Here is a 57,671-nt window from a genome sequence, read left to right as displayed (position 1 = left end):
AAGGCAGGTTTGATGAAATTTTCTTTTTAAATTTGCCCTCAGAATCGGAACGGCAAGATATTTTTAAAGTGCATTTGCAGCGACTGCGGCCTACTAGATTGCGCGAGTTTGATTTGGCTGTTTTGGCGAAACGCGCTGAGAATTTTAGCGGTGCAGAAATCGAGCAAGTTGTAATAGATGGATTGTATCGGGCGTTTGGAACGTTTGTAAACGGACAGCGCCGGGATTTGATGACGGAGGATATTTTGAGGTCGATCGAGGATACTGTACCTCTAGCTGCGATCGCGCGATCGCAAATTGAAGATTTGAAGCGCTGGGCGGCGGAAGCGGGCGCGAGAACAGCTTCTAACGATACTCACTTAATTGATGAATTGAAACGCTACAGCCAGCGGCGGAGGGATGCGATCGACAATTAACTTAATTTTGCATCTGTTTGTAGTCAGGACTTTAGTCCTTATTCCTGATTCACCAAAACTTGCTCGGACTCATTTCCTCACTACAAACCCAACCTAAAAATATCCGCATAAATAGAATTTCCCTCAACCATTCTCCCCGCATCCGGCGAATCGTAAACCACTAACAGCGAATTCTGCCCACCCAAATACGAAAACAGCGACAACCCCTCAGCATTGTCCGCCCCCACCTTAAAAGGCAAGTCAAACAATACCTCCAAATCTCCCCCATCTTGTCCAGTAATACTGTCGCCCGATCGCCCTAAAATTCCCTTTAACCGACACACCCTCATCTCTCCAGATAACGTCATCGTCGGCCCGGCTAAAACAATCAAATCTTCCCCATTCCAGCACAATTCTCTCACGCCCAGACCGTTCAAATCAACAAAATGTTTCTTGTAAAATTTCTCTCCTTCCCCAATCGCCTTAAGCCTTAAAACTCCCGGTTCTGCCTCTTCAACTTCTATCTCTAAAATTATTGCCCAACCCCGCAGCACCGGCCCCCGCAAACCGAGGAAAATACGATCGCCCCGCACCGCTAACCCTTCAATATCAAAGCCATTTTCTTTACTCGGAATCGGCACAGATAAATATAGACCGAGGTGGCTGTCATCTTTGAGCGAATCTGTCAGCAAATTGCCCGTTTCTGTCCGCTGAAGGCATCCAACTTTCTGTTCTCTTTGATTGTCTGAATGGGAAATTGACTCGCACAACATTCCGTCTTTCATAGGAAGGCGCGCCAGCAAATAGCGGTTGACTTCTGTCTCGATTTGTGCTAATCTTTCAATGTCTTTTTCGGGGTTTTTGCCTTTAGCTTTTTTGCGTTTTGTGCTGTGAGAACCGACCACCCAAAGATAATCGCTGCAGAAATCAATTCCTTCGATATCGATTTCGCATTCTCCCGAAAGTTCGAGAAAATCTGCGATCGCAAATCTTTGATGTTCTCCAAAAATATGAGGCGCGACAGGCGACAAACGCTCGATCGAAGTCGTTTCATCTGAACCCAACCACAAATTGCCGTCGGGAGTTAAAACAACAGCGGATAAGTCTGTAATAATATCCGCCGCTTCGCTGTTAAATTGCAGCAGCAGCCGACCGAGCAAAAAGGATTCTGGCATAATTATTAGGATCGAAACTATTCTTAGGGTAAGTCATTATAGTTAAACCTGCTTGAAACTGAGATCTTGTCACAGGTGTAATAGTCCGCCGGGAATTCCTTCTCCGTCTCAAAGCTTGCATTCAGTTAAAACAGAAATGTTGCACCATTCTCAATAAAGCTTTTATGGGCCGGCTAGGAGCAACGGCCCACAAGAAAATTTAATTTTTGTGTAACAGGCACCTTGCCTGTTCATCACAGAGGTGCAAGATTTGAGTTAAAACCGACAGAAAACTAAAACAGATATCCTCCTCAAGCCTCATAGCAAGAACTTCCGTTTTGAGATAAGGATTTTTAACCCCTAGCGGGTCAAACAGCAGTCGGCGGTAATTATTCCGCAAACCGAACCTCCACAGACGGATAACACCCTAATTGAAGCATTAACATCGCCGTTACCTTTCGTTACGATAAGGAGACAGAGAGAAAAACCTCTCATTCGTAAAATCAGAGGTAGCCATTATGAACGGTACATTTCGCGTCGGCAACCTGTTTGGGATTCCCTTCTTTGTCAACGCATCTTGGTTTTTAGTTCTGGGTTTAGTAACCTGGCAGTACGGCGGCGCATTAGCTGCCCTGTTTCCCACATTGGGCCCCGTAGCGCCCTGGATGCTGGGATTATTGACAGCGTTACTGTTATTTGCTTCCGTCTTGGCCCACGAATTAGGACACAGTTGGGTAGCCATAAAACAGGGAATTGGCGTGAAATCGATTTCGCTATTTCTGTTTGGCGGACTGGCTAATTTAGAAAGAGAATCTAAAACCCCCGCAGAAGCATTTTGGGTAGCCATTGCCGGCCCGTTGGTCAGCTTATTGTTATCCGGTTTGTTAACAGCGATCGGCATCGGTGCTGGTCTCACAGGCCCCGCAGCCGCCATCGTCGGACTTTTAGCTTCCATCAACTTAGTTCTAGCGTTATTTAACTTAATTCCCGGTTTGCCCCTCGACGGCGGCAACATCCTCAAAGCGATCGTCTGGAAAATTACCGGCAACCCTTACAAAGGTGTAATTTTTGCTAGCCGCGTCGGTCAGATAATAGGTTGGATTGCCATTGCTACAGGCATCTTCGGCAATATTTGGAATCTAGTAATCGGTTGGTTCTTACTGCAAAATGCCGGTCAATCTGCCCAATATGCCACAGTCCAAAATCAACTGGCAGGCCTGACAGCCGCAGATGCTGTGACCCCCGAAAGTCCGATCGTCTCCCAAGACTTGTCCCTCAGAGAATTTGCCAACAACTACGTGATCGGTACCGCTCATACCTGGCGCAGGTTCCTTGCAACAGATGATGCCGGACAATTGGTAGGTGCGATCGACTTAGACGACCTCAAAACCATTCCTACCGGAACTTGGCCCCAAGTTTTAGTCAAAGAACTCCTGAAGCCGATCGAATTTTCCACAACAGTCAAACCAGAATTATCCCTCCTCGAAGTCGTCACCCTTTTGGAACAACTTAAAGTACAAGAACTCCCCGTCATTCGCGAAAATGGTGTCCTCGTCGGACTTGTAGAAAAAGCTGAAATTGCCCGCCTACTACAAAGACGAGCCGAAGCAAACCCTGCTTGATCTTCTCAGATACTTGACCAATAACACCAGTTTCCCCAAAAAAATGCAACTGTAGCCCCGTGCTTCAAACTCTGGTAGTTCTCAGTCATTCCCCATTCTTCAATCGAAAATCGACAATCGACAATCGTATAACAGTTAACCCCCTCGATTTCCCCTTACCAAAAGGGCGATCGGGGGGGTTAACAATAGCTTCAAAAAAGTCACATTCAAACACAAATAGTCCTGGACGCAACTGTCACAATAGTTAAAGATTTTTAAGGTGCCAGTTGCGTCTAGGACTGACTAAATACTGACTAAATTATTAAGCTCCCATCAAGAATGATAATTATTATATAGTCTTTCTCAACTTTCGTGAGGTACGCGGGTGAGCAATTCCATATCTATTCCAAATACCCTGCCGATATTGAAATTATCAGTGTTAATATTTGTTCATCTGCCTTAATCTGCGGTTTGTCTATTAATCCAAAATTTAGGCACTCTTGTCTACTGATTACCTGACCATTCTCAACCGTACCGTACTGTTACTGAGAAAGGCTGTATCAGTTAATCTTGGGCACACCCTACCGCTCAATTTCATTAATCAAATCTATAATTTTTTGATAATCAAAATTATATAGATGATTCATCAAAACTTCCGCAAAAACGTCATTATCGCTGCCGATTTCCTCAATCGTTCTGGCAATCAAGTCGAAGTCTGCCTCACGGACTGCCTGTTTTAGATTGCTCGTCCATTCTGGAGGAACTTTCGGCTTGGAGTCCAGCGTAAATATTGCAGCACTATCAGATATTTTTTCTTGTACCATACTTGAACTTTGCGGTAAATCATTGACTTCAACATATTTATTGATGACTTCACCAGCACCCGCTGCGGTAACAACTTGAATGTCAAACGTGAAGACTGTCCCCTGTCCCAATTCGCTCTCTACAGTAATGTCGCCGCCCATTAATCTTATGAACTCGCGGCTGATGTTTAATCCTAAACCCGTACCTGTTTGAACTTTCTTTTCTGATGAAGTTTGCACCAATAATTCAAATATACTTTCTAACTTTTCCGGGGAAATCCCAACTCCTGTATCGTCTATTTCAAAGCAAATAAAAACTATTTCTTGATGTTCCGCAGTATTTAAACAATCGTTTTTTGTAGGGTTAATTATTCCTGATTCATTTTGCCATACTGTGATTGAAACAGAACCAGATTGGGTAAATTTAATTGCATTATCTAAGAGATTAATCAGCACTTGTCGCAACTTGACATCATCACTTTGCACGTATTGGGGAACATCGGGAGAGCAGTCAATAATTAATTGCAATCCTTTATTTGTCGCCGGAATCTGAAACATATTTTGCACGTCCTCCAGCAAGCGGTACAAGTCAAAAAGTTTGGCGTTGAGTTTCATGCGCCCAGCTTCAATTTTAGATAAGTCTAAGACTTGATTGATCACTTGAAGCAGGTGCTCTCCGCTGCGGCGAATAATTTTGATATTTTCTTTTTCCGGCCAAGTTAAATTAGCGCTTGGTTCCATTAATTGAGCGAAGCCGAGAATGGCGTTGAGGGGGGTTCGCAATTCGTGGCTCATGTTGGCGAGAAAAAGGCTTTTAGTTTTGTTGGCAGCTTCTGCGGCTTCTTTAGCTTGTTGGAGTTCTTGTTCTGCTTGTTTGCGATCGCTCGTATCAATGATTATGCCGTGCCAGACAATATCTCCATTCTCGCGCAATTCGGGTCTAGAATAACCTTGCAGCCATTTGAGTTTTCCCGATGCTGTCACAATCCGCCACTCGTGGGAAAATGGTTCTAGATCGGTGGCACTTTTGACAAGTGCCTCGAAGTAACTGGAGCGATCGTCCGGGTGCATTTGTTCGTAGAGTAAAGCAGAGTTGTTCTGGATTTCCTCCGGCTCTAATTCTTGAATTTCTCGGCACAGAGGGCTGATATATTCCATCTTGACTGAGCCGTCGGGATGCTGCACGAATATGTAAAGCTCTCCGGGAACAGTGTTGGCTAATTTGTGAAACAGAGCTTCGCTTTTTTGCAAGGCTAATTGTGCTTGTTTGCGATCGCCAATATCAATCCCAAATCCAAACAAGAAATCCAGGCTGCCACCTTCGTCGAGTACCGGTGTGCCGTACCACTCGACTAACAAAGTTCGATCGTCCGAAGTGAGAATGCGATGTTCGTTAACCGTTTGCTCCCGCGCTGTTACGCCCGTAAAAATCGAATGTAATCCGGCTCGATCGCTTGGGGGTACAAATGTAGCTAAGTAATCTTTACCTGCAACTTCTGTGGCAGTATAGCCCACAGCTTCCAGCATACTGTTATTCGCCAGCAGGATTTTACCCTCAGAGTCGATCGCCACAAAAAAAATCGGAGAATTTTCGATAATCTTTAAGTTAAAGTCTCGCTCTTGACGGATAATTTTTTCAGCTTGCTTGCGCTCCTCAATTTCGAGCTGCAAGCGGGCATTGATCGAGGCTAGCTCGATCGTGCGATCGACTACTTCAATCTCGAGGGTACGGTTGTAGTCAGCCAATATTTGCTCTGCGTGTTTGCGAGCCGTAATATCTTTAAAAACAGTAAGAACATAAAGGATATTCCCCGCACCGTCAAACACCGGCAGCGCTCGCACTTCCAAACGAATATTTTTCCCGTCTCGGCGAATTTCCATATCTTCAGCAATCACCTCGAAGCCACTCAACGCCCGCACAAACGGCATTTGCTCGGCAGGGTACAGTTGATTAGTGCCTGTTATATAAATTTGATAAGCTTGTGGTAGCTCTTGTGCGGTAGCATCGGGCATTTCTCCCCTGCCCAATATCTGCTCTCCCGCCGAATTCATGAAAATAACTGCGCCGCGCGGATCGATCGCCGAGACTCCAACGGGCAAATTTTCTACCAGTTGGGCAAATTTTTCTTCACTTTCTGCCAAAGCTTGAAAAGACTTTTTAAGTTGAGCTGCCATCTCGTTGAAAGACTGCGCTAATTCGCCGACTTCCTCAAGCCTACTGACACTAACAGCGCGATCGAACTTTCTGGCGGCAATATCTTTAGCTGCTTCGTTGAGCCGCAGCAGTGGCAGCGTTACCCACCTAGCTGTCAGCACTCCAGCAATTGTCGATAGCAGTAGCGCCACCAAACAAAGTAAAATTGTAGTGCGGGTATTTTTGTTAATTTGCCCCATGAAATCGGATTCGGGAACTGCGATCGCAATCAGCCAGTTCAAACCGTAAACATCAGAAAACGGCAGCACTTCCACAAAATATTCCTGCCCGTCTCGACTAAATTTGAGTTGCTGCGGCTGCTTAATGTCGTCCAAGTCCCCGAAGTGTTGGTACAAATATTTAGCTGCGGTGCGAATGACAGGAGTTTGGCTGTCTAAAACATTCAGCCGCTGCATTTGCTGCTTTCTTGGCATCTTTCTAAAGGGTGATTCTTCACTAGAACTGGCAACCAGCAAGCCCGATCGTTCGATCGCGAAAATTTGTCCGGTTTTGCTAAACTTGATGCGATGGAGATATTGCTGAAGTTCCAAGAGCGAAAAGTGTACTGCACTAACTCCCAGCAATTTACCCTTTCGATCGCGAATCGGTTGGCTGGCAGCAATAAAAACAGTCCCAGGAGTAAAACCTTGATAAATGCTCGTCCAAATCGGCTTGTTAGCTGCGACAGCTTCTTTGTACCAGGGCCGGAGGCGGGCATCGTAGACTCCGGGTTCTACCTTTAATTTAGCGGTGCGAGTTCCTAGGCCATCTGTAGCGTAGTATATGTTCTGAGACTTGCTAGACTTGTTCGCCACGACAATTTGCAAGCTGTTATCCGTGGGGTTGCGCCAAATGCCGAGATATTCTCCTGATTTTTCAGCACCGAAGGATATCCATTGAATGCTTTTAAACGATCGCATTTGCAGCCACAGGAACTTCTCTCCCCGAGGCTGCGGCTTTTCTAACTGTAAATTTAATTCACCGCGCTCGATGGCTTCAGCGTTAAGTTGATTTACCCACTGGGTATGTTCAAAAAAAGAAATCAGCTTTTCTTCAACTCTCTTTCCCGTCTCCGCGATCAAATTCTGGGCGAGCTCTTCGACTGCTTTGTCTCCGTTGCGAAATGACAGATACCCGACAATCCCGACTGCTGCGACGATTTGCAGCACAAAAGAGGCCACTAGAAGGTGACGCAGGGAGATTTTTGTTTGGTGTTGAGAAGTTTTACTGGCGAATCGGGGCAACGGCATAGGCTGATGACTAATTGCTCCCTAACACTTTAACTGTTCCAGCCTGTAATTTCACTTACGGGCGATCGAGGTGTTTCCTTGACCTCAAAACCCCTCCCACACAGACACAAATCAGGAGCAAGCACGAGACTTATACAATTTTAGATTTTAAATTTTAGGTCAAATAATTGGGAATTAATGATTAAGCTCGTGCTTTCGAGCTTGGCTACAGTTGCATTCTTTTTTTTCAACTGGTATGACGCACTGTTAGCTGAGAATACCTCAGCCATTTTCTTGCTTTGGTGGATTTCCTAGCTCAACCAAACCTAATTCTTCCTTCAAACCTCTTCAGTTCATCAATTACATCCGTTAAATCCCGTACACAATTGGCGGCAGAACATCCATCAATTACATCCGTTAAACCCCGTACACAATTGGTGGCAGAACTTCTCTTTAACAGGTACGCGGAAAATCCCCCGCTTGTCCACACGGATATAGCGAGGGGCGAGAATAGGTATTCTCGGAAAATATAAAGTAGTGGCAGTGGCTTTTGTCCAGCCATTGCCATCTATAGAAGACATACTATTTTAGGCTCACAGAAAGATTTCCGAGCCAATTCTCTGCTTGCAGTCAATGCTTGAAGCCAAACCAACCAGTTCAAGCAAGAAGTCAAAGCAAGTCGTAAAAGCCTAGGATTCTTCTTCTTCTCTATCGATTTGGCGCAGGTGAATGTGCTTGCGTCCCAGAGAGATTTCAAATTCATCTCCCGGCTGGAGTTCCATCTGTTTGGTGTAGGCAGCTCCAATCAGTAAGTTGCCGTTAGATTGAACGCTAATCCGATAGCTGGCAGAGCGTCCGCCGCGTCCATTGCCGTTTTGCTTCCCGTCTAGCTGAATGCCTTCTGCATCAATCAGCGCATTCAGGAATTTCATCATGTTTACCCGTTCTACGCCGTTCTTAGTAACGGTGTAGTAGCCACAGGCTCTAGCTTTTTCTTCCTTGGTAAGGTTCTCTAGGTCTTTGACCTTTTTGATCAGATCTTCGCCTTCAAGGGGTTCGATATTTTTCTTTTTAGCCATTTACTGAGTCCTGAAATATTCAACTGGTGTACGGATTTTTTCTCGGTTGGTTTTTGGTTTGACCAAGAAACTTTAGCTTTATAGCTGGTCGTAAAACCATATTACACCGATCGGCTCAATTGTTAACCACTATTATCTAAATATTTTTAACAACCTGTAGTCTTTCTTGAGGAGTAGCTGCAGCCGGTGCGAGCAATCTCTAAACTCGGTAGCATAAGCTATCAGCTATCAGCTAGCTGAATATTTGCCCCGCTCTTAAAATCCCATGAAGTTAACCACACGCGGACACTACAGTGTCAAAGCATTACTGGATCTAAGTTTGCAACCTCGCTTTGGCCCGACATCGGTGAAATCGATAGCGAAGCGACAGGAGTTACCCGCTCCGTATCTAGAAAAATTGCTGATTGAAATGCGACGAGCCGGTTTAGTCCAATCTGTTCGGGGTTCCCAAGGAGGATATCAATTAGCCCGCCAGCCAGCTCAAATCTCTTTAGGACAAATCTTAGAGGCTGTAGGTGAAACTATTGAACCTTTACCTCGACATTTTCCAGATGCGACGCAAGCAGAGGACTGGGTAACATTCAGTTTGTGGAACCGATTGCACAAAAAACTTGCCGAAGCGCTGTACAGTATTTCCCTCGAAGACTTATACTATGATGTCCGCAGTTGGCAAGCGGCTCTTGGGGAAGAAACTAGCTTTATCATTTAAATGGTAAGTTCATTCATTCGATCGCCAGCAATCACACATGGACGCAACACTTGTTACTTACTTTGGCGGCTGTCACTGCGGAGCTGTCCGCTTCCGTGTCGCCGTTGACAAACACGAAGCATCAGATTGCAACTGCTCTATCTGCAAAAAGAAGGGATTTTTGCACCTCATTGTGCCGCCGGAACGTTTTACCTTGCTCAGTGGCCAAGATGTTTTGACCACCTATACATTTAATACAGGAACTGCTCAACATACTTTCTGCCGAATTTGCGGCATTCACTCGTTCTATCGCCCCCGATCGCATCCCGATCAATTCGATGTCAACGTCCGCTGTCTTGACGGCGATGCCATCAAACACTTTGAGATTCTACCCTTTGACGGTGTTAATTGGGAGGAGAACGTACACTTGCTCCGCGACGAAAGTAATCTCAGCAGTTAAAATTGCTGCTAAAAAATTAAAGTGCCCAAAGGTAGCAGCACTTAAAACCTGCGCTACCCTGACGCTCGCTCCTGGCCGGACGGACTATCAAGTTTGACAAAATATATAATGATGCCGCATGAATTTCCTGTTTTGATTTTAGCTGCGGTGTTGGATTATTCGATCGGCGATCCTTGGGGTTGGCCGCATCCCGTGCAGGCGATGGGTTGGGCGATCGACCGCTATACTAGACTTGTCTTTAATATATGGAATAATCCCGCAGGCCAAATGCCTGAAGCAGCGGATCGTCCCGCTGGCGAGCAGCACAAACTGCTGCTACGATGTGCTGGTACAATACTAGCGATCGGGCTGATTGTAGGCAGTTATACTGTCAGTTGGTCGATCGTCCAAGCTGCTAGTTGGGTGCATCCTCTTTTAGGTATTGCCATACAGACCATTTTGCTGGCAAGCTGTTTTGCAGGTCGCAGTTTGAGGGCGGCTGCAGAGGACGTGCTAGCACCTTTAAATGTTGGAGATTTAGTCAAGGCGCGAGAAAGGTTGAGCCTTTACGTCGGCAGGGATACCGAAAACTTATCCGAGTCAGAAATTCTGCGAGCATTGTTAGAAACTGTAACAGAGAATGCAGTCGATGGCGTGACAGCACCGCTATTTTATGCCTTACTTGGGTTCGCTCTGCCGCATCTATTATTAAGTGTTACCGGTTCGCCGATCGATCCTAACTCGATGTGGGCGAGTGCTATAGTCCCCTTGGCGATCGCTTACAAAGCAGCCAGCACATTAGATTCTACGATCGGCTACAAAGAAGCGCCCTACACAGATTTAGGATGGTTTAGCGCCAAACTAGAAGACGTGCTGACGTGGATTCCTTGCCGGCTAACAGTGATTACTTTAGCCCTTATATCAGGCAAACCGATTTACATTTGGCAGATTTGTCAGAGAGATGCTGTTAAAGATGCCAGCCCCAATTCCGGTTGGAGCGAGTGCGTTTACGCCGCCATCTTGGGAGTGCAACTAGGAGGTACTAATTCCTATCGCGGAGTTCTCAAACACAAACCGCTGTTAGGCAAGCCGGTTCACCCTATCACAGCGCCGCTAATTTGCCAAGCATTGCAATTAACTCGGTATTGCTTTCTGATTTGGTTGGGACTATCATTGCTTTTTTATACCTTATTAGGTTTGAGCCGCTAACTGATGACCTCAGCCGAACAGTCCAAGAGGCATAAATAACTTATTTCTGTCATTGTTCGCCATCGGCTAAGCAATCGCAGCATCTGCTTTTCCTCCGTTCGGGCTAAGTCCAGCAGAAGACAGAGATCCGCCACCGACAGCACCAAAAAAAGTTTTGACTTGAGTTCAAACCCCCAGATTCATCTGTCAAGTCAATAATCTCAAATCTCAAATCTCAAATCTCAAATTGTTCGATATGCCAACAGCCAACAATTAGCTCGCAGCAACCCATGACTAAAATTATCCAAATTTTATCCCCTGATGAAGTGAGGCGCACTCTCACCCGCGTCGCTTCCCAGATTGTCGAAAAATCAGGGAATCCCTCGGAGTTAGTGTTGTTGGGGATTCATAGTAGAGGAGTGCCTTTAGCTCAAATTTTGGCAGATCAAATTGAAGTTCTCGAACAAGTCAAAGTACCCGTGGGCGCTTTAGATATTACCTTTTACCGAGATGACTTGGATCGAGTTGCGATGCGGACACCGGCTAAAACAGAAATTCCTTTCGATTTGACGGGCAAAACTGTGGTGTTGGTAGATGACGTTATATATAAAGGCAGAACGAGTCGAGCGGCTTTGAATGCGGTCAACGATTACGGGCGGCCGGAGAAAATTTGGTTAGCGGTATTAGTCGATCGCGGCCACCGAGAAGTCCCGATTCAGCCGGATTTTACGGGTAAAAAGTTGCCGACTGCAAAGGAAGAACAAGTTAAGGTTTACGTTCAAGATCTCGACGGGCGCGACGGAGTAGAGTTAATTAAGGGTTGATATCGTTGACTTTTGCATGGGAATAATAATTTTTGGAGGGCAGTGCGATCGTCCCCGCACAGCGCCCGTCATCTCAGAAGCGAGCAGATATAATGTGGAATTGATTAAGGGTTGATATCGTTGACCTTGGCATCAGAATAATAATAATTTTCCGAGTGCAGTGCGAGCTTAACAGATCGCGATCGACCAAATTTCTAGTTGGCGATCGCACTTGCTACCTCACAAACCAGGTTTATTCCGATATTTTTCGTTACTTGTCGCAAATTTTTCGTAGAAACCGGGTTTCTAGCCCCCATCCGTCTAGGACTGGTATCTGGGAAGAAACCTGGTTTTTAGCCAGAGCGCGGAGCGTCGTGATTAATGTTAAATCGGCAGTGCAGGAGTTGAACCTGCCTGGGGCGAATTATGAGTTCGCTGCCTAAACCGCTCGGCCAACTGCCGTTAAATCGATTTCTTCGACTTAACTCAAAATGAATTATAACATAATTTCTCAGTCCGTGCTAGAACTAGAGAACAAAAATCAAAATCTTTAGATCTGCTGAGTCCCGATCGCCTGTTAGCCAATGTGCTGGAGCCGATCGACCGGACAAAGCAGTTTCTAGGGCTCGGCATAAACTTATAGGCAATGGCAGTGAATTCGACGGTAGTGCTGACTCTAATTCTGCTCGCTCTAATGTTTGGAGCAGGCGTGACGAGTTCTGTTTGGGGATTTACTATAGGTCGCGAAGCCTTGCAAGGAACGACTCAACCCGATGTTCGTCCCAGCAACAATGCGGGCAGCGGCAAGCCTGGAACGACGGCTAGCAAAGACCAAGTGAGCATTTTGAAAGAAAAAGACATTCTCACAACCGTCAAAGCACGGATAGAAGGTCGCGATCCCGAAAAAACGGCCGGGGCAAATACTAAAACAGAGAAGGCAAGCTCTAAACCAGCCGCAGCCAAAAAACCCGCTGCACAAAATGCTAGCGCCAAGTTTCCTCTGAACAGTCGCGACGGGGGAATAACCCTGGAAGTGAGCGCGGCCAGTCAGCGCAACAATTCCATGCTGCTAGACGTGAGCATGAAAAATGAAGGCTCGCAAGCTGTGAGGTTTCTCTACAGTTTCTTGAACGTCACTGACGATCGCGGCCGGGCCCTGAGCGCGACTGCCGAGGATTTACCGTCGGAACTCCCCCCCAACGGGCAGGTGTTTTACGGTACGGTGAGTATTCCCACAGCTTTGCTGGAAAATGCTAAAGAAGTTTCGCTGACGCTGACAGATTATCCAGGTCAAAAACTTCAGTTGCAAATATCTGGCATTCCAGTGGCGAAGTAAAATAAAAGAAGACCAAACCTGTAGAGGGATTCTCAGGTTTGATCGAGAAAGTTTTTTTAGGGAGCATTGTGTCACTTTTAGGGGCGAGAGTGCAGGAGATATCTGATTTACCCGCGATGAGTTCGACAGAGGTGCTGTCGCGGTTGCTGTCAGTGCTGTTGCTGATTGCGATTAATGCTTTTTTTGTGGCGGCTGAGTTTTCGATGGTGACGGTACGCCGATCGCGCATCAATCAGTTAGTGGAAGCTGGCGACGTTGCAGCTTTAACTGTGCAATCTTTGCAGCAAAGTATTGAGCGATTGCTCTCGACAATGCAGTTGGGAATCACTCTTTCTAGTTTAGCTCTCGGCTGGATTGGGGAAAGTACGATCGCCGTGCTAGTCCGAATGTCTATCGGCTATTTGCCGCTGCCAATTTACATCAAGTCGGCGATCGCCCATTCTTTTAGCATCTCAATAGTAACTTTTTTGTTGCTAGCTTACCTGCAAATCGTACTGGGCGAACTCTTTCCCAAATCTGTAGCGTTACTGTATTCCGAACAGCTAGCCAGAACTTTAGGACCTCCGAGTTTATTGATTGCCCGTGTGTTCAAGCCCTTTGTGTCGTTTCTCAATCAATCTACTCGATCGCTCTTGCGGTTTGCGGGCATCGAATACGATCTAAGGCATCGCCCGGTTACTCCCGAAGAACTGCAATTAATTATAGCTACTTCCAGCGAATCGAGCGGCTTGGAAGCTGAAAAGCGAGAATTGCTCAACAACGTGTTTGAATTTGGCGAAGTTTGGGTAGAAGAAGTAATGGTGCCGAGGCCTAGCATTGTTGCACTTCCCAAGACAGCAACCTTTCAAACTTTGCTCGACGAAATGGCGATTTCTCACCATTCCCGCTATCCCGTGACGGGAGATTCTTTAGACGACATTATTGGGATTATTGGCTTCAAACAACTTGCAAAACCCCTAGCTGAAGGTTTGCTATCTCCCGACACGCCAATTTTACCTTGGATGGATTCGGTGAGGTTTGTGCCGGAGATGATGCTGCTGGGGGAACTGCTGCCTTTGATGCAGAGTTCGTCGGAAGAAATTGCGATCGTAGTCGATGAATTTGGCGGCATTTCCGGGTTAGTGACGCTGAGGGATTTGATTGCGGAAATTATCGGCCGCAGCTACGAGTCACCCGACAGTAAAGAAATTGCTTTGCAAGTATTGGACGATCGCACTTATTTAGTGCAAGCGCAGTTAAATGTAGATGATGTGAATCAAATATTGAATTTGGATTTGCCAGTAACTGACGAATATCAGACAATCGGAGGTTTTCTGAGCTATCAGTTGCAAAGAATGCCGGCTGTGGGGGAAGTTTGGCGCGGCGACAACGTAGAACTTACGGTTGTTTCTGTGTCCGGGCCGCGGTTGGATCAACTTCAAATTCACTTGTTGGAAGGGGCTGCGGGCGATCGAGCTTTGAGTGCAGTTGCAGCAGCGGATGAGGAAGTTGTGGGGCAAGGTCGAAAGAATAGCGGGTTGAGTAGTGTGGGAAAATTTTCTCATTAAGATTTTGATGAAAAGGGCTATCGAAATAGGGCAACTTTTTATACCAAATCTGAGTTAGCAACCCCGTTTATTCTTTAGTCTCTTAGAGAGAAACGAGAGTTGAGGGAGAAGCAATTTCAACCGCCGACTCGGAATACAGTTTAAGCATAAGCCACCGGATCTTTCAGCCCCAATTCCTCAAAAGCCGCCCGCCGCAGCCGACAAGAATCGCAAACGCCGCAGGCATTTTCCCCGCCTGCGTAGCAAGACCAAGTTTGCTCCCAAGGTACTCCTAATTTGTTGCCTAATTGAATAATTTCTGTTTTTTTAAGTTCGATCAAAGGTGTTACAATATTAATAGCATTTCCTTCTCGACCCTGCTTTGTTCCTAACCGAAATACTTCCTGCATGGCTTGGATGTAATCGAGGCGGCAGTCGGGATATCCAGAATAATCTAAAGCGTTGACACCGATGTAAATGCGCTCGGCTTCTAGAGTTTCTGCGTAGGCGAGGGCAAAGCTGAGAAAGATCGTGTTTCTAGCAGGAACGTAGGTAATTGGGATGTTTTGGGACATTTCTGCAAGATTGCGATCGATCGGCAATTCCATCTCATTATCCGTCAAAGCGGAACCGCCCCAAAGCGTCAGGTCAAAGTTTACTATCTGATGTGCCTTAACGCCTGCACCAAGTGCGATCGCCCTTGCTGATTCCAACTCCCGCCGATGCCTTTGCTTGTAGTCAAAGGAAATCGCGTAACACTCGCAGCCGTCGGCTTTGGCTTGATACAAAACTGTTGAGGAATCCAGCCCTCCCGACAATAAAATAACTGCTTTCACTTAAAACATCCTCAATAAAATTAGCTTTTATATTTATATCAAATTAGTCGCAAATTGACAATAATAATAGTTGTGTAGAACATCTAAATGTAGCTTAGGCACTGCACAGCTTACCTAAAAATTAACTGCTTCCTAGGCTCTGCCTGGGAACCGAGATTTAGAGGCTCTGCCTCGCATTACGGCCAGGAAAATTGGATGCAGAGCCTCCAGATATACGTTACCAGGCAGAGCCTAGTAACGAGTATAAAGAAAATTCATCTTTTGTAGAACAGACAAGATGCCTGTTCTTGAGATTGATGCAGGATGTCAGATTTAAGTTGCTAATAAATCATCGAGTTCGCGGTAATCTGGCAAAGTTGTATCAATTTTAATGCCCTGCCGCAAAACTGTGCGATCGCCCTGCGCTCTAGATAACAATTCGCTGAAATTCCGCGCCTTAAACAAAATCAAATCTGCAGGTAAACCCACTGCAACTCGTCCTAAATTCGGCAATCCTATTAAATCGGCTGGAGTCTTTGTAACTGCACAGGGCCAGTCTCCATAAGGCCTATCTAAATGAGCGATGCGGACTGCCATATTAAAAACTTCCAAAACATCATGGTCGCCAAATCCGTAAAACGGATCGCGACAATTGTCGCTAGCAACTGCAACGGGAATTCCTGCTGCTTTGAGTTCGTGCAGCAGTGTCACTCCCCGCCAGCGCGGTGTATGCTGAGATTCTCGGTCTTGCAAGTAAAGGTTGCACATCGGCAAGCTGACAATGCCGATATTTGCTTCCTTGACTAATTCCAGAGTTTCTGTTACTAAATCTGAGGGTTGTACGGCTAAACTACAGCAGTGTCCGCAGATAATTTGACCGGAAAATTCATGGCGGATGGCGGTTTTTGCGACTTCCCGCAATGTTACTGATTCTGGATCGTCGTTTTCGTCGGTGTGGAAGTCGAGGTTTAAATTTCGTTCTTTGGCTAAGGCAAAAACTCGATCGAGTTGTTTGTCTAAGTCGGGGTTCATATAGGCGACGCCGCCGAGAATGCCGCCAATTTGGGCAATGCGATCGGCTAATTTTTCGCCTGCGGGTGTCAGGTAATAGTCGAGGGAAACCAGGGAAGCTGCTTGTAAGATCAGCCGATCGCCCCATTCGGCTTGCAGCGCTTCAAATACTCCCAAACTAACGGTTCCCTGTTCGCCCGCGCTGTCGATGTGAGTCCGGATGGCCTTGGTTCCGCGGGCGTAGCTGCACTTTAGGCCAAATTCCATTCGCCGGTAAACATCCTCTGCATTCCAGTTTTTTTTGGCATCAGCGCACACTGCTTCGATCGCGCTGGCAAAAGTTCCATCGGGATTGGGCGATCGTTCCCAAATGTGGCCTTTGTCTAAATGGGTGTGCATATCCACAAAACAAGGCCAGATTAAGCCGCCCTGCAAATCTACAACTGAGATATCTCCAGAGGAGGATACAGGTTTTGTACCTGCTGGGATGATTTGGGCGATCGTACCCGCTGCAATTTCGATATCCACCAAACAAAAATTGTTCTCACTCCCCGTTGTCGCCCCAGTAGAAGCTGAGGGCGCGAGCGATTTCATCTCTAGAAGAGACGCGGGTACGCGACCATTTTTGAGCAAATAATTAGATGTACTTGGCAACATTAATTTTGTGAGTTAGTATTTTGTTGATAATTACTGGCTACCAGTTGTAACTATAACAACCCTTGCAGGAATTGTGAACATCTCTCTTTTCCTCTTTCTCTCTTTTCTAGATTCTCTACGCCCTCTGCGCCCTCTGCGGTTAGTTAAACAAATATCAGGCAGAAAGAAAATATAAATGCTAGAGAAACTTGGATTAAATAGGTAGCTTTGCTGTTGGTACTCCCGCCCTAATCACTGAAGCACTTATGCAAAATTTTTATATTTTCAGGACAGCGCGAAAATCAGCGTCACGAGTTTGGCTATGCCGGATACTTCCACAGCCTGAATCCTTTTGCTATCATAAATCACTGCTTCAAATTGCAATTTCACTTTCAATTAACAGCAGCATCCATAGCAATATCCAAAAAAAACTGTGTCAAAACCCAAGCATATAGTTTTAACATCCCATCCCGACAGATCTGGCACAAAACCTCATCCCATTTACTGGGGAGAAATCGATCCGCTGAAACGGGGGCCTGTGATTGGTAGCCTCACCAAATCGTCTCACCGGAATGCGATCGGCACTCATTCGGGTTCCTACTCTGTTTATCGCGCGCTAGCAGTTGCCAACGGCGCACTCCAAGCAGATCACCGCCCTGATTTTACCAACACCTCTCCAGCCGCACACATCGGGCCGCACCCGAGTTGGGGCGATCGCAATTTGATTGTTTCTCTCGATCCCTTTGGGGGTTTGGTCAGCGAAGTTTATACTTCATTTATCCAGCAGGGATACGATATTCGACCGACAATTGCGGTCACTAAAGCTCACATTAATATGCCGGAATTGCAAGATGCTATCGCTAAGGGGCGGGTGCAAATTGATGGCAAAATAGTCAAAGCAGGTGGCAATTTAGCAGTCACTAAAATTGCGATCGACCCGGTTTGGTATTTGCCGGGAATTGCGCGGCGGATTGGGGCTCAAGAAAGCGTTCTCCGCCGTGTCCTGTTCGAGCAAACAGGCGGAATGTTCTCGGATTTAGTGACGCGGCCGGACTTGCACGTTTTCTTGCCACCAATTGGCGGAACTACGGTTTATATTATTGGCGATGTCGCGAATATTTCTGACCCGGATAAGCAGTTGGCGGTACGGGTACATGATGAATGCAACGGTTCTGATGTCTTCAGTTCCGATATCTGCACTTGCCGCCCATATTTGGTACACGGGATGGAAATTTGCATCCAAACGGCACAATCAGGCGGTTCTGGGGTAATTGTTTACTTCCGCAAGGAAGGGAGAGCTTTGGGGGAAGTGACTAAGTTTTTGGTGTACAATGCCAGAAAACGGCAGGAAGGCGGCGATCGCGCTGATGCCTATTTTACGCGCACTGAATGTGTTGCGGGAGTTCAAGATATGCGGTTTCAAGAACTAATGCCAGACGTGCTGCACTGGTTGGGGATCTCTCGAATTGACAGTTTAGTTTCTATGAGCGATATGAAATACAATGCGATTATCAATTCTGGCATTCAGGTGGTCGATCGCATCCCCATTCCTGAAGATTGGATTCCCGCAGACGCACAAGTCGAAATTGTCGCCAAAAAAGCCGCCGGCTACTACACGCCTGACCCTGTGCCAGATGCTACAATTCTTGCAGAAGCGATCGGACGCGATTTAGGAGATTGAGAGGGCAAAGACGCGACCGATGGGACGCGAACAATCGCGTCTTTGCTAAACAAAATTTATTGCTGGTTTTTGATCAGTCAGGGTAGGTTATGGCTAATTTGCGTTCTAGTGTGATCGTAAAAACAGATATTTGCGGATATACCGTCAGAGTCAAAAAATTATCTCAGTCGGACTTAAGTAGTTTGTTAAACGAGCATAAAAATTTTGTTTCAGATATTAGCACCAGAAATGAAGGTAGCGTGATTAAAGGGGAAGGCGATTCATTTTGGATAATTTTTCCCAGCGTCACAGCAGCGGCAGTAGCAGCCATAGAAATGCAGCAAGAATTGAGAGCGCAACAATCTAGCAAGGCGAACGACGAACGATTGGCTATTCGCGTGTCGATTACATTAGGAGATGTCTTGCATCAAGATAAAGATATCTTTGGCGATACGGTTAATTTAACAGCGCGCATAGAATCAGTAACTCCGCCGGATGAAATATATTTGTCCCAAGCAGCATGGCTGGCGCTCAACAAAGCAGAAGTGCAAACGTCTTTTGTCAACGAGTTTTCTTTGAAAGGGATGAGCGAACCTGAAAAAGTATACAAAGTTGACCAAAGTTACAAAACGCGAATCATCAAGAATCAAGCAATAATTAAAGCAGATTTGAGAGGTTTTATAGCTTATCAAGAATCTAATTCTATCAAAGATGTGGAATATTTGCTCACCAACTTTGATACTTTTGAAAAAACTATTTGCGAAGAATACGGCGGCACAATTCGGAGTATTGTTGGTGATTCGCATTTGTTGACTTTCCCGGAAGCTCACTCAGCCTTAGCGGCAATGGAAAGTCTGTGCGAGAATTGGAAACTTTTTATTAACGCCAATCAAATACCTTGTGGCTTGTCGGTGGGAGTTGCTAAGGGGAATCTATATATATTTAGGTCTTGCACTTACGGAAAAGATATTCACATAGCCGACAGGCTGGAAGATTTAAGTAAAATAGTATCTCCGGGAAAAGAAAAAAACTCGGTGATAGTTTCCGATCACATAAAACGCGAAGTCAGCGGGTCGAAGTGGGAATATAAGTTGATCAAAATCGATAAAAATGCGATTTTAGATAATCTTTTAGATTACAGTCAGTTTGACTTTTTTCGAGAAAACGATGTTTACCGCTGTTTGGTGGTATGAAGTTGCAAAATATTGAAATTGAGACTGTAGAATATCTGAGAACGCCGGCTGCTATTCGCCAAAAGTGCGATCGGCTTTTTGATTTAGCCTGCCTGGACAAACTTCGCTACTTCCGCGTAGATTTATCCCAACTCGACAAAGCAGCAAATTATGTAATTGACACAACGCGCCAAAATTATCCCGATTTTAACATTCCCTTTCACAGTCGCTGGCGACATTTTGAGGCCGGCAACTTGTCGCGACTCGCCGAATTGGATGCAGCTTTAGCAGAATTTGCACCAGTTGAAAAAGCTAAGATCAAATTTGATTTAGCAATTATCAGCGTTTTGCTTGATGCCGGTGCTGGTGCAGATTGGCAGTATTGCGAACCAGAAACCGGGCAGGTTTACCGCCGTTCTGAAGGGTTAGCAATAGCCAGCTTGCGGATGTTTTGTCAAGGTGTTTTTTCCAGCAATCCCGCTTTTCCTTGGCAAGCTAATTATCGCGGACTTTCTCAATTAAAACTAGAAACCTTAGCTGCGGGATTTCAGGTAAGTAGAGACAATCCGCTAGTTGGTTTAACAGGCAGATTAGAATTATTGCAGCGTTTGGGAAATGCGATTTGCCAGCATCCATTATTATTTGGCACCGAAAACCCGCGTCCCGGCAATTTAGCAAAATACTTGCTCGACAGTCAGGTTTCTGGAGTCAACACTGTGAATGCTGCGATCGTATTGAGCGCTGTTTTGGCAGGTTTTGGGGAAATTTGGCCGGGAAGATATGCAATTGGTGGCGTTAATTTAGGCGATGTTTGGCGGCATCCGGCTTTAACAGGAGAAAATCTGGGAGATGAATTCGTGCCGTTTCACAAACTCTCGCAGTGGTTGGCTTATTCGCTGTTGGAACCGCTGCAAGAACTTGGTTTAGAAGTCGCCGGATTGGATGAGTTAACGGGATTGCCGGAGTACCGCAACGGCGGTTTGTGTTTGGATATCGGGCTGCTGCAGGCAAAAGATTCGGCTATTTTTGAGCAGAGTTACTTGCCAGGTTCGGAAGTTATAGTAGAATGGCGATCGCTCACTGTCAATCTTTTAGATAAAATTGCTGCAGCTATTCGAGAAAAGCTGCATTTGAGTGCGGAACAATTGCCGCTGGTGAAGATTTTGCAAGGAGGAACTTGGGCGGCGGGGCGGAAGATTGCCGCCGAATTGAGGGCTGGTGGACTGCCCCCAATTCAGATTCAAAGTGACGGCACTGTGTTTTAGAAGCAAGAAGGAAGAGAGAAAATTATCCCCTCTTCCAACTTAAAATTCAAAATTCAAACCTGAAAACTATACCTCACACTACACTCCCAACAAGCTGCTTAGCGACAAGTGCGATATTTGACGTGATAAACTAAACCGCGATGAGCCAAATCGAAGGAGTCAACGGTGGCCATGCCGGTACCGCGGGCTGTCATTGCAGCATTTACTCTCATATTTACACTGTCACCACAGCGAGACCAAACATTCGCTACAGTGGCTAAGCTATCTCGAACATTGTAGTTAGTTTCACCGCTGAGATTCCGATTAAAAATGGGGCCGCGGGTTCCAGCGAAAAAGTATTCTGCTCGCAGGTTGCCTGTGGTTTTGGGTGCAACGTAGCCGCGATAATCAGCATCGTAGATAGAAATTTGGTAGCCTTGGGGTACTTTGATAGGAATGCTCAGATTGCAGCTTTTTCTGCTTTCTGTTGAGACATTTCCCAGGGCTGCAAACTTATCAAATAGGATGGTGAGTTCTTGACCGTCGGGGCTGACGCTGACGCTGGCGGAGCGATCTGGGCAACCGCTACCGCCGTAGCTTGCACCTAAAATTTGAACTGCCGGATTAGCCAAGGCGGGGCTGATAGAAGCAGTCATTAATGCCGTAGCTAGCAATAGTTTTACAAACTTCATGGATGTTCTCCTTAATAGTTCACTTGTGTGTTAGGAGCACCCTAAAAAATTGGAACTGAATTTAGGTAAGGTTTTTTACACTTGGATATGGTCACTTTCATGTGGAAAGATGAAAAGCCAGTTAAGCCAAGCTTATGACCTCATGTGCTGTTCCTATTCAGGTTTTTTCGATTAGTGAATTAATCGAAAAAAATATTTTCTGCTGATACTTCTTAAGATTCGTATCTGTTGATGAAAGTTCCGGAAGATTCCAGTGCTTGAATCCGGATATTTTTTAGTGGGCTTGGACGAAGTGCCAGACAGCTAGACCGGTCGGGAGGCTTTTGGAGCGGGATATGCGTTCTCATGAAGAGCGCGGGAAGAACAGGAAGCGAGAAAATTAATTTATTGTGATTTTTAAACCTCGCATTATTTAGTGTCGCGGTGTGCAGATGAAAGGCAAGTCTAGGAGCAAAATTTATTGGCGCAGTATTCGTGTTTGCAATACGGGTTTGATATAAGTAGTCCAGAAGGAAGGGGCTACAGAAACCTATTTTTTTGCGTCAAGAAAGCGTTGATGGCTGATAAGTTAGAATAAAGCAAATTAATTATTCAAAAAAATGAGTGCTAAAGTTACTGTCATTGACCATCCTTTGATACAGCACAAGTTAACTCTCATGCGGCAAACTAAAACGAGTACGGCGAAATTTCGCCAATTGCTGAAAGAGATTGGGATGCTGCTAGCCTATGAAGTGACGCGAGATTTGCCGCTAAAATACGAACTAATAGAAACGCCGATCGCCAAAATGAATGCACCGGTGCTGGCTGCAGAAAAGAAAATTGTTATTATTTCGATTATGCGCGCAGGTCAAGGACTGTTGGATAGTATTTTAGAGCTGATTCCCTCTGCGAGAGTAGGACATATTGGTTTGTACCGCGATCCGACAACTCGGATGGCGATCGAATATTATTTCAAAGTTCCCCAGGATATCGAACAGCGAGATGTTTTAATTGTCGATCCGATGTTGGCTACTGGTAATTCAGCAGTCGCGGCAGTGGATAGGCTTAAAGAAGTTAATCCGAAGTCTATTAAATTTTTGTGCTTGCTGGCGGCACCGGAGGGACTTAAGCACTTTCACGAACAACACCCTGACGTGCAGATTTATACGGCTGCAGTTGATGAGTGTTTGGACGAACACGGCTATATTGTACCCGGACTGGGAGATGCAGGCGATCGGCTTTACGGCACTATGTGAATTTAACAAAATGATTTTGGGCTGTATATGTCAATACATTCATTTAAAAATAAGTTTACTAACATAACTATTGGTTTGATAGTGCCAAACAATGTAAATTGTAAGATTTTAATATCAGCCAAAGCCTATATACAGCAATGGTTGTAGAATTTTCTTACATTATATTCGTAAATTGCATTGTCTCAATGTATTTACTGCATTTTATGGTTAAAATCTCTGCCTTTAGTGTAATTAATCGCAGGAATTAATTCATAAAATAGATGTAAGACGTTAACCGTTTGCGATCGACTACTAACAATTTTTGTACGAGGAAAAAACAATGGAGACTACAGCACAGAAGGAAGCCCCCGATCAGCCTGTTGAGGAAGTGAAAATTAACAATATCAACAGTTTGGAGTTTGAGCTTTGGGCTAAAGCAGTCAAACGCCAGATGATTGCAGCACTCTCTAAAAAGGGCGCGATTTGAGAGTTATGGATTTTTTGTGTGCAACTTGTGTTAATTAGATTAACAAAATTTTTGTCTGCATTGTTGTTCAAGAGCGATAAGGGGCAAGGGGAAGAGTTTTGAGATTGGGCTTCTCGATGAGTTGCGAGAGGGGGAGAAGAAAGCATTTTCCTTTTTCCTAGTTTTGGACGCATGGGTGCCAGGAAACCGGGTTTTTTTACGAAAATACTTCTGTTGCAATCGGCAGAAATGGTAAAAAACCCCGGTTTCTTTGTGTCAAGAGTGCCTCCGGGACTGTTCTATCTGCCGAATGCTTTCTGCCACATTACGATCGCTTGTCAACCGCCGCCAGCAAGCGCAGACTTCCGTCTTGAATCTGCACTGCTTTCACCGTTCCCACAGCAACTCTTTGTTGACCGTTAGCCATCGCTACCTCAATCTTAATTTTGGGGTCAGCCAGTAATCCCAGCCGCCCCCAGAGCCACTTAACTTGAGTAGCAGGAAAAGAGCGCACTTCTACATCTGAAAAAGGCGAATTAACCCAGCGGCTACCATCGTAAAAACTCGCTACTTGCACCTGATACCAAACTTGTTCTCCCGCCAATTTTAACTCGTTGTTCGGTTCGGGTTCCAGCCACTCAGCGGGATTGACACTGTTAATTAAAGTAGCAGAACCCATAATTTGACTTTTGTGGGCTTCTAAACTTTCAGCCTGAGAAACTGCTTCCTGAAGTTTGTTGACCAAATTCCGAATTCGACTTCTTGTTTCGCTGTCAGTATCTGATTGCTGGTCGAGCCAATTCATCGCCTCGCGAGCTCCGTCTTGAGAAGCTACAATCAGAGCACCCCAAGCCTTGACATCGGCGTCAGCGGCATTCACTCTCAAGGCGGCGTCTATGCGGTTCCAGATCCGCCCGCTGTCATTTTTGAGGGTTGTGGCTATTTCGTTACTGTTGCTCGGATCGGCTTCAAATACTTGCAAAGCTTCGGCCCAACGGCCGTCGATCAATTCTGCGAGAACTTGTTGACCGGGACTGGCCCAAGATGCGATCGCCTGAGCCCGAGTAATTTTAGCGTGAAATTCGATCGTTTCTAGCTGAGCTTGCGCGACTGCGGGCCAATTTTTGCCAGCTTTCCCCTTCGCCAAACGCATGACATTTAATGCTGGAGACCACAGCCCGCTTTTGGCCAGTCGCAGCCCATTTTTGTAAGTCTCGTCATTGAAAGCAATTTCTTCTAAAGAAATCGCCGTTAACTGAACGGGGTTCGGCAAAAATTTGCGCGGCCCAATTTGATAAAGGGTAAATTGTGGCTCTAAACCAACTGTTTGGTCGATCGCCAACTGCGGGTTTTCCCCCTTAACAATTTGCTGCCAATTCGGCGGTTGTCCGGCCGCACTCGCCCACTCCAACAGCGGCATTAAATGATTTTGGCTGGGGTTGTAGCGAACGACTTGTCCGTAGGGAATTTTCCTGTCGCCCCGCTTTAGTTGACCGCTGACATTAAACCAAATGCCCGATGCGGGGGGCTTTCCGTCAAAGCGGCGCAGTTCTGTTAGGGGTAGGGACTGATTCGAGGCTTGATTGTCAGATGTAGAGTCAGCTAAAGAAGTAATGACAAAAGATTCCGCCGGGCCTTCTACGTTCACAGAACTTGCTAACTGAAAATACTGCTCTTTATCGGAACTGCGATCGGGAAGCTGCACCCGCTTGTACACGCGAAGTTCGACTATTTGACGGCAAGGATTTTTGCAAACAGTAGAAGCCTTAACAGTTCTTTCTACCATCACCGGCAATAGCAAATCGGAAATAGAATTATCGCTGGATCGATCGACGGGAAGCGGCAGAGGTTCTCCGGTTACGAATCCCAATTTGCGGATGCTGCCTTTGATTTGATCGAGAGTTTGGATGGAATCTCTGCTACCTGTAGGCAGGCGGGACCATTCCGGCACAAACTGAGAGACCAACTTGTTGCCATTGGGATCGACAATTAGCTGATAACTCAGCCAAGCGCCGCCTCCCATCAAAGCTGCACAGCCAGCCAAGACGCTGAGGGCTGTCACATTAGCTACCAGTCTTTTCCAGGGATATCTGGCGCGAGTTCGGGGAGTAGGTATGGGAAGTTGGGACTCTTGAAGATTTTTGGGGCGTCGGGTTTGGCGCCGGCGTCTTGTCGGAGGAGGAGCAACTTGGCGATTTTCTGGGGGTTTGGCTCGATTTTTTGAGGGGTTAATTTTGTGTTCCATCATGCCATTTTAGAATTTAGATTTTAGAATTTAGAGTTTAAAATTGCAATAGCCGATCGTACTGCCGACCTATGATATCCCAAGTGTATTGGCTTTCCACGAGCGATCGAGCGCTGACAGAGATCTCTTGTCTTAGCTGCTGATTTTCAAACAAACTGGCGATCGCTTCAACATACTCCTGAACTTTGTTCGCCCGCAAGGCCCTTCTCGGTTGTGGGCCGCCATCGACGGCTAAACCCTCCAAACCTCGATCGCTGGCAACCACGGGGGTTCCCGCAGCCATCGCCTCCAAAGTTTTATTTTTAATCCCAAAACCTATCCGCATCGGCACCACACAAACAGCAGCTTGATGCAAATATTCTGCCACCCTTTGCACCCGGCCTACTACTTGAATTCCGGGAAGTTCCCCCAAGGCGAGCACTTCCGGGACTGGCGATGCCCCTACTAAGGTGAGGGTAGCATCGGGATAGCGCTGCTGCAAAGGCGGCAGTATTTGCAAACTCAGAAACCGCGCCGCGTCAATATTGGGCAAATTGTTCATTGCGCCTGCAAAAATTAAGGTGTGTCCTCCCGGATCGATCGACCGATACGGAAATTGAGTTAAATCCACGCCGTTAGGAATTACATCTATGGGAGGTACAAAAAAATCTTGTTTCCCTCGCACCCGATCCGGAGGCAAAAGTAATTCGAGGAGTTGTTCTCTGTCGGTGGATGTTGTCGCAACAATGCGGGAGAATTTGGAACAGTAGCGTTTTTCGTAGCGGGCGAGTAGCGGTAAATTCAGTCGATCGCGCAGGGGTTTTTCCGAGGTGCCGGTGGCTAACATTTCCCTGCAAGTTCCCCAAACGGAACTGTGAATGTTTGCCACTGTCAGCACTTTTTGCCGCCATTCTGGACGCACGTAAATCTCATTAACGCTGTGTTCGCAGGTGACAGCATCGCATTTGCCTGCTGTTACCAATTCGTCTGCCCATTTCTGCATTGCTTGGGAGTAGCTGGAGAGTACGTTCGGAGGCGTCCCGGACAACAAAAATCGACCGAATCTGTGGAATTTTCCTATTATTTTAGAGAACCCCCCCTCAGTCCCCCCCTTATTAAGGGGGGGAGGTAAAAATCTTTCCTCAGTCTCCTGGTGGAGTCTTAGCCCCCCCTTAGCAAGGGGGGGTTGGGGGGGTGTCTGCGGATGGGGAAAAACTGCCAATTCTCCAACTTGCTGGCGCAATGTGTCGATTTGTGCATCGGTGACATCGGGCGATCGTACAGTGCCGAGAATTACATCATGCCGCCGGCTCAAGTATTGCAATAAATTAAACGTCCTTACCTGAGTTCCTCCGCGACTTGGCGGATAAGGAAAAGTCGAGGAAAGCATCAAAATCTTCATGGGATGTGGGATAAATAAAGTTGCCGATTGCGCGATAAGATTGATTGATAAAATCTTTTTAACAATCTTCGCACCTATGGACGAATTATCTGTTAAGGCGCTGCTCGAAGACTTGAAAAAGTCCGACGAAATCGTGCGCGATCGGGCAACTACAGAACTCTGGCGCACTTGGTTTAACCAGAAGGGTGACTATGGGATGCAAATTCTCAGGCGATCGCAAGTTTCGTTAGATGCAGGCGATGTTCACCACGCTTTGGATTTGCTGACGAAACTGATTGCGGAAGCGCCGGATTTTGCGGAAGCTTGGAACCGACGCGCCGTACTTCACTATACCCAAGGAAATTATAAAAAGTCGATCGACGACTGCCAAATCGTCCTCAAACTGAACCCGGTGCATTTTGGGGCGTTGCACGGTCTGGGTTTGTGCTACGCTGCCTTGGGAGAATACATAAATGCTATTCAAGCTTTTCGTCGCGCTTTGGAAATTCAGCCTTTTGCTTTGGTGAATCAAAAGTTAATTCTCGAATGTACGGCTCGTTTGACTTAAAATTAACTGTGGAGTGAAGGAAGAAGAAAGTTAGGCAACGAGCAATGTACGGGATGTAACGGATGTAACGGATGTCAGTCCGATGTCCGTCGGAAGGAGGAAGAAGGAAGAAAATCAATGGTTTCAGGATTTTTTTGCAATCTTAAATCTCAAATCTCAAATTGTCTAAGTTAGTGCCGAAAATTAGCGTTTGCATTCCTACTTACAATCGAGTGCATCTGCTGGCTTGTGCGATCGCCAGCGTGCTAGATCAAACTTATACAGATTTTGAATTAATTATCTGTGATGACGGTTCTACTGACAGCACTCCTCTGTTGATGTCGGAATTTGTCGATCGCGGGATTCGCTACATCCGCCACCCGCAGAATATCGGCAAGAGTAATAATATGCGATCGGGCTTTGCGGCAGCAAGGGGTGAGTATTTTATCAAGTTTGACGATGACGATCGCCTGAGCGCGCAATTTCTAGAGCGCACATCTGCTATTTTAGATAAAGACCCCAGCATCGATTTTGTCAGTACCGATCACTGGGTGATCGACATTAACAATTATATTGACGAAAAGCAGACGAAACTCAATTCGCAGCGGTGGGGCCGCACCGAGTTGTCGGCGGGAATTATTGAAGATTTGCTCTCCACAGTTTTTCTGAGACAGAGTTTGCAAATAGGGGCGACTTTGTTTCGGCGCCGCGCCCTGGAAGAAGTCGGATTTCTGCGACCCAATTTGCAAAATTGCGAAGATAACGATTTGTTTGTGAGACTTGCGATTGCTGGCAAAAAGTGCTATTACTTGCCGGAGCTGTTGATGGAGTATCGAGTTCATGCAGGACAGCAAGGAGTCGATCGGGCAATTCCGTATTTAAGCGATAAATTGCGCTATTTGATCGGCTATGAATTTGATTCCGAGAACTTGGAAACAGTCAGGCTCAAAAGGATTGCCGAAACTCAATTAGCGCTAGGTTTGCGGCTGATTGAGGTGGGTGAAACTCAAAAAGGGCGCCTGATGGTACGGGCTGGAAAGTCTGTTTCTGCGGCGAAAATGTGGGCTGGTTTGGGATTGTCGCTGCTGCCCGTCGAGTGGCGGAGGAGGGCTTTTGCTGCGGTGCGGGAGTTGGTAAAAGGGGAGTTGTGAAGGCGTAGGATTTCTACAGAATACGCGGCGGTTGAAACCGCGTCTATACACACAAAACTCACAAGGCAAGGGTTGAAAAGTCGGGGGTTAAAATCACGTTTATACAGACAAAACCCATCGAAACAAGTTTAAATTCTTGATTTTCTTGAGTCCCCCTCTGCTGGGACGAGGGGCAAGTGTAGACGAGGTTTTAACCGCCGAGTTTTCTGGCGTGTCGCTTTACAAGCAGAAATTATCCGATTGATATAGCGGGTAGCCACGGAATATCTGTAACGCCTGGGTCGTAGCCAAGTTGTTTGAGTAGTGTGGTAATTTGCCCTCTATGGTGAGTTTGATGATTGAACATATGTGTCACCAGAACCCAAGTCGGTAGCACGCGGCATTTACCATCTACATTGCTGGTGTACTCAAACGGTTGACTCAACCAGTCAGAATTAAGGTGTGTAGACCATTCTATAATTTGCCGATCCGTTGTCTCCCGTTCTGCTCTCAAAACCTCAAAGTCAGCATAAAGTTCTTGACCGATAGCGGTAACAGAAAATGGGTGAAGAGTGAAACGCCCCATCCATGCTTTGTCCCCATACAGTAAGTGATTCAAAGTGCCATGAATCGACTTAAAAAAGGCACCCATATCCTGTTTGCGCTGTTCATCAGGAATTGCCGAGCACACCGAATATAGATTTTGATTCATCCAGCAATTGTACTCGGCCATTAGCTGGTAGTAGCTACCGTCGTACATACTCAAAACTTAACTACATAGTTTAAACAACTTACATTATACAAATAGGTCTTTCACAAAACTCCTGACTCTAATTGGTCTAGATAAATAAACTCAGGAGCTTTAACTCCTGCTTCTTCTCTAATTTTAACCAGTCTAGGCGACTCAAAAAACGCCCTAGCATCTGCGATTGATGTCCACGCGGAGAAATGAACAATTTTGTTCGGATCGTTGTCATACTTCAAGACCTGATAGGAGCGCTCGCCAGCTTCTTTTCGGATGCTTTCAGCACGATAGAATACCTGTTTCCAAGCTTCATAATTTTCTACTTCATGAATAATTAAGACATACTGCATAGTAATCAGATTCTATGAGCCTCTCAAAACTTCAAGGGTTCGATTTACTCCTCTTTTTCCTCAGCATTTTCCTCTTTAAATCCCAACCACAAGAGTATTACATCTTCTACTTAGAGCATTTTATCGGATGTCAGACTTCCCAATTTGCGTAGAAGCTTTGCATGAGGGATTGTAATCATATTTTGTACGTCAAATACTCCTTCTCGGAGGAACTTATTTTTGACTTTCACCTCAAATCTTGAGCCGCGTAGACTTGTTGTATGTGGCACTAGAGTCGCTAATGCCTGGTCTTGATTTAAAGCAGGAATGCTCACGACCAAACATGGTCTGACTTTCGCAATATAACCTAGATCGACTAACCAGATTTCACCACCATCGGGGCTATTCATATAGGGATTCTTCCTCATCTAACTCGAGAAAAAGTCCCTCAGCATTCAGAACTAAATCCTCATCAGAAAGGGGAGGAAAGTCTAAATAAACAGTCCGTCTCAAAATTTCCAATACCAAATCTAACCGCTCTGAGTCTGTTAATCGCTCAAAGGTATTCAAAAGTTCTTCTACTAAAATAGTCATAGCTTTTTCCCTAGACTTGCTTATAGCATAGCACAGGTTTTAAATAGAACCATCTAAAAAGACATAACACCCAGCTCCCCGCAGCACTTTAAGCCTGCGGGGTTATAACCTCGATCGCGCTTTCCACTAAAGTAGTAAACAGTGCCTGATGTAAATAAGTTTTTCCTAAATATCGTGTCTATATTTTCTGAAATTCCGACTGTGTGGTTGCAAATTTCCCTCGTGGGAGTCTGGTTGGGTTTGATTTTACTGGTAGCTGAAGGGTTAAATCGCTTTACTTCTGTCGATCCTGAAGTATCGCGGAAGGTGGTGCATATCGGTACTGGAAATGTGATTTTGCTGGCGTGGTGGCTGGAAATACCCGGTTGGGTGGGGATTTCGGCGGGGGTTTTAGCAGGTGCGATCGCCCTAATTTCTTACCAAGTTCCGATTTTGCCCAGTCTTAACAGTATCAACCGGAAGAGTTTGGGGACTTTTTTCTATGCTGTTAGTATCAGCGTTCTCGTAGCTTGGTTTTGGCCGCTGCAACATCAGGAATACGCTGCTTTGGGCATTTTAGTCATGACTTGGGGCGACGGATTGGCTGCTGTCATCGGCCAGAAATACGGCAAACATATTTATCGAGTTGGGGGAATTCAGAAAAGTTGGGAAGGTTCTGCAACTATGTATTTGGTGAGTTTTGCTGTTAGCAGTTTGATTTTGCTGGCGGTTCAAGGCAATATTTGGCAAACTTGGGCTGTGTCTGCTGTTGTAGCTTTGGCTGCTGCTACTTTGGAGTCGGTTTCCAAGCTGGGAATTGACAATCTCACTGTGCCGATCGGCAGTGGGGCGATCGCCTTTTTCCTAAATCAATTTTGGCTAATTGGTAATGTGTAATCTGAACTTACCCCCACGGGGGGCGTTGCTGGATACAGGTATGAATTCAAGATTTCGCAATTGCTATAAACGGCGTTGCTGAATATAGGTATGAATTCAAGATTTCGCAATTGCTATAAGCCCGCTTGAGGGTGAGTTTTGTAACTTCAAGCGAAAAGGTGATTCATACGCCAGAATCAGCAACGCCAATTATCAATTGTCTAAGTCTCGTTAAAGCAGCCGACGTGCTTGTAAAATTTGTTGTTGCCATTGCTCGAAAGTGGGGATTTTTGAGCGATCGTCTGTTGGAAACATCCCTCTGATTTGCTCCATAAGCTCGATCGCCAGCGGTACACCAAGCTGCAATTGTTCCAACACATCCCGCTGAGCAAAAACGGTTTCCGGTGTTCCTTCTAAAATCAGTTGTCCTCGATCCATTACAAACACCCAATCAGCCCAGCGGTAGATGAAATCGAGGTCGTGACTTGCTAAAAGGATGGTGGTTCCAGCGCTGTGAATTTGTTGAAGTAAACCGATCAGTTGTCGGGTGTGACGCGGGTCGAGATAAGCGGTAGGTTCATCTAACAGCAGCAGTTTGGGCTCCAGAACCATGATATCGGCGATGGAAACCCGCTTTTTCTGGCCCAAACTGAGATTGTGAATTGGTTCGCGGGCGAGTTCGCTTAGATCGAATTGTTCGATCGCCTCCTGCACCTGTTGAGCAATTTCGGATTCTCTTAAGCCTAAATTGTACAATCCATAGGAAATATCTTCTTCTACCGTCGAAGCTACTAATTGATGTTCGGGATTTTGAAAGACGAGTCCGATTTGTTGGCGCAGTTGCATCAAGGATTTGCGATCGTAGCGAAAGGGTTCACCTTGCCAGCTAATGATTCCCTGTTGCGGTTGATATAAGCCATTTGCTAACAAAAAAAAGGTAGTTTTGCCGCAGCCATTTTGACCGATCAGCCCGCACCGTTTCCCAGCGGGGACTTTGAGATTTAAACCCTGAATTGCCACTCGCGAACCGCAGGGATAGGAGTAGGAAGTGCGATCGAATTCGAGAATCCATTCAGACATATTCGTTATTTTTTATAGCCTTGTTCCCAGGCTCTGCCTGAGAATAAATACCCGGAGGCTATGCCTCCAATTACCGATTACCGATTTCCATTGTATAGCAATCCTTGCAGGAGTAGTCAACTTTTTACCCCACCCCAACCCTCCCCTTATCAAGGGGAGGAAGTAAAAAATTCACCAATGATTTAGGATTGCTATATTTGTGTCAACCTCGATCGGATTTTGACAACTGCCAAAGTTGCATTTCATAACAGAGATGTTTCTCAAAAAGTTGGCCCGCCTCCAATCCTTCAACCACCAGCTTTTTGAACCAGCGACGAAATACCCAGCGCAGGAATTTGTGGACTGGCGGAACTGTGATCGCGATTAAATCGGCAACATAAAGCATTGTATTTAGTCCATACCTGCGAAAAGTATCGACATACAAATCGATTGTTGGCAAAATATGGGCGGAAATATCCTCAGTTTTGACTAAAGTAAATCCAGCCTGCTTTAAGGCTGCATGAAGTTCCGTAACAACATGACAATTAGAGAACATTCCCTCTTTATAATTAGCATCAGATCGCAGCATATCTGCCAGCAAAACATAACCACCCGGATTGAGGATTTTGGCGGCACCGTTAGCAATATCAACAGCCGACATATACTGGCTACTTTCGCTAAAGAGAATAAGATCGTAGAAATTGGTTGCTTTGAAGTCTTCAAACCTCGTGAGGTGGAAGATTGCCCGATCGCCAGTACACTTAAGAAAGCGCTGCTGTTGAAACGGATCGGGTGCGAGCCCTTCGACTGCAAAACCTCGATCGAGCAAATAAGCCGCATTTCCGCCAATCCCACAGCCCACATCGAGTATCGTATGAGTGCCTTTGGGGATCGCATCCAACAGTTTTACAGTATAAGCTTGCTGAGCCAGGCGCAATCGTGCGATCGTTAGTTCGTCAGCGGGCACAGGTAGGGTTTCCCAATAGCCGTAGTGAAGGTAGGGCGAATCTGTCAGGCCCAAATAGTAATTAAGCGCTGCATTTTGGTAGCGAGTTACCTTGGAAATTTCGATTGATTTTGGCTGCGGCATTCGGAAAATTTAGTAAGTTTTAGGATTTAGGGCAGAGTTGAAATTCTTCCCAGCGCTTGCATACTTGTTCATAGCACTCAACAGGAGAAATTGCCAAGTTTTGCAACAAATTGATATCAATCTGACCGTTGGCGATCGACAAAAATATAATTGCTTCCTTGGGTTCGTACCTAGCAATGATTTGGAGCAGATTTGAAACAGTATTTTGCTCTATTTCTAGTTGTTGCAAATAAACGGTTGCCTCCAAGTCGGAAATAAAGTGCAGATCGTACTTTATAGTATCTACGCTCCAATTCACCGAGCCGTTAATGGGAGTATTGATTTTGCAAGCAACCAAGCCTCGTCCTCGATGCAAAAAGCCATTCCAAGCAGTATGTCCGATCGACAAAATATTCTGATGAATAAACAAGTTTTGCCAGTAGCCAAAACTACCCTGCCAAACACTATCTTCGATTCGCATTTCTTTTCCATTAAAATAATATACGCTTCAGAACCCAGAGCGAATTACATCAGCTTCCATGTGTGTTTATCTGCTCATCTCTGCGGTTAAAAAACCCCAATCCAATAAAAAAAAATAATAAACTCACCATCATCTATACCTCGCAGATGAAAAACAACAGGTAAACAAATCGGCGGGCATCCTGACTCAGAGATCCAACGATCTCATTACAGTTGCGGGACAGCGCCGGATTCGCACCGAACTTTCCCCCTTGCGTCTGATGTGTGTTTTTCATCAGAGCCGATCGATATACGGGAATATTACCACTATTTGGGATATTTGACAAAAAAGCGTCCGCCTATTGCTCAAACTCAATATTTTCATACAAATCGGCAAGCGAAATTTCCACAGGAATAGATGTTAAACTCAGCCGATCGCCCATACAGCTATATTCCGAAAAAATCCACTTATTCGCATCAGTTTTAGAATATTGCTCCACCTGTAGCCGATATTGGTCGATTAATAAATACTCCTGAAAACTAGGAATACTGCGATAGGCAGCAAACTTTTCATCACGGTCATAAGCTTTGGTACCTTTAGACAGCACCTCAGCAATTAGCAGCGGATTGGTAATTGTATCCGTCCGTCCAGATTGCAGCTCGATCGGGCGCGATACCACCATCACATCCGGGTAAGTATAATTATTAAGCTGCGGAACCCAAAGCCGCTGATCCGAACTAAAAGTCCGATATGGTTTCCCTTTTAATGCCAGTTTCAGCGCAACAACTAAATTAGTGGTAATTTCATTGTGATCCGGTGCGCCACCAGCCATCAGAACAATCTCCCCATTGATAAATTCATGCCGATCCTGAGAATTGATTTCCAATTCTAGATATTCCTCAGCCGTGTAGGTTTTGCTTTCAACTTGCGCGATCATACACAACGCTCTCCTTTAATCTACTCATTTCATTTTATCTTAAAAATTTAGCTAATTTAACAGAAAAGTAGATTTTAATCATGCTAAGAAACAGGCAAGATGCCTGTTCCACAAAGAGGGAATTTTCTGGTGGGGCGTGAGTTTGGCATCAAGAACAGGCTTTCCGGCCTGTTCCACAAAGATTGAATTTTCTTGTGGGGTGGGTATCTTGCCCGCCCGTGCGATCGCACTTAACAAAGTTACCGCAGCGGGACAAAGTTATAGCCAGTGCTTCCTCCTTGTTTAACTTGCACTAAAATCGGCTTACCAGCCCGATCGCCCGTGGGCAAAAACTTCACATCCTCGCTCGATCCTGCTGCCGAAAAACTCGCATTTCTGAGTGCTTGTTGCAACCCTTCCCGCGTATTGCTTTGCCGCAAGCCAGCGATGACAGCTTGAGTCGCATCAAAACTCGTTGCTGTTCGCCAATTCACAATGCCTCCCCAACGCTGACTGGCATTTTTAGGAAATGGATTGTTGGGATTAGCTTCAGGATGCCAGGGAACGGGCAAAACAAGCCCGTCAATGTCTTTTTGTCCGTCTTTTAAAGTTTGAAAGGTGTAGAGCGTAGTGCTGCCGTAGAGTGGCAATTTGCCTCGATTCATGCGAGCCAGAGAAATCGCACGGTCAATGCGATCGATGTGGGGCGCTACCATCAATCCTTGTGCACCTTTGCTGACAGCATCGGCCAGGGCACTTTCGGGATTAAAAGAGGGTAATGAAAAGTCGCAAACAGTAGGAACTAATTTGCCGCCAGCAGCAGTAAGAGATGCCACAAATTCATCTTTAAATGATATGTTATCCGGTGCTTGGGAGTCATAACAAACGGCAATATTAGTTGTGCGTTCTGTTTTAACTACATATTCTGCTAAGGGAGCAGCCATTAAACTAATATTGGGTACTGTCCGAAAGATGTAGCTGCCAAATCCTGATAGATTATTGGCAAAGCTCGTCGGTGTCACCATTACCAGTTTTTCTTGCTGATATATCGGAGCAGCTTCCAGAGATGCGTTGCTAGCATTGTGTCCAATTACTGCTAGTATACTTGCATCGTTTGTTAATGCTTTTGCAACATCTCTGACCACTTCGGGACTGTTGTCATCGTTTACAATTTCTACTTGCAGTTTTGCACCGTTGATGCCACCGCTATTATTGACTTCATCCTGAGCTTGGGCGACACCTCGGAGGATTTCTTGGGCGACATTGGGGTTACTACCAATGGGGACACTGACAGCAATTTTTAAGGGAGAACTATTGCTGGCTGTGGTCTTATTCAAATAAATAATGGCATTATTCAAATAAATAATGGTTTCGGGATCGTTGCGATTTTGTTGCAGCGAATCCTGAAAATTTTTGACGGCTGCTTGGTAATCTCCGTTGACAAAAGCTTTAACGCCTGCTTGTTTTGCTGCTGTTGTTTGGGATGTCACCAATAGCTGATTTCCCAAACTGATGCGATTGCCTATCGTTCCGGGTGCGCTCGTTGTCGATGTAGATGTAGATGTAGGTGTGTTTGAAGTTTTGGATTTCAATAAACCGGGAAGGAACTTGTATGCGCCAAACCCAATTAAGCCGATGGCAATAATAAAAACAATGGGCGGCGGGCTGCTTTTCTTGTTAGTATCTTGATACATAATTTTTTCTCGGTATTTTGATACTGTAATTATTCATTAAACTACTGTTCACGTCAATTCATATAATTCATTAATTAAGTTCATAAAAGTCATATTTGTAATAGCTGTTGCAGGAAGTGCGATCGCCATTATTCAAATCCGACCCGCTAAACTAACGAAAATACGAGAATTATCAACAATATTCCTGGAGGCGCGGGCGATCGGAAACCGGGTTTTTTCCGAAATACTTCGTTACAGCCCACAGATTCAGTAAAAACCCGGTTTCTTTAATTGTGATGCCTAAGTCCCGTTGATATTAACCGCCACCACCACCACCACCACCGCCACCACCGCCACCACCACCACCACCACCGCCACCACCGCCACCGCCACCACCGCCACCGCCACCGCCATCATTGTTATCCCTCAAGATTGGCATGACTTCTTCATACTTGTGACGGTAAGAGCAGTTTCGACAGTTGCAGGTAAATTCCTGCTTTCCCGCACTGGTATATGTAGGCTTCAACAAAACTTTATAAGTCCGTTTGAGCTTGAGTGTTTGGCACTCAGGGCAGCGTCGATTATTGATGTCCTCCTTAATGGAGATGCTGATGCAGAAGATAGTTGCTACAAGGCCGGGAAACACCACAAAGATTAGTACCCCAAAACTGCCGTCGTGGTCTTCCCCTTGCGAAGAAGATTGAGATTGATTGCCACTTTGTTGCCAACGAGGTTGAGGTACATTAAGAATTGGCTGGGGAAATGCGATCTGCACTTCTAATTCTTGCTGCGGTTGAACAGGCTGACTTGCCACAAATTCAAATGTTTTAGCATCTACTTTGCGAGGAATGGCTGGCGTACCAAAGTTCCTAAAAAACAGAACTTTACCTGACAAAGCTTCTGGTAATTTTACTCTAACTTTTGCGGCATTAATTGGGGCTTTGCGACCTGATGAAATGGCTTTCCAATAAACTTGAGTATCCTGACCATCTAGCTGCAATCCACCTACTACCCGATATTTGATAACAAAAATATGTGATTCTGGCGCTTTTAATTGATGTTGCCAGCGAATCCAAAGTTGATTGTTTTCAATCCCGCTCGTACTGGCGATTTTTTGATTATTTTCGGCAACTGTCACATCTTTGATTTCATCGACTTTGCCTAAAGGAATATAGCGATATCGTTCGGTGTTGTAGTCACCGGTGAACACATATTTTTGCGTTTCAGTGACTAACATATCTCCGTTAGTCTGAACGTCGATTAGGACGTTAATATTCTCCCAGTAGAAGGGTAGTTGTTGGGCGGCTGCATGAGTCACTGTTACCAACAATAGGCTTAATGAAGCCATTAACAAAAAAGCTATTTTTTTGAGTAGTCGTTTATTTATCATAGGATTTCCACAAGATAAGTGTTGACTACAATTATTCAACAGATTTCTTTGGAAGTAAATTCATGAAATTCATTAATTATGTTCATAAAAGTCATATATTAAGTCCGGCAGTCCGGTAGGGAATGAATTTGACTGGCTCCTAGACTCTGCCTGGGAACCGATTTCCAGAGGCTCTGCCTCGCGTGGCGAAGGGAAATTGGAGGCAGAGCCTCCGGTTCTGCCTTACCAGGCAGAGCCTGGGAACGAGTAATTTAATGTTGAAATAGCACGTTTAACAAAGTTAAAACTGTACACCCAAACAAAGCTTCAAATATATATCTTCGCGAAGGTTTATAAGGGTAAGAATTCCAAACTTGCAGTTTTCCATTAAAGCCGCGCGACGCTAAACTCAACGAAACTTGACGGTAGTTTTCCAAAGTTCGCTGAAGCAATTGCCCGATTAAAATACCTAAACTGTGCATTCCCAGCTTCCAAGTGCGGTAGCCACAACGCGAGTTTTGAGCAATCCAAAGTTCATCGGCGATCGCCAATAAGCTAAAAATAAACCGATACATTAGTAATAGCAGTTCCGTGACTAACTCTGGACAGCGTAATTGTCTGAGAATCTGCAAGATTTCGGTAAATGGAACCGTCAAGAGGATGAAATACATACAGCTTGTCGATGCGAAGGCGCGGGCAAATAGCAAGCTCACTTGGTATATTCCGGTGCGGCTCACATAGAGATAAAAAGTGCCGGTGCTAATCCCCCAACCTTGCCAAATATCCCACCCAATTGCTGGGATACGATCGCCCGCAACCGCACTCATCGCCAAAGCAGGCAAACTTGTCAGCAAAAACATCAACGGTAGCGACAGCAACCGCAAATACAGTTTCCCCGGAATACCCGCATAGACGACGATCCAGACGGCCAACCAAAGGGCGATCGACAATTGGACGATCGCCCCAGAAACGAGAGATAGAATTAAAAGGGCGATCGCAAACGATAACTTGTGAGTTGGCGGCAACCCGCGCAAGCGATTTGTATAAGCCAGACTGTCAATCTGATGGTTCATTCCGACGATTTATTATCAGACTGCTGCCGAGATTGCGATCGGCCTTTATACAACCCAATGACGTATCCAACTACGCCAGCCCCCATCGCCGCTTGAGACGCAAACAATAGACTGGCAATTTCTCCGCTAGCAGGCTCAAACAAATGATTGAACCAAGGTTTATAACCCGGTTGAATTTCGGTAATTGCTTTCTTAGCTTGGTCATCCGAACCGCCGTATTCACCCCGCACAAAAACGAGAGGAAATGCTGCCAGAACAATCACAGCGCCAGCCAACAGCCAATTTTGCCGCGAAGTAGATTGGTAATTTTTTGTAGGTTTTTGATTCACGGCTTATGACTCCTGTCTCAATAATTTCAAAGTTTCCAACTCCGGCTTCCCGTAAGAATGCAGCCAATTCCAGACCAATAGAGTCAGCAATCCCTCACTGATAGCCAGGGGTACTTGAGTGATAGCAAAGATGCCAACAAACTTGATAAACGAAGCCATAAAACCGCCACTGGCAGCCGGAAAAGCTAAGGCTAATTGAATCGAAGTCGTCACATAAGTCAGTAAATCTGCAAAAGCCGCCGCACAAAAAATTGCCGCCCGCTGGCTACCAGTTCGCAACAGCAATTGATAGATAAAATAGGCAGCGAAAGGGCCGACAATCGCCATCGAAAACATATTCGCTCCCAGCGTTGTCAACCCACCATGCGCTAACAGTAACGTTTGAAACAACAGGACTAAAGCCCCCAGTACAGCCATCACCGAAGGGCCGAACAAAATTGCCCCCAAACCCGTACCCGTCGGGTGAGAACAACTGCCCGTTACCGAGGGAATTTTTAAAGCAGAAAGCACAAAAGTAAACGCACCCGCCAAAGCAAGCAATAGTTTAAGTTCCGGGTGTTCTTTTGTAATGCGAGTAATCGATCGCAACCCAAAGGCAAAAAAAGGCAACGCCACAATCCACCAAAATGCAGCCCATTGCACCGGCAAAAAACCTTCCGAAATGTGCATAGCTGCGGCGGGCGTTGCCGAACCCAGGACAATATAACAACTCAAGCCAGCCATCAATCCCAAGCTGACCAATTTCCGATTTCTGGTCTTCACGCTGAACCTCGCAGATGAGACTATGTAAATTAACACATCGGCGGGCATCCTGACTCAGAAAGCGACATGACTCTCATTACAGTTGCGGGACAGCGCCGGACTTGCACCGAACTTTCCCCGTTTCCTCTAACGGCTGCTCCCCATTAGAACCGACTCGTTAGACATAGTTTAGTCGATCGTGTAAGTCTCAGCAAATCTTTTACAAAAATTACTTCAGATTAACTAAGTCAAAATTACCTATCATCTTCTCTTCTCTTCCTTCGCGTCTTCGCGGTTCGTTCAATAAATACTATCGCTCAACAAATCAACGGTATAATATTAGTGAGTTTTGAGGAAAGCCGCAATGTTACAGTACAACTTGCCGAGGAACTTGCCCTCCGCCGATGAACTACCAGACTCGGATGAAACGCCTGTGGATAACGAACTGCAAGAGCTAATACCAGGGTTGTTAAAAGCAATATTGCTCCTACTTTGGTCAGAACGCATGGACTGGTTTTTTGGCATAGATATGGGTATTTATCATCACCCTGACGAACCGCCCATTGTCCCAGATGCTTTCTTAAGTTTAGGAGTAGAACGATTTTACGACGAAGAATTGCGCCCCAGTTACGTGCTGTGGGATGAAAATGTCATGCCACTTTTCGTGCTAGAAGTTGTTTCCCCAACTTATCGCAAGGAATACAGCACAAAATTGGAGACTTATCAAGCTTTAGGCGTACTTTATTACGTCATTTATTCTTCCCGCCGCCGTCGTAAACCTCATTTGGAAGTACACAAGTTAGTCAATGGGAAGTACGAGTTACAGTCAGGAAATCCAGTTTGGATGCCAGAGATTAGTTTGGGGATTGGTTGTGAAAGGGGAAGTTATTCTGGGGTGACAAGGGAGTGGTTGTATTGGTACGATGCCGATGGAAAACGTTATCTGACTCCTGAAGAACAGGTGAAAGAATCAGCGCAGCGCGCTCAACAGGAATCGCAGCGCGCCGAGCGACTAGCTCAGCGATTGCGAGAGTTGGGGATAGATCCTGATAATTTGAGCTGATGGCAATCAAGAGTACCAGACTGACCGACTCTAGACGCTCAGAAACCGGGTTTTGCAACCGAGATCGATCGTCCTCAACGAAAGATTTTCAGGAAAAAACCCGGTTGCTGCATCCAGGAATGTGTGAATATTTATCGCAAAAATCAGGAAAGAGCGAGCTAGAGTTTGGAAAAACAGAGAGTTTGACGGCAAACATTGAGATGCAGCTCCAAAAAATTAAAATCAACAGAGGTTATTAAATAATGGTCATGGATCTGCGTTCTTACGATATCATCTGTTTTGGTGATGAAGTTCCAGGAGTTCTAGCTGTTATCTCTGCCTCCAGAGAATATCTGCGCCGAACAAAGCGTTATCCGCGAATTCTACTGATGTCGAAAGCAAGTTTGCAAGAAGGAATTGGCGGACATTTGGTAAGAGGCGGTCTTGCTTATTTAGATAGAAGTCAGATTAGTGAAGAACTTCAACAATCTTTAAAGTTAGATACCTTTGGTTCACCTGCGACAATCTATAAAGAATTTTTACAAAAATCCGGTGTTAAGGCAATTGCACTGGACCCCCGCAAAGCCAGTGCAGCGCTGAAAGAAATGCTGGTACAAGCTGGGGCAGATCTCCTCAGCAAAGTAGAAATTAAATTAGTTACTAAAGAAGGTCAAAAAATTGCCAGTATAACCACCTCTCAAGGCGTAGTTTATGCCGGCAAGCAATTTATTGATGCCACTGTCAATGCCGAATTAGCTCAAGCGGCCGGTGTAAGAAAGCTGAAGGGATTTGAAACATTGGGTCTGCCTAACTCAGAACTTCCAGTCACCCTCGTTTTTGAAACCCAAGGACTCAGTGCAAGAGCACTGAAAGAATTCGATTATATTTATCTAAAACGCTTCACAAACCGGGCCGATGCAGAGAGTCAAAAATTTTTGCTTTACGCAGCCGACAAGGATGCCAAACTAGCAGAAGAACTCCGGCGGGAAATGATCGACACCCAAGGAAATCTCAAAACTCTGTGGGCGGGTAACGACTACATCGATGTACGCTCGCCGGCTCTGTCTGTAGCTTACCACTCCTTTAGAGGAATAAAACTATCTTTTTCTGAAAGCGGCACAATTTTAGATGAGGGAAATATAGCCATACTTCCAAATGATAGACTTTCGTGGAATGCACTTTTATTTGCCGTCACCGCCAGCGAAGCCGAAGCCTTAGCTAGAAGCGGGAGCAAGCCCACAGCTAATATGCAAAGAGAGATGTTATTTGTTACAACTTGGCTGAGGAGTTTGGGCGCTACTTCTGTTACTTATGCCTCAGAACTTTATATCAGACACGTCGGCAATGTGACGGGAGTTGTAGAACCTTTAACTGGCGCCCAAATGCTCTTAGGTGGCGTACCTGCTAATGAGGCACTGGCAACATTTAGCTATCATTTTGATGTACGGGGAGGCATCCGGGGTATTCGCGATAAAGCCAAAGGTCTAGGATGGTTTAAAACTCTGAGTTTTAAACACCCTATCTTTAATATTGGCATCCGCCACGCATTAATTAAAAACGTTCCTAACCTGGCAGTGGTCAGTCCCTGTTCTGGATTTGAAGGGTTTGCTTGTTCTGTCGGCAGAATTGTGGAATTCAACGCTGCAGTTGGTCAAGGTGTGGGTATCGCTGCGGTTAATGCCATTCTAAATAACAAAAATCTAGCCGATGTATCTAACCGAGAAGTGAGACAAGTTCTCGCCCAAACAGGTCAGTTACCTAAAATTTTTGGAACTCCAAATAATGGTGAGGCAATGTTATTGGCGCAATTCGAGACTCTTGCCAGTTCGGATGCTATTGCGTAATATAAATTCCGGTTGCAGTCCTCATGATTGTTGACTGTTGACTGTTGACTGTTGACTAAAATTATGGTTTCGCGACAGCGGACTGTTTGAACCTTTGAAAAATACCGATACAACCGGAAACGATATAATAGCAATTTCAATAAACAATGCAGTAGTAAATTGGGCAGGTGGAAAGAAAATCAAGCCACAAGTTTTTAGCAAAAAATGAGTGAAATTGCTATTAGTATTATGCTACCTCGAACGACAACCATCACGTTGGTTTGTAGTGAGGACTTTAATCCTCATAAAATTCTGAGCACTTCCGTCGTCACTACAAACCTATAACGGTGATTTTACCGGAAATTATATAATACCTCGATCGCCTGCACCGAATTATTGTGCTGCGCGGCACTAACCGGTTAAACAACTATTCAACTTGAGACTTAACTTGATGTTTCCAGCTTGGTTTCGCGCACAAACAAGAAAAGCGGGAAAGCACATGAAAACGAAACAAGCACACCCAGAAGTACGTACAGCCCTACAAAACTTATATCCAATCGTTTTGACTCAGCGTACATCCAAGTGCTTCCTGCTACAGTTGCGATAAACAAATCTAAACTTACAGATTTCGCAGCAAGATTAGCCGAACTCTCGTTTACAAAGTCGAGCAAGCCAGCATGGCTAAAAAACTGCAAGTTATAGTACCAAGGCAGCACAAGCCCCAGAATTGCTAGGAGGAGATAAATGATTCGCTTAACGCTCATAATTACCCTACCTGTTCGTTGCTCAACTGTATTAGCCTACTCGCTAACAACCAATCCCTACTTCTTCTGCGGGCACTTCGGATGAATCCCCCCCTGCAAACAAATGTAAGCAATTTGACTTTTATCTAAATTCTTAGCCTCAGCAAAATCAACTCCTTGGAATCGACCAGATTTACTACCAGTCTGATTTTGAATAAATTGATCCGAAGCTGTTTTACCCTGAAACACAGCGCCTTTAAAATTCGCTCCCGCTAAATTCGCGCCCCTAAAATCAACCGAACTCACCTCCGCATTCCGAAAATTCGCATCTTGCAACCGAGCATCTTTGAAATTCACGTTAGCGAGTTTAGTAGAAGTCAAATCTGCCTTTTGTAAGTTTGCGCCAGTCAAATCAGCACCGGACAAATCAGCACCTTGCCATTCCGATTTAGACAGATTTGTCAAGGACAACTGAGCGCCTTGAGCCTTCACTTTGCCCAAACGCGCACCCGATAAATCCGCTCCCGACAAATTCGCGCTTCCTATATCTGCCCCGGTAAAACTTGCATTTTTTAACAGTGCTTCCTGTAAATTGGCTCCAATTAAAATAGCACTGCTGAAATTAGCTGCATTCAAATTGCCGTTTGACAAATTAGCTTTGTTCATGACAGCGCGCACAAAAGTAGTCCGGTTCATTACAGCACTGTTCAAAGACGCCCCGACCAAATTTACTCCTTCCAAATTAGCGCCGCTTAAGTCAGAAATCCAATCGTCAAATGTACCCGGACGCCTGTCTTCGCCGGTGCCGTAAAAGCGAGCTCCCTGCAAGCTGGCATTGGTTAAATTGGCATTTTTCAGTTTAATTCCCGACAAGTCAACTTTGTTTAAAACTAAAGTAAACTGAGACGGGCCGGCAGGACTTTGAGCTAAATCCGTGCGGCTCAGATCCGCGCCGTTGAGTTGGCTGCTATACACTGTGAGAATTTTGCCGATCGCCCTTTGTACTGTTCGCTGGCGGGCGGCCGCTAACTCGCGTTCGGGGGCCTTGCCGCCAAACCGCAGGGAATCGAGGTCGTTGCTGAGGGCCTGATTCAACCGCTGCAACTCAGGCAAAGCTTTCGGCCCGCTACTGACTAAAGCTTGCTGGATCGCGTCCAGCATGGCGCGGTTGTCTTCTTGAGCGAGCAAATCGGCTAGCAGCGGTACGGCGCGGGAGTCTTCCACCGCCCCCAAAGCCAAAATAGCCGATCGCCTGCCCGATGCCCCGCTAGCCGATGCGGGAGACAATTTGCTGACTAAAGCCACAAATAATTCGTCGTTCCGCTGCCGGGAATCCCGCATATTTGCTTGACTTTGAGTGTAGATGAGAGTGCCGACAAACAAAGTTAAAATCAATCCGGCGCTGCCGACGGTAACTATCACTAAAGTTGTGCCTGGGTGTTGGCGCATCCAATTCCACAAACTGGCATTTGCTTTCAGGCCGCTTTGCGGAGTCACAACCAAAGCCGCAATCTGCGCGTCTTCCTCAGTCCAATCTTGAGTCTTGACAGGATCGGCAGACATTTGATTCGATCGAGCGTTGACCACCAAAGTATTCGCGAGGCGATCGTGTCCGGATTGGCGTTTGTAGCGCAATGCCAAAGCGCCGTCTGCGAGCACTGCCAAGCCGCTCAGCCCCCCTAAAATCAGCAAATCTGGAAACGCACCGCTCAAGCGCCAAATGCCGTAAGCGACGCCCAGAGGCACTCCCCAGCGCCCTAAAGTTTCGCGAATTAGCACTGGCCCAAAACCCGGAGGAGTACCCGACGCTGTGACAACTTTGACCCCGAACCAGCGTTTGGGCATAGTTTGACCGGTTCTGGCGAGCAAAAACAGTTGCCACCCCGCTAAAACTGCAGGTGCCAGCAGCGCCCCTGACCAGAATAGATTAGTTAGGGGTGCGACTCTGGGGCTGCGATCGCGCACGGGTATGCCCAAGGTACGGGCGACGGTTTCGGATGCTGCTGCTACTGAGGAATTGAGCGGTACGGTTTGAGATTCCTGGTTGACCAATGCCCCGATACTGAAGGGAACGAGGGCGCTGGCCGCTATTAACGAAATTTCCACTGCCCAAGCGCCACACCGGCGAACCAGTAGTGGCATTTGCTTGGATTGTGTTTGCCAAGACGGATCGGGTTGATTGATGCCGCTGGGCGCGGTGGGGTTAGCCATATTTAGAAATTCCTATTATTTGTCGTTAGTATTTGAGGACTGGGGGGAAATTGCCAATTTATACGCTATGTAGATTAGCACTCCGAGAACGGCAAGAGTCATCAGCGCTGAAATTAGCTGTACGACGCTATTGAAGACTGTCAGGACAATTATCGCTCCGACGGCAAAGGCTGCCACCTGCCCGGGTTTGGGGAGTCTTTGAAACTTGTCTAGTAATTGATTGTAGAAGGTTCCGACGGCTTGATAGCTGTCTGAATTTTGTGTGATCAGTGGCGATCGTTCTACTTTAGCTTTTAGTTCTCCGAACGCTTGCTGCCAATTGAAGTTATTTTGAGGATTCATAAAAAAATTCGGAAGTTATTTTAGATTAATGTGTTTGGAACCGCCATTATCCCCTACCGTCAAAGAACTAGAACCAAATGTCATTGTGTGAGGAAATATGAAGATCAATTATCCGGGCGATCGCGGCCAACTGTGGTTTAGCCCGATTGTGACCCTAGCCTTGGCAATGATTTTAGCGGATGCCGGTGCCCTTCGGAGCCAACCGCTACAAATTGCTCCGGGATTTCCCGAACCGCTGCGAGTTTCTGGAGTTTCCGGCGGCCCGAACAATAGTGGCGACTGCGGTTTTGTCTCCCAAGGACCGAACCACGTCATCGAAGTAACGCAGGATTTGCCTTACTGGCGGATTGCAGTACAAACCGCTGGAGCTCCGAGTTTGATGATTCAGGGGCCGAGGGGGCGTTTCTGCGTGCTGCCGGCGAATGCTGCTGCGGGCAATGTAGAATTTTCCGGTTATGGGGACAAGGGGACTTATGTTATTTTTGTGGGCGATCGATCTCAAGGTCAACACCCTTACTCTCTCTCTATTTCCCAAAAGCGCAATTAAAAATACAACGGAATTAGGAGGCTGGCTGTGAGAAAATGGCTTTTTTGCGATCGTAAATAAGCTGGAATTCTGACCGCCAGTGCGGGAAATAGGGATTTCCTATCAATTTTGTATTTGGTCTTTAACCCACTTGCGAAACAATCTGAGAGTTTGACTCGTGCCCACTGTTTGGCTTTGTTCGCAATATTGAGAAATAGCTTCAATAATTGGCAGATTGGGAAAAGTCGGACTAATTTCCGCTTCAACATATTTCCCATCTTGAAGCACATTAATCAGAAGCTTTTTATTTTGATATCGCCAGATTTCAGGTACTCCCAAAGCTTCGCAAGCATCGAGTTGAGTTTTGGAAGTTAGATCGACTTCAATTGCTAAGTCAGGCGGCGGATCGACAGTTAAGTCAATCCGCTTTTTACCAATCATTAGAGCATAATTCTGAATGTAAAAACATTCATCAGGTTCAATTCCTTGTAACATACTTTTTCGCTTGAAATTCGTCGAACCAAATGGTTCAAAGTCGATTTCTAGTTCCTCAAACAAAATTTTTACTAAATAACCAATAATGATTTTAGCTTTCTCATGTTCTGGTAGTGGCATCCTAATCTCCAAAGTTCCTTGACTGTAAGCTATTCTAGAGCCACGGTGTTCTCCCAACTCTTCTAAAATTGCTTCAAATTCCTGCCCGTTGACATCATCTAACAGCACTCTATGTCCAGGTGGTACAATGATTTGTCTTAATTGCAGCGTTACCATTTCAACCTCCGATTTATTTAAGCTTATTATAAGCAGTCCGTACTGATAATTGGTAATTTGTAATTATTGGTAATTAGAAACAAAAAATAACAACCAACAAATAACAACTAACCAATAACAAATAACTATTAAACTATTTTCTGCTGTTTATAAAGTTCCTTAAACTTGCGCTGCTGCTCGTTGTGATCTACGATTGGAGACGGATAATGAAGAAGTCGGCGTTCTAAAGGCGAAATATTTCCTGTTAGCAAAAGTTTCGTATCAATGCGGCGTAATTCGGGAACCCAGTGCCGAATATATTCCCCTTCTGGGTCAAATTTTTGAGCTTGACTGGCGGGATTGAATATTCGCAAAGGTTTCGGGTCCATACCGCTCGATGCACTCCACTGCCAGCCGCCGTTGTTAGCAGAAAGGTCGCCATCTATCAATTTTTGCATGAAGTATTTTTCGCCCCACTGCCAGTTAATAATTAAATCTTTGGTGAGGAAACTGGCGACTATCATGCGGCAGCGATTGTGCATCCAACCTGTCTGATTTAACTGCCGCATTGCCGCGTCAATAATAGGATAGCCAGTTTTGCCCCGACACCAAGCTTGAAAAAGCTTTTCATCGTTCTCCCACGGAAAGTCTTTGAATGCTTGACGGTAGGGGCCGTCTGCTAATTCTGGGAAGTTATACATGGCGTGTTGGTAAAATTCCCGCCACGCTATTTCCTGTTGCCAAGTCCTGATGCTTGTGCACGCTTCTTCACTGCGGCAAGTTTCCATTACTATCTGGGTAGCTTGCCAAACAGTGCGGATGCCAATTGCACCAAATTTGAGGGCGGCGCTGAGTTGGGATGTGCCGTTAGTTGCGGGGAAATTGCGCTGTTCTTGATATTGGTAAATTGCCCGATCGCAAAATTCTTCTAATTTTTGTTGCGCTGCATCTTCTCCGGGTTCTATTACTAATGGGTTTTCCCAAATAAATCCCAAGCTAGAGGCTGTTGGCACTGTTTCCATTGCACCTGCTTGGTTGGCAATTGCTTGTTCTTCGGCGGTTAATCCGGTCATTAATTCCAGATAAGTTATCGGCAGTGTCTCTACTGGTTGGGCTTTGGATTTACTGTTCCATTTTTTCCAAAATGGTGTATAAACTGTGTAGGGAGTCCCTGTACCGCTGCGAATTTCGTCTGGGGCGTGCAGGACTTGATCCCAGAAATTTTGAACTTGAATTCCGGCTTGTTGGAGGGCGTTTGATACGGCCCGATCGCGCTGTTTTGCGTAAGGTTCTACATCCCAGTTCCAAAATACTGCTTGAGCATTTATAGCTGTTGCTAATCTGGGTATTCCTATAATCGGGTCATCTTGAATTATCAGTAATTGGCTGCCTGCTTCCCTGTAACGCGAGGAGAGTTTTTGCAAGCAGCCGATCATGTACGTGACTCTGGCTGGCGCTACGTCATCGCGATTTAGGATATTGCGGTCGAGACAAAAAATCCCGACTACTTTCGGGCTTTGCTGGCGCGCTGCTGCCAGTCCGATGTTGTCAGAAATACGCAAGTCGCGGCGGTGCCAAAATAAAATTAGATCGGACATTCGATTTTAGATTTTAGATTTTAGATTTTAGATTTTACAGTCCTGGACACAGGCGGGGTCAAAAACCCGGTTTCTAAGTTAAGATTTATCGGTTTGATGCACGATTCTTATAAGAAACCGGGTTTTTTAGTCAGTCCTATTTACATCAAAAAGGGACGTGCCAAGAAAAAGCTAGAAATTGATTTTGCATCAATGGGTTCCCCAGCTAAGATAGCTTTTTCTAATTCTTCCGGGGTGAATAAAACTGTTTCAATGTCTTCATCATCGTCTTGTGCGGGCGGCTTTTCCAGTTTTTCCAAATCTTGGGCTAAAAAAGCATAAATGATTTCGTCGGAATAACCGGGGGCGAGAAAAAATTGCCCTAATTTCCGCCATTTTCCGGCGCGATATCCGGTTTCTTCTTCGATTTCGCGTTTGATAGTTTCGGCGGGGCTTTCATTGATTTCAACTGTCCCGGCGGGAAATTCTAAAATTCGCCCTTTTGTGGCAAAGCGATATTGGCGTACCAAGACGAGTTTACCTTCGGGGGTGACGGGAACTGCAAGTGCTCCGCCGGGGTGACGAATACATTCCCACTCGCCTTCGGAACCGTTGGGAAGACGGAGGGTGGCTACGTCAAAGTTAAATTTGCGCCCTTGGTAAAATAGGCGTTGTTTGAGGAGTTGGGGTAGTTCTTGACCGATCGACATAAGCGACAAGCGAATAATGTTTGATGGCAGCGATTTAAGACATCATAGGCGATCTCATAGGATTTTAGATTTTAGATTGTAGATTTTAGATGGGGAATGACTGATAACGATCGCTGTTTGGAGCTTACCTACGGTTGCATTTTTTTTTACTGGTACGATCCGCGAATTTTGCTCAATTTTTACAAGGGCAATTTTTGCACTCCGGAACAGTCTGCTGTTTGCAGGAGTTGGACGATCGCACTGTGCGTCACCGGATGCACCCAATCCGGGGCAATTTCTGCTAAAGGTACTAATACAAAAGCTCTTTCGGTCATCCGGGGATGAGGTAAAGTCAGTGTCGGAGTTTCTAAGATTAAATCGTCATACAGTAGCAAATCTAGGTCGAGGGTTCTTGGCCCCCATTTTTCTCGGCGAATCCGATTAAATTTTATCTCGATTTCTAATAATTTTGCTAGCAAGTGTTCGGGTTCTAGTGCCACTTCTAGGATGGCGCAGGCGTTGATGTAATCGGGTTGCGGCGGCCCAACGGGGGCGGTTTGATACCAGCTTGAATGAGATTTTACGGCTATTCCTGGGGTGTTGTTGAGGGTTGCGATCGCCCTAGAGAGTGTGGCGAGGGAGTCGCCTAAGTTGCTACCGAGGGCGATCGCACATTTGGTTGATTTCATAAAAAAGGAAGAAGGTTCGGCAACGAGCACTGTACAAGATGTAACGGATGTCAGTCCGATGGAAGAGAGAAGAAGGAAGAGAGAAGAAGGAAGAGGGGAGAGGGAAAAAGCAAGAATAAAGAAAGATTTAGTTATCTAGCCTACCAGCCCTATTGTCGGCAAAATCCGATTATACAAAATATTATTTTAATCACAACTTAATAAGGTGTTAATTTTTATTGATTATGATTTACAAGTGTCAGCATTTAGTTGTAAAAAAAATGAGTTTGCACCGACACTTATTTTCAGCCTGGATTTTGGCAACGGTCATTTTTACCGCAAATATATCAGTATCTTTAGCAGAAACTAAGGAAAGCCATTTTACCCTAGATTCGGACGGCAGTCAATCTTTTGCAAGTTTAGTGCAGCAGGCGGAAGATTTAGCGAAAGAGTCGATCGCCCGGGAGTTTCAAGAAAATCCGGCATTAACAGAAGTTACAGTCATCATTACAGCCGATCGCAGCCGACAAAGAGTTCCTGTTTTGCGATCGAGAGTATCCCGCCACGACTGGCAGAAAGATGCGAGAATCGAACAGTGGACTAGATATTTTGCCGATGCTCAATTGCTGCTGGGATTCAGAGACGGCAATACTTTGCCCGCAAATTCTGGGTCTTCGCAAGCGATCGATGTACCTGCAGCCAGTCGAGCGACATCCAGACAAAACGATCCGGGTTTTCGAGATGATTGAGATATTAATAATTGGACACGGGTAGAGGGTATTTGTCACAAACATCCAATAACAAATAACCAGTAACAAAGATATTTAACTTGTTATTAACCCAAATACAAGGTACTGTTAATTAACCTTCAGGTTAACTCCTCTTAATTGAACAGTGATAGAGTTTCATACGGAATCATCTGAGGATGTTGGTTTGAAAAGGAATTTATGTCTAAAATAACTCGCCGACAACTGTTAATTTTCTTCGGCAGCAGTGCAGCTACCACTGTGCTTGCCCCTCAACTAACTCAAACACTCTTCGGCATCAATTCCACCTCGGCGGAATCTGTTATGGGGCCGCTATCTTTCACTCCGTTAAGACTTCCCCACCCGCTGCCGATTTATCGAGAACTGCCCAGCTTTATGCCGACGGGCTTAAACGGACAGGGAACCGTGATGGCGGCCTCGCAGAATACTAAATTAACGAGTTACAGCGTTGTTGACGATGTGGTTGTGCCGCCGGAATACGAACGTTACGTGATTCTCCGCTGGGGCGATGGAGTTTTTCCCAATCCAACCGACTATTTCGGCTACAACTGCGACTACACCGCCTTCCTACCCCTTCGCGGCAGCAATGACGACGGCTATCTCTGGGTTAACCACGAGTACGTATCCTTCCCGATGTCGAAAGTGGCACCGGAAGCGCCTGCAGATGTGGCATCATTTCCAGCAACGGATCGCGCCGTACTCGGTAAAGACTTATCCGTAAAAAATCGCGATAGCTTCGGCGAATTTCTGTACAATCTCGGCGGTTCGATCGTCCGCATCACCAAACAAGCCAACGGACGCTTTGGGGCGATCGCCCGCGATCCACTCAACCGACGCATTCACGGACTTTCCGGCCTCGCAATCAACAGCCAGCGTGCCGACAAATACAAAGATGTCACCTCTTGGGGAAGCAGACAAGGGGATAACGAGTACCTCACGGGTACGGGCCCTGCAGCCACCCAAGTCTTCGCGGAAGTCAACAGCGACGGACTCGGCAACCGCATCATCGGTACAGCCTACAACTGTTCCGGTGGCACAACCCCTTGGGGCACAATCCTCTCCGCCGAAGAAAACTTCCAAGGTAGCGAACTATTCTTCGTGGGAGTTCAGGAAAACGTCAAACCCAACGGCGGCCAAACGGGCTACGCCAAGGGCACTACGGGCGAGGAATTCGGCTTAGTCGGCGAAAAATACGGCTGGATGGTAGAAGTCGATCCTCAAGATCCGAGTTTCCGCCCCCGCAAACACACGGCTTTAGGCCGCTTCCGCCACGAAAACGTCGCGATTCGCGCCGAAGCAGGCCGCAGATTAGTAGTGTACATGGGGGACGATCGGCGCGGCGGACACACCTGGAAATTTGTCAGCAACGGTACTGTCACCAATCCTGCAGATAAAAACAACAGCCGCTTGTTTGAAGACGGCGTTTTGTACGTTGCCCAATACAACCGCAACGGTACTGGAAGATGGCTGCCACTGACATTTAATGCCCAGACGAATCCGGTGCGTCCTTCTAAAGTTGGCGAAGCGGAATTAGCAAGTTTTGGCAAAGCTCAAAGAGATGCAAATACTCGCTTGCCAAAACGCGCCGGAATTGCTGGTCAAACCGAAGACGGCGGTTCTTTTGTAGTAGATACAACCAATGAAGAAATAGCACTTCCTGGCTATAGCAATAAAACTCTTGCTAATTTTTACAGCAGCCAAGGTGCGGTTTTAGTTGATGCTTTCTTAGCTGCTAATTTAATAGGTGGCACTCCGACGGCGCGACCGGAAGATTTGGAAATCAATCCTACTACTAAGGAAGTTTTTATTGCTTATACTGACGGCGCACCGGGAAGCGACGGTTATCCGGATTCTCGCATTTTTACTGTTGCTAAATACACTGCCGGACTCAATAGCACTCAGCAGTCGGGAGGACTTTACAAAATAATTGAAGACAGTCCCGATGGGGCAGGTTTGACGTTCCGCTGGCAGCGTTTGGCTCAAGGTGGAGAAGCGGGTTCGGTAGCTGGGGCGGGATTTGCTAGTGCAGACAATTTGGCTTTTGACACTCAAGGTAACATTTGGGCCGTCACTGATATGTCTACTAGCACCCATAACGGTTTTGATGTCGGTGCGGCTGGAAAGCCAACGGCGATCGACCACAACAAGACTGGAAATGTGTCAGATTTTACTGGAGTTTTCGGCAACAATTGGCTGTTTTATATCCCGACTTCTGGGCCTAATGCAGGAACAGTAATTCCGTTTGCTTACGGCCCGAATCGGTGCGAAATGACGGGGCCGACTTTTGTGGGAGATACGCTATTGCTTTCGGTGCAGCATCCGGGGGAAGATTGCCCGATCGATGATGGTACTGTACTGAGTCGGCAAATTGAAATGTTGGATTTGAACGGTGCTGTTTTCAATCAGACTCGCAGTGTGTCTCGCGGCAGTTTGTGGCCGAGTAATATTGAGAACGATCGGCGCCGTTCGCCGATGCCGTCGGTGATTGGGATTCGCCGCGTGCGATCGACTCCAACGGGTGAGTTTGTTTAAATCTCACATCTTGCACCATTCTCAAGAACAGGCAAGATGCCTGTTGCACAAAGAGTGAATTTTCTTGTGGAACAAGCCGGAAAGCCTGTTCCTAAAAAGCTTATTGAGAATGGTGCAACATCTAAGTTTAAATAGGACTTACGCATCCGGGCCCAGAAACCTAGTTTTTACGAATCTGGAGTAAGATTGAATGAACCGCGAGGCACGCGGACGCGAAGAAAGAGAAGGAAGAAGATACTGTTCTTTATTCGCGCTCTTCTCGTCTTCGCCGTTCGTTCAAATAATTTTAAAAAGCCCTAGGAAAATTAATATCAAATCCCTTGAGCGCGAAATTTTTAAGAAAATTGTACTTGGCGATATAAGTCGGCGATCGCAATTTCTAGATTCACAGATTCAAGTTGCAAGGAATCGCCCAAACCATACTCGGAGAGAACTCATTGCCCTGGTCTATCGCGCCGAAACATCCGGAAGTGCTGTAATTCATTATCTCAAGTTCTTGGATGTCCCTGTTCCCACCTGATTCATACCTGAATTCAGCAACATCAATATGTGGTATTCGGAACATTATTCTATTATAAGTCTTGTCTGAGCTTCACAGATTTTAAGTAGGATTCCGCTACGTCTAAAAACGGTTTTATCTAAGATCGTAAGTATTGCCAACCCTAATTTTGGCAACTAATTTTTGTTAGTTAAAGGAATAGCGATCGCGAATTCCGTTCCCTTTCCTGGTTCGGAAACGCATTCGATTTTTCCGCCGTGTCTCTCTACTATAATTTGGTAAGTTATTGATAAGCCGATTCCCGTACCTTTGCCTACTTGTTTAGTAGTATAAAATGGATCGAATATTTTCCGTTGGACTTCTTCTTTCATTCCAGATCCATTATCTGAAATCCGAATTTCGGCCATTTTGCCCTCAATTTTAGTAGCAATCTGAATCGTCGGAATAAAATATATATCCTTAGAATTCGGCAACGACAGCTTCTCTTCCAAAGTATCGATCGCGTTGTTAATTAAATTCATAAAAGCCTGGTTTAATTGTCCTGCATAACACTCGATCGCTGGTAAATCTCCATATTCTTTCACAATTTTAATTTCCGAGTGATGCGAGTTAGCTTTTAAGCGATTTTGCAAAATTAATAGCGTACTATCAATGCCTTCATGGAGATTTACTTTTTTGCGATCTGACTCATCTAAACGCGAAAAATTACGTAATGACAGGACGATCTGCTGGATGCGTTCGGTTCCAACTTTCATCGAATTGATAGTTTTTGGTAAGTCTTTAACTAAAAATTCTAAGTCTATATTATCAGCTTCTCTTTTAATTTCTTTGGCTGGTTCGGGATAGTATTTTTGATACAAATCCAACAAACGAATTAAATCAGCTACATACTCGCTGGAATAACTAATATTACCGTGGATAAAGTTTACTGGATTATTAATTTCATGCGCGACACCTGCTACCATCTGACCTAAACTCGACATTTTTTCAGCTTGAATCATCATTGTTTGAGTACGTCGTAGTTCCTCCAAAAGAGATTCTAACTGTAAAGCTCTTTCTCTTAGTTTTGCTGGCGTACTTACCAAAACAAATATTGCACCTCCAGCTAATATAGCACTGAAAATAGCAGCTATCCACAACCATTTAAAAATAGGTGAGTTCTCAATCCAGCCATCTTTTGGAATAGCTGCTAACTGCCATGAGCCATTAGGTAAAGTTACTTCTAAAGTAACAGGCGATCGCTGGAAAACCTTAGCATCTCCAAAAAATACTTCTCCCGCAGCGCCTAATCCATCTTTCCCCCGAATCGCATATTTAAGCTTGGCAGATGAGTCTAATAGTCCCGCTTCTTTTAATAAAATATTCCAATCAATACCAATGCTTACCATTCCCCAATAGCGACCGCTTTCAGGAGGTTTGCCGACAGGAGTCAGAAAAATTGGGGTACGAGTAATCAAAGCCATATTACCCTGTTCGATTAATTTAACTGGCCCCGAAACTACAGTGTTTCTAGTATCAATTGCTCTTTGAAATGGCTTTTTTTCTTCTGGTATTTTCAGGGGTGCAAATCCTAAAGCACCTTCTTGACCTGCTAAAGGATAAAGATGGGTTGCAATTGAATTTTTGAACAATGCAGCGCTAGGAATACCGGGTTGCTTGGCTAAGGTAACTCTAGTCAAATTTTCAAACTCTGCTTGGCTAATATTTGGATTGCTTACTGAAATATAAGCTACCAAACCTTGCATTACAAATAATCGCTGGTTTAAAGAACCTTCAAGCTTAGCTCTCACCGTGCTAAGTTGGTCTAGTACAGCAACGCGGTTTTCCTGCTGGAAATGTTCGTTTTCTAAACGAATGAATAGCTCGGCGATCGCTAAAACGAGCGTCGCTGTTAAAAAGGCTGCTAGATAGGGTAAGTACCTGATTTTCACGTTCTTATTATATTAGAGCTAATTTGTAAACAAAAGATTAAGCAGACAGCCTGCGGGTCATCAAACGGATGAGCGACCCGTAAATCATCGCTTCACTGGTCTGGGTTTATAGTTCATAGTCCTTACTCAAGTGTCGAAACTGATTGAGCCAGCCAAAAGTACGCTCGACAATCCAGCGCTTAGGCAAAATCTCAAATTCCTTTGATGTCCGCTCAATCACCTCCACTCGTACCCCACTCTATCGTTGCTACCGAAAAAAATTCCCCCAAAGTTTCCGACTCTGGCTTTAGATCGGGAAATAGAGATATTTCGATTTTGCCATGACTCAACATAGAGAGACTGGCCACAGCTCCTCTGACCTGTTCCGGCTTGACTTCCAGATACCTTTGCAACAGCTCTAAATTCCTGTGTCCGCTCACTTCCTGCACGATTCTTAAGGGGATGCGAGCATTCGACATCTGGGTAAGGGCAGTCCTGCGGAAGCTGTGAGAACTGGCTCCCTCGATGCCAACTCGCTTAAAAGCCTGTCGCAAGATTAAGCCGGCCGCGTCGCTGGTGATGTGTCCCAAGCGAGTGTTACAGCACTTCCGGATGTTATGAGGTACAGTAGCAGCAATTAGTAAACCAGTTCTTGAGATGTTTCGGGTTAATTAAATCAAGAGCCAGATCAACTGGGGGGGTGACAACCCGCCCCAAACCCATAGTTAGTAAGGATTGAGCCAACTTGTGGTAAAAAAAGATAGGCAGCAGAATTGTTACACGCTTGCCTATCCCAAAAAATAATGGTAATTGCTCAACTAGGGGAAAAAAGGGAGCCATGAAGAGAGAGGGCTTTTTGAATAGCTTGATAAGCAGTTAAGCCCTGCCTTTTACCAGTATTGACAACTGAACGAACCGCTGCAAATAAATCTCTACCCCATTCCGAACGAAAGCAATTAGTCACGCGACGAAATATCACGCTCATCCGAATCGCTTGTTCGCTCGAATTATTTGTGGGTGGAATTGTCACATCTTCCAGAAATAAAAACAAATTATCCATCAACTCGCCATAGCGTTTTCGTAACCGGACACCATCCGGCTGATATGGGGCTAAACTCAAAATTCTGGTTAATCTTTCTCGTAAATTGCTGCGATATCTCTCCAGCTTTGTCTCGTCCATCCTGTCGCGTCGTCGATGGATGACAAAGGCCCTTAATAATAACCTCTTCATCGCTGGGGCAAAAATCTTGTCTCCTGCATCAATCGCATATTGGCAATCCCGTAGTTGATGGGCTAAACACACCTGCCATTGTGCTGCTGGGTGATTTTTTTGAGCGCTAAAAAGATCTGATACCCACAGTTGCGGGCGATGTTCCCCGAGAACTTCACTAATTACTCCAGCCCCTCGACTGGGACGGATGACATGCAGGCAAATATCTTGGTTCTGAAACACCCACTCCCATTGGTTTTGTCCGTTTACTCTGGCACTGGTTTCATCCGAGCAAATTAATTTTGCCTGTCGCAAACGTTGTAGTATTTGATTTACTTGCTCATCTAAACTGGTTTTGACGGTACTCAAAAGATTGGCGATCGCTCCTTCGGATATCTTGAGTCCAAAAACTTCCGCTAAGATTCCCGACAGCCGTTCGTAGCTGATCGCATGAGTGTAGCGCAGATATGTGACTAAGCTTTGAATTGAACTGCCAAATGGTGAACCTGGTTCCATTCCAGCAGGTACTGGGGCAAGATACTC

53 protein-coding genes, 1 tRNA gene, 1 pseudogene and 2 riboswitches (1 of these 57 running past the window's edge) are annotated in these 57,671 nt (G+C 45.6%); of the genes and pseudogenes, 21 read left to right on the top strand and 34 right to left on the bottom strand.

Features of this window, described 5'->3' with window-relative positions:
* On the top strand, nt 1-416 hold the 3' end of the coding sequence (locus QUA33_RS05380; protein WP_333147080.1) for an AAA family ATPase. The gene continues 1,222 nt to the left of window position 1, outside the view; 416 of the gene's 1,638 nt are visible here — the last part of the coding sequence; its start codon lies off the left edge, out of view; it ends in the stop codon at nt 414-416.
* A gap of 80 nt (nt 417-496) precedes the next feature.
* Here the strand turns inward: QUA33_RS05380 and QUA33_RS05375 are convergent, their stop codons facing one another.
* A complete protein-coding gene (locus tag QUA33_RS05375) occupies nt 497-1,570 on the bottom strand; it encodes a DUF3616 domain-containing protein (protein ID WP_333147078.1) in 1,074 nt (357 codons plus the stop codon).
* A gap of 497 nt (nt 1,571-2,067) precedes the next feature.
* On the opposite strand from QUA33_RS05375, the gene QUA33_RS05370 reads away from it, so the two are divergent.
* Nucleotides 2,068-3,171, top strand: a complete 1,104-nt coding sequence (locus QUA33_RS05370; RefSeq protein WP_333147076.1) for a site-2 protease family protein — start codon at nt 2,068-2,070, stop codon at nt 3,169-3,171.
* Between the two features lie 560 nt (nt 3,172-3,731).
* Here QUA33_RS05370 and QUA33_RS05365 read toward each other — a convergent pair.
* The 3 genes from QUA33_RS05365 to QUA33_RS05355 all read right to left on the bottom strand — a co-directional run bounded on the left by QUA33_RS05365 (nt 3,732) and on the right by QUA33_RS05355 (nt 8,455).
* Entirely contained in the window at nt 3,732-7,397 is a 3,666-nt protein-coding gene (locus QUA33_RS05365; protein ID WP_333147074.1) for a PAS domain S-box protein, read from the bottom strand.
* Between the two features lie 383 nt (nt 7,398-7,780).
* Nucleotides 7,781-7,957 (bottom strand): hypothetical protein, encoded by a 177-nt coding sequence (locus tag QUA33_RS05360; RefSeq protein WP_333147072.1) that lies wholly within the window; start codon nt 7,955-7,957, stop codon nt 7,781-7,783.
* 108 nt (nt 7,958-8,065) lie between these two features.
* Nucleotides 8,066-8,455 (bottom strand): AbrB family transcriptional regulator, encoded by a 390-nt coding sequence (locus QUA33_RS05355; RefSeq protein WP_015179394.1) that lies wholly within the window; start codon nt 8,453-8,455, stop codon nt 8,066-8,068.
* A gap of 265 nt (nt 8,456-8,720) precedes the next feature.
* Here QUA33_RS05355 and QUA33_RS05350 point away from each other — a divergent pair, with 265 nt between their 5' ends.
* The 4 genes from QUA33_RS05350 to pyrR all read left to right on the top strand — a co-directional run bounded on the left by QUA33_RS05350 (nt 8,721) and on the right by pyrR (nt 11,594).
* Nucleotides 8,721-9,164 (top strand): Rrf2 family transcriptional regulator, encoded by a 444-nt coding sequence (locus QUA33_RS05350; protein WP_006635345.1) that lies wholly within the window; start codon nt 8,721-8,723, stop codon nt 9,162-9,164.
* A gap of 37 nt (nt 9,165-9,201) precedes the next feature.
* Complete coding sequence (locus QUA33_RS05345) at nt 9,202-9,603, top strand: GFA family protein (RefSeq protein ID WP_333095400.1); 402 nt, start codon at nt 9,202-9,204, stop codon at nt 9,601-9,603.
* Nucleotides 9,604-9,711: 108 nt separating this feature from the next.
* Nucleotides 9,712-10,791, top strand: a complete 1,080-nt coding sequence (cbiB, locus tag QUA33_RS05340; protein WP_333147070.1) for an adenosylcobinamide-phosphate synthase CbiB — start codon at nt 9,712-9,714, stop codon at nt 10,789-10,791.
* Between the two features lie 269 nt (nt 10,792-11,060).
* On the top strand, nt 11,061-11,594 hold the full coding sequence (pyrR, locus tag QUA33_RS05335) for a bifunctional pyr operon transcriptional regulator/uracil phosphoribosyltransferase PyrR (RefSeq protein ID WP_333147068.1): 534 nt from the start codon (nt 11,061-11,063) through the stop codon (nt 11,592-11,594).
* Between the two features lie 368 nt (nt 11,595-11,962).
* On the opposite strand, the gene QUA33_RS05330 is transcribed toward pyrR, so the two are convergent.
* A tRNA-Ile gene (locus QUA33_RS05330) sits at nt 11,963-12,035 on the bottom strand.
* Between the two features lie 184 nt (nt 12,036-12,219).
* On the opposite strand from QUA33_RS05330, the gene QUA33_RS05325 reads away from it, so the two are divergent.
* On the top strand, nt 12,220-12,909 hold the full coding sequence (locus QUA33_RS05325; protein ID WP_333095393.1) for a hypothetical protein: 690 nt from the start codon (nt 12,220-12,222) through the stop codon (nt 12,907-12,909).
* Nucleotides 12,910-12,977: 68 nt separating this feature from the next.
* Nucleotides 12,978-14,456, top strand: coding sequence for a hemolysin family protein (locus QUA33_RS05320; RefSeq protein WP_333147066.1), 1,479 nt, complete (start codon nt 12,978-12,980; stop codon nt 14,454-14,456).
* Nucleotides 14,457-14,596: 140 nt separating this feature from the next.
* On the opposite strand, the gene queC is transcribed toward QUA33_RS05320, so the two are convergent.
* A complete protein-coding gene (gene queC, locus QUA33_RS05315; protein ID WP_333095391.1) occupies nt 14,597-15,271 on the bottom strand; it encodes a 7-cyano-7-deazaguanine synthase QueC in 675 nt (224 codons plus the stop codon).
* A gap of 312 nt (nt 15,272-15,583) precedes the next feature.
* Nucleotides 15,584-16,918: a cytosine deaminase gene (locus QUA33_RS05310; protein WP_333147064.1), complete on the bottom strand. Its 1,335-nt coding sequence runs from the start codon at nt 16,916-16,918 to the stop codon at nt 15,584-15,586.
* Between the two features lie 412 nt (nt 16,919-17,330).
* Here QUA33_RS05310 and QUA33_RS05305 point away from each other — a divergent pair, with 412 nt between their 5' ends.
* From QUA33_RS05305 to QUA33_RS05295, 3 genes are all read left to right on the top strand, one after another.
* Complete coding sequence (locus QUA33_RS05305; RefSeq protein ID WP_333147062.1) at nt 17,331-18,578, top strand: GTP cyclohydrolase II; 1,248 nt, start codon at nt 17,331-17,333, stop codon at nt 18,576-18,578.
* Between the two features lie 89 nt (nt 18,579-18,667).
* Complete coding sequence (locus tag QUA33_RS05300; RefSeq protein ID WP_333147060.1) at nt 18,668-19,750, top strand: adenylate/guanylate cyclase domain-containing protein; 1,083 nt, start codon at nt 18,668-18,670, stop codon at nt 19,748-19,750.
* On the top strand, nt 19,747-20,994 hold the full coding sequence (locus QUA33_RS05295) for a URC4/urg3 family protein (RefSeq protein ID WP_333147059.1): 1,248 nt from the start codon (nt 19,747-19,749) through the stop codon (nt 20,992-20,994). Before QUA33_RS05300 ends, QUA33_RS05295 begins: the two co-directional genes overlap by 4 nt.
* Nucleotides 20,995-21,092: 98 nt before the next feature.
* Here QUA33_RS05295 and QUA33_RS05290 read toward each other — a convergent pair whose 3' ends face one another.
* Nucleotides 21,093-21,665, bottom strand: coding sequence for a DUF4360 domain-containing protein (locus QUA33_RS05290; protein WP_333095384.1), 573 nt, complete (start codon nt 21,663-21,665; stop codon nt 21,093-21,095).
* A 599-nt stretch (nt 21,666-22,264) separates the two neighbouring features.
* Between QUA33_RS05290 and upp the strand changes: the two genes are divergently transcribed.
* A complete protein-coding gene (upp, locus tag QUA33_RS05285) occupies nt 22,265-22,900 on the top strand; it encodes a uracil phosphoribosyltransferase (protein ID WP_333095382.1) in 636 nt (211 codons plus the stop codon).
* A gap of 319 nt (nt 22,901-23,219) precedes the next feature.
* Entirely contained in the window at nt 23,220-23,366 is a 147-nt protein-coding gene (locus QUA33_RS05280) for a hypothetical protein (protein ID WP_333095379.1), read from the top strand.
* A 304-nt stretch (nt 23,367-23,670) separates the two neighbouring features.
* Here QUA33_RS05280 and QUA33_RS05275 read toward each other — a convergent pair whose 3' ends face one another.
* Together QUA33_RS05275 and QUA33_RS05270 are read right to left on the bottom strand one after the other, a co-directional pair.
* Nucleotides 23,671-25,593, bottom strand: a complete 1,923-nt coding sequence (locus QUA33_RS05275; RefSeq protein WP_333095377.1) for a hypothetical protein — start codon at nt 25,591-25,593, stop codon at nt 23,671-23,673.
* Between the two features lie 34 nt (nt 25,594-25,627).
* Nucleotides 25,628-26,971, bottom strand: coding sequence for a glycosyltransferase family 4 protein (locus QUA33_RS05270; RefSeq protein WP_333147057.1), 1,344 nt, complete (start codon nt 26,969-26,971; stop codon nt 25,628-25,630).
* Nucleotides 26,972-27,047: 76 nt separating this feature from the next.
* On the opposite strand from QUA33_RS05270, the gene QUA33_RS05265 reads away from it, so the two are divergent.
* Together QUA33_RS05265 and QUA33_RS05260 are read left to right on the top strand one after the other, a co-directional pair.
* On the top strand, nt 27,048-27,518 hold the full coding sequence (locus QUA33_RS05265; protein WP_333095374.1) for a tetratricopeptide repeat protein: 471 nt from the start codon (nt 27,048-27,050) through the stop codon (nt 27,516-27,518).
* 173 nt (nt 27,519-27,691) lie between these two features.
* The gene (locus QUA33_RS05260) at nt 27,692-28,648 is read left to right on the top strand and encodes a glycosyltransferase (RefSeq protein ID WP_333147169.1); all 957 of its coding nucleotides are present in this window, start codon (nt 27,692-27,694) and stop codon (nt 28,646-28,648) included.
* 232 nt (nt 28,649-28,880) lie between these two features.
* Here QUA33_RS05260 and QUA33_RS05255 read toward each other — a convergent pair whose 3' ends face one another.
* From QUA33_RS05255 to QUA33_RS05240, 4 genes are all read right to left on the bottom strand, one after another.
* The gene (locus tag QUA33_RS05255) at nt 28,881-29,387 is read right to left on the bottom strand and encodes a DinB family protein (protein WP_333095372.1); all 507 of its coding nucleotides are present in this window, start codon (nt 29,385-29,387) and stop codon (nt 28,881-28,883) included.
* A 53-nt stretch (nt 29,388-29,440) separates the two neighbouring features.
* Nucleotides 29,441-29,722 (bottom strand): antibiotic biosynthesis monooxygenase, encoded by a 282-nt coding sequence (locus QUA33_RS05250; protein ID WP_333147055.1) that lies wholly within the window; start codon nt 29,720-29,722, stop codon nt 29,441-29,443.
* Nucleotides 29,723-29,832: 110 nt separating this feature from the next.
* Nucleotides 29,833-30,111 carry a type II toxin-antitoxin system PemK/MazF family toxin gene (locus QUA33_RS05245; protein WP_333147053.1) on the bottom strand — a complete coding sequence of 93 codons (279 nt, stop codon included), beginning with the start codon at nt 30,109-30,111 and terminating at the stop codon, nt 29,833-29,835.
* Complete coding sequence (locus tag QUA33_RS05240; RefSeq protein ID WP_333147051.1) at nt 30,104-30,295, bottom strand: hypothetical protein; 192 nt, start codon at nt 30,293-30,295, stop codon at nt 30,104-30,106. Before QUA33_RS05240 ends, QUA33_RS05245 begins: the two co-directional genes overlap by 8 nt.
* A gap of 174 nt (nt 30,296-30,469) precedes the next feature.
* On the opposite strand from QUA33_RS05240, the gene QUA33_RS05235 reads away from it, so the two are divergent.
* Entirely contained in the window at nt 30,470-31,171 is a 702-nt protein-coding gene (locus QUA33_RS05235; protein ID WP_445243220.1) for a diacylglycerol/polyprenol kinase family protein, read from the top strand.
* Between the two features lie 210 nt (nt 31,172-31,381).
* Here the strand turns inward: QUA33_RS05235 and QUA33_RS05230 are convergent, their stop codons facing one another.
* The 9 genes from QUA33_RS05230 to QUA33_RS05190 all read right to left on the bottom strand — a co-directional run bounded on the left by QUA33_RS05230 (nt 31,382) and on the right by QUA33_RS05190 (nt 39,821).
* A complete protein-coding gene (locus QUA33_RS05230) occupies nt 31,382-32,230 on the bottom strand; it encodes an ABC transporter ATP-binding protein (protein ID WP_333147049.1) in 849 nt (282 codons plus the stop codon).
* A gap of 202 nt (nt 32,231-32,432) precedes the next feature.
* Nucleotides 32,433-33,299 carry a methyltransferase domain-containing protein gene (locus tag QUA33_RS05225; protein WP_333147046.1) on the bottom strand — a complete coding sequence of 289 codons (867 nt, stop codon included), beginning with the start codon at nt 33,297-33,299 and terminating at the stop codon, nt 32,433-32,435.
* A gap of 19 nt (nt 33,300-33,318) precedes the next feature.
* A complete protein-coding gene (locus QUA33_RS05220; protein ID WP_333147045.1) occupies nt 33,319-33,759 on the bottom strand; it encodes a hypothetical protein in 441 nt (146 codons plus the stop codon).
* Between the two features lie 154 nt (nt 33,760-33,913).
* A riboswitch (cobalamin riboswitch) is annotated at nt 33,914-34,058 on the bottom strand.
* A gap of 38 nt (nt 34,059-34,096) precedes the next feature.
* The gene (locus QUA33_RS05215; protein WP_333147043.1) at nt 34,097-34,675 is read right to left on the bottom strand and encodes a Uma2 family endonuclease; all 579 of its coding nucleotides are present in this window, start codon (nt 34,673-34,675) and stop codon (nt 34,097-34,099) included.
* Nucleotides 34,676-34,914: 239 nt separating this feature from the next.
* Nucleotides 34,915-36,348: an ABC transporter substrate-binding protein gene (locus QUA33_RS05210; RefSeq protein WP_333147041.1), complete on the bottom strand. Its 1,434-nt coding sequence runs from the start codon at nt 36,346-36,348 to the stop codon at nt 34,915-34,917.
* A 295-nt stretch (nt 36,349-36,643) separates the two neighbouring features.
* Complete coding sequence (locus tag QUA33_RS05205) at nt 36,644-37,717, bottom strand: DUF2207 domain-containing protein (RefSeq protein ID WP_333147039.1); 1,074 nt, start codon at nt 37,715-37,717, stop codon at nt 36,644-36,646.
* 251 nt (nt 37,718-37,968) lie between these two features.
* Entirely contained in the window at nt 37,969-38,769 is an 801-nt protein-coding gene (gene cbiQ / locus QUA33_RS05200; protein ID WP_333147037.1) for a cobalt ECF transporter T component CbiQ, read from the bottom strand.
* Entirely contained in the window at nt 38,766-39,098 is a 333-nt protein-coding gene (locus QUA33_RS05195) for an energy-coupling factor ABC transporter substrate-binding protein (RefSeq protein ID WP_333037829.1), read from the bottom strand. Before QUA33_RS05195 ends, cbiQ begins: the two co-directional genes overlap by 4 nt.
* A gap of 3 nt (nt 39,099-39,101) precedes the next feature.
* Nucleotides 39,102-39,821 (bottom strand): energy-coupling factor ABC transporter permease, encoded by a 720-nt coding sequence (locus tag QUA33_RS05190; protein WP_333147165.1) that lies wholly within the window; start codon nt 39,819-39,821, stop codon nt 39,102-39,104.
* Nucleotides 39,822-39,882: 61 nt separating this feature from the next.
* Nucleotides 39,883-40,029, bottom strand: a riboswitch (cobalamin riboswitch).
* 174 nt (nt 40,030-40,203) lie between these two features.
* On the opposite strand from QUA33_RS05190, the gene QUA33_RS05185 reads away from it, so the two are divergent.
* Nucleotides 40,204-40,902 (top strand): Uma2 family endonuclease, encoded by a 699-nt coding sequence (locus QUA33_RS05185; protein ID WP_333147036.1) that lies wholly within the window; start codon nt 40,204-40,206, stop codon nt 40,900-40,902.
* A 248-nt stretch (nt 40,903-41,150) separates the two neighbouring features.
* Nucleotides 41,151-42,725: an FAD-dependent oxidoreductase gene (locus tag QUA33_RS05180; protein WP_333147034.1), complete on the top strand. Its 1,575-nt coding sequence runs from the start codon at nt 41,151-41,153 to the stop codon at nt 42,723-42,725.
* 422 nt (nt 42,726-43,147) lie between these two features.
* Here the strand turns inward: QUA33_RS05180 and QUA33_RS05175 are convergent, their stop codons facing one another.
* The 3 genes from QUA33_RS05175 to QUA33_RS05165 are packed head-to-tail and all read right to left on the bottom strand — an operon-like array spanning nt 43,148 to nt 46,000.
* Entirely contained in the window at nt 43,148-43,468 is a 321-nt protein-coding gene (locus QUA33_RS05175) for a DUF2834 domain-containing protein (protein WP_333147032.1), read from the bottom strand.
* A 57-nt stretch (nt 43,469-43,525) separates the two neighbouring features.
* Nucleotides 43,526-45,658, bottom strand: coding sequence for a pentapeptide repeat-containing protein (locus QUA33_RS05170; protein WP_333147030.1), 2,133 nt, complete (start codon nt 45,656-45,658; stop codon nt 43,526-43,528).
* Nucleotides 45,659-45,673: 15 nt separating this feature from the next.
* A complete protein-coding gene (locus tag QUA33_RS05165; protein WP_333077325.1) occupies nt 45,674-46,000 on the bottom strand; it encodes a hypothetical protein in 327 nt (108 codons plus the stop codon).
* 97 nt (nt 46,001-46,097) lie between these two features.
* Here QUA33_RS05165 and QUA33_RS05160 point away from each other — a divergent pair, with 97 nt between their 5' ends.
* Nucleotides 46,098-46,547, top strand: a complete 450-nt coding sequence (locus QUA33_RS05160; RefSeq protein WP_333147028.1) for a hypothetical protein — start codon at nt 46,098-46,100, stop codon at nt 46,545-46,547.
* A gap of 102 nt (nt 46,548-46,649) precedes the next feature.
* On the opposite strand, the gene QUA33_RS05155 is transcribed toward QUA33_RS05160, so the two are convergent.
* The 4 genes from QUA33_RS05155 to folK all read right to left on the bottom strand — a co-directional run bounded on the left by QUA33_RS05155 (nt 46,650) and on the right by folK (nt 50,231).
* Complete coding sequence (locus tag QUA33_RS05155; RefSeq protein ID WP_333147026.1) at nt 46,650-47,297, bottom strand: Uma2 family endonuclease; 648 nt, start codon at nt 47,295-47,297, stop codon at nt 46,650-46,652.
* A gap of 128 nt (nt 47,298-47,425) precedes the next feature.
* A complete protein-coding gene (locus QUA33_RS05150; protein ID WP_333147024.1) occupies nt 47,426-48,874 on the bottom strand; it encodes an FAD-binding domain-containing protein in 1,449 nt (482 codons plus the stop codon).
* Nucleotides 48,875-49,014: 140 nt separating this feature from the next.
* Nucleotides 49,015-49,563: an NUDIX hydrolase gene (locus tag QUA33_RS05145; protein ID WP_333095344.1), complete on the bottom strand. Its 549-nt coding sequence runs from the start codon at nt 49,561-49,563 to the stop codon at nt 49,015-49,017.
* 179 nt (nt 49,564-49,742) lie between these two features.
* Entirely contained in the window at nt 49,743-50,231 is a 489-nt protein-coding gene (folK, locus tag QUA33_RS05140; RefSeq protein ID WP_333147022.1) for a 2-amino-4-hydroxy-6-hydroxymethyldihydropteridine diphosphokinase, read from the bottom strand.
* Between the two features lie 260 nt (nt 50,232-50,491).
* On the opposite strand from folK, the gene QUA33_RS05135 reads away from it, so the two are divergent.
* Nucleotides 50,492-50,959, top strand: coding sequence for a hypothetical protein (locus tag QUA33_RS05135; protein ID WP_333147020.1), 468 nt, complete (start codon nt 50,492-50,494; stop codon nt 50,957-50,959).
* Nucleotides 50,960-51,157: 198 nt separating this feature from the next.
* On the top strand, nt 51,158-53,509 hold the full coding sequence (locus QUA33_RS05130; protein WP_333147019.1) for a PhoX family phosphatase: 2,352 nt from the start codon (nt 51,158-51,160) through the stop codon (nt 53,507-53,509).
* 675 nt (nt 53,510-54,184) lie between these two features.
* Here QUA33_RS05130 and QUA33_RS05125 read toward each other — a convergent pair.
* The 4 genes and pseudogenes from QUA33_RS05125 to tnpC all read right to left on the bottom strand — a co-directional run.
* Nucleotides 54,185-55,939 carry an ATP-binding protein gene (locus QUA33_RS05125; RefSeq protein WP_333147017.1) on the bottom strand — a complete coding sequence of 585 codons (1,755 nt, stop codon included), beginning with the start codon at nt 55,937-55,939 and terminating at the stop codon, nt 54,185-54,187.
* A 37-nt stretch (nt 55,940-55,976) separates the two neighbouring features.
* Nucleotides 55,977-56,165, bottom strand: a pseudogene (locus QUA33_RS05120) (transposase); the annotation flags it as partial.
* Nucleotides 56,152-56,508 (bottom strand): tyrosine-type recombinase/integrase, encoded by a 357-nt coding sequence (locus tag QUA33_RS05115; protein WP_333147015.1) that lies wholly within the window; start codon nt 56,506-56,508, stop codon nt 56,152-56,154. The gene QUA33_RS05115 and the pseudogene QUA33_RS05120, both read right to left, overlap by 14 nt.
* 224 nt (nt 56,509-56,732) lie before the next feature.
* Nucleotides 56,733-57,671, bottom strand: a 939-nt coding sequence (gene tnpC / locus QUA33_RS05110; RefSeq protein ID WP_333147013.1) for an IS66 family transposase, incomplete at its 5' end; no start/stop codon positions are given.

Source organism: Microcoleus sp. Pol14D4 (assembly GCF_036701245.1).
GTDB lineage: Bacteria > Cyanobacteriota > Cyanobacteriia > Cyanobacteriales > Microcoleaceae > Microcoleus.
Note: the sequence above shows the minus strand (reverse complement) of the source record. Positions and strands in the feature narration are given on the sequence as shown.

Excerpts from the sequence above, each read along its gene's own strand:
- QUA33_RS05375 (WP_333147078.1), bottom strand. The coding sequence starts at position 1,570 with ATGCCAGAATCCTTTTTGCTCGGTCGGCTGCTGCTGCAATTTAACAGC.
- QUA33_RS05370 (WP_333147076.1), top strand. The coding sequence starts at position 2,068 with ATGAACGGTACATTTCGCGTCGGCAACCTGTTTGGGATTCCCTTCTTT.
- QUA33_RS05365 (WP_333147074.1), bottom strand. The coding sequence starts at position 7,397 with ATGCCGTTGCCCCGATTCGCCAGTAAAACTTCTCAACACCAAACAAAA.
- QUA33_RS05360 (WP_333147072.1), bottom strand. The coding sequence starts at position 7,957 with ATGTCTTCTATAGATGGCAATGGCTGGACAAAAGCCACTGCCACTACT.
- QUA33_RS05355 (WP_015179394.1), bottom strand. The coding sequence starts at position 8,455 with ATGGCTAAAAAGAAAAATATCGAACCCCTTGAAGGCGAAGATCTGATC.
- QUA33_RS05350 (WP_006635345.1), top strand. The coding sequence starts at position 8,721 with ATGAAGTTAACCACACGCGGACACTACAGTGTCAAAGCATTACTGGAT.
- QUA33_RS05345 (WP_333095400.1), top strand. The coding sequence starts at position 9,202 with ATGGACGCAACACTTGTTACTTACTTTGGCGGCTGTCACTGCGGAGCT.
- cbiB (WP_333147070.1), top strand. The coding sequence starts at position 9,712 with ATGATGCCGCATGAATTTCCTGTTTTGATTTTAGCTGCGGTGTTGGAT.
- pyrR (WP_333147068.1), top strand. The coding sequence starts at position 11,061 with ATGACTAAAATTATCCAAATTTTATCCCCTGATGAAGTGAGGCGCACT.
- QUA33_RS05325 (WP_333095393.1), top strand. The coding sequence starts at position 12,220 with ATGGCAGTGAATTCGACGGTAGTGCTGACTCTAATTCTGCTCGCTCTA.
- QUA33_RS05310 (WP_333147064.1), bottom strand. The coding sequence starts at position 16,918 with ATGTTGCCAAGTACATCTAATTATTTGCTCAAAAATGGTCGCGTACCC.
- QUA33_RS05300 (WP_333147060.1), top strand. The coding sequence starts at position 18,668 with ATGGCTAATTTGCGTTCTAGTGTGATCGTAAAAACAGATATTTGCGGA.
- QUA33_RS05295 (WP_333147059.1), top strand. The coding sequence starts at position 19,747 with ATGAAGTTGCAAAATATTGAAATTGAGACTGTAGAATATCTGAGAACG.
- QUA33_RS05290 (WP_333095384.1), bottom strand. The coding sequence starts at position 21,665 with ATGAAGTTTGTAAAACTATTGCTAGCTACGGCATTAATGACTGCTTCT.
- upp (WP_333095382.1), top strand. The coding sequence starts at position 22,265 with ATGAGTGCTAAAGTTACTGTCATTGACCATCCTTTGATACAGCACAAG.
- QUA33_RS05280 (WP_333095379.1), top strand. The coding sequence starts at position 23,220 with ATGGAGACTACAGCACAGAAGGAAGCCCCCGATCAGCCTGTTGAGGAA.
- QUA33_RS05275 (WP_333095377.1), bottom strand. The coding sequence starts at position 25,593 with ATGATGGAACACAAAATTAACCCCTCAAAAAATCGAGCCAAACCCCCA.
- QUA33_RS05270 (WP_333147057.1), bottom strand. The coding sequence starts at position 26,971 with ATGAAGATTTTGATGCTTTCCTCGACTTTTCCTTATCCGCCAAGTCGC.
- QUA33_RS05265 (WP_333095374.1), top strand. The coding sequence starts at position 27,048 with ATGGACGAATTATCTGTTAAGGCGCTGCTCGAAGACTTGAAAAAGTCC.
- QUA33_RS05255 (WP_333095372.1), bottom strand. The coding sequence starts at position 29,387 with ATGTACGACGGTAGCTACTACCAGCTAATGGCCGAGTACAATTGCTGG.
- QUA33_RS05250 (WP_333147055.1), bottom strand. The coding sequence starts at position 29,722 with ATGCAGTATGTCTTAATTATTCATGAAGTAGAAAATTATGAAGCTTGG.
- QUA33_RS05245 (WP_333147053.1), bottom strand. The coding sequence starts at position 30,111 with ATGAATAGCCCCGATGGTGGTGAAATCTGGTTAGTCGATCTAGGTTAT.
- QUA33_RS05240 (WP_333147051.1), bottom strand. The coding sequence starts at position 30,295 with ATGACTATTTTAGTAGAAGAACTTTTGAATACCTTTGAGCGATTAACA.
- QUA33_RS05230 (WP_333147049.1), bottom strand. The coding sequence starts at position 32,230 with ATGTCTGAATGGATTCTCGAATTCGATCGCACTTCCTACTCCTATCCC.
- QUA33_RS05225 (WP_333147046.1), bottom strand. The coding sequence starts at position 33,299 with ATGCCGCAGCCAAAATCAATCGAAATTTCCAAGGTAACTCGCTACCAA.
- QUA33_RS05220 (WP_333147045.1), bottom strand. The coding sequence starts at position 33,759 with ATGCGAATCGAAGATAGTGTTTGGCAGGGTAGTTTTGGCTACTGGCAA.
- QUA33_RS05215 (WP_333147043.1), bottom strand. The coding sequence starts at position 34,675 with ATGATCGCGCAAGTTGAAAGCAAAACCTACACGGCTGAGGAATATCTA.
- QUA33_RS05210 (WP_333147041.1), bottom strand. The coding sequence starts at position 36,348 with ATGTATCAAGATACTAACAAGAAAAGCAGCCCGCCGCCCATTGTTTTT.
- QUA33_RS05205 (WP_333147039.1), bottom strand. The coding sequence starts at position 37,717 with ATGATAAATAAACGACTACTCAAAAAAATAGCTTTTTTGTTAATGGCT.
- cbiQ (WP_333147037.1), bottom strand. The coding sequence starts at position 38,769 with ATGAACCATCAGATTGACAGTCTGGCTTATACAAATCGCTTGCGCGGG.
- QUA33_RS05190 (WP_333147165.1), bottom strand. The coding sequence starts at position 39,821 with ATGGCTGGCTTGAGTTGTTATATTGTCCTGGGTTCGGCAACGCCCGCC.
- QUA33_RS05185 (WP_333147036.1), top strand. The coding sequence starts at position 40,204 with ATGTTACAGTACAACTTGCCGAGGAACTTGCCCTCCGCCGATGAACTA.
- QUA33_RS05180 (WP_333147034.1), top strand. The coding sequence starts at position 41,151 with ATGGATCTGCGTTCTTACGATATCATCTGTTTTGGTGATGAAGTTCCA.
- QUA33_RS05175 (WP_333147032.1), bottom strand. The coding sequence starts at position 43,468 with ATGAGCGTTAAGCGAATCATTTATCTCCTCCTAGCAATTCTGGGGCTT.
- QUA33_RS05170 (WP_333147030.1), bottom strand. The coding sequence starts at position 45,658 with ATGGCTAACCCCACCGCGCCCAGCGGCATCAATCAACCCGATCCGTCT.
- QUA33_RS05165 (WP_333077325.1), bottom strand. The coding sequence starts at position 46,000 with ATGAATCCTCAAAATAACTTCAATTGGCAGCAAGCGTTCGGAGAACTA.
- QUA33_RS05160 (WP_333147028.1), top strand. The coding sequence starts at position 46,098 with ATGAAGATCAATTATCCGGGCGATCGCGGCCAACTGTGGTTTAGCCCG.
- QUA33_RS05155 (WP_333147026.1), bottom strand. The coding sequence starts at position 47,297 with ATGGTAACGCTGCAATTAAGACAAATCATTGTACCACCTGGACATAGA.
- QUA33_RS05150 (WP_333147024.1), bottom strand. The coding sequence starts at position 48,874 with ATGTCCGATCTAATTTTATTTTGGCACCGCCGCGACTTGCGTATTTCT.
- QUA33_RS05145 (WP_333095344.1), bottom strand. The coding sequence starts at position 49,563 with ATGTCGATCGGTCAAGAACTACCCCAACTCCTCAAACAACGCCTATTT.
- folK (WP_333147022.1), bottom strand. The coding sequence starts at position 50,231 with ATGAAATCAACCAAATGTGCGATCGCCCTCGGTAGCAACTTAGGCGAC.
- QUA33_RS05135 (WP_333147020.1), top strand. The coding sequence starts at position 50,492 with ATGAGTTTGCACCGACACTTATTTTCAGCCTGGATTTTGGCAACGGTC.
- QUA33_RS05130 (WP_333147019.1), top strand. The coding sequence starts at position 51,158 with ATGTCTAAAATAACTCGCCGACAACTGTTAATTTTCTTCGGCAGCAGT.